43 protein-coding genes (2 of these 43 cut by a window edge) are annotated in these 57,671 nt (G+C 72.9%); 19 read left to right on the top strand and 24 right to left on the bottom strand.

Annotated elements, in window-relative coordinates; genetic code table 11:
- Window positions 1–718 carry the 3' portion of an MASE1 domain-containing protein gene (locus AB0L33_RS26355; RefSeq protein ID WP_365685390.1) on the top strand. Its footprint begins 278 nt before the window's first position, so only the last 718 of its 996 coding nucleotides appear in the window; its start codon lies beyond the left edge, outside the window; it ends in the stop codon at window positions 716–718.
- Window positions 719–733: 15 nt separating this feature from the next.
- Here the strand turns inward: AB0L33_RS26355 and AB0L33_RS26360 are convergent, their stop codons facing one another.
- Window positions 734–1,996 (bottom strand): D-arabinono-1,4-lactone oxidase, encoded by a 1,263-nt coding sequence (locus AB0L33_RS26360; protein ID WP_365685392.1) that lies wholly within the window; start codon window positions 1,994–1,996, stop codon window positions 734–736.
- 381 nt (window positions 1,997–2,377) lie between these two features.
- Between AB0L33_RS26360 and AB0L33_RS26365 the strand changes: the two genes are divergently transcribed.
- On the top strand, window positions 2,378–3,916 hold the full coding sequence (locus AB0L33_RS26365) for a sugar transferase (RefSeq protein WP_365685394.1): 1,539 nt from the start codon (window positions 2,378–2,380) through the stop codon (window positions 3,914–3,916).
- 87 nt (window positions 3,917–4,003) lie between these two features.
- Here AB0L33_RS26365 and AB0L33_RS26370 read toward each other — a convergent pair whose 3' ends face one another.
- Window positions 4,004–4,981, bottom strand: a complete 978-nt coding sequence (locus AB0L33_RS26370) for a GDP-L-fucose synthase (RefSeq protein ID WP_365685396.1) — start codon at window positions 4,979–4,981, stop codon at window positions 4,004–4,006.
- Window positions 4,982–5,093: 112 nt separating this feature from the next.
- Here AB0L33_RS26370 and gmd point away from each other — a divergent pair, with 112 nt between their 5' ends.
- From gmd to AB0L33_RS26390, 4 genes are all read left to right on the top strand, one after another.
- Window positions 5,094–6,107 (top strand): GDP-mannose 4,6-dehydratase, encoded by a 1,014-nt coding sequence (gmd, locus tag AB0L33_RS26375; RefSeq protein WP_365685398.1) that lies wholly within the window; start codon window positions 5,094–5,096, stop codon window positions 6,105–6,107.
- Window positions 6,108–6,240: 133 nt separating this feature from the next.
- Window positions 6,241–8,487: a LamG-like jellyroll fold domain-containing protein gene (locus AB0L33_RS26380; protein WP_365685400.1), complete on the top strand. Its 2,247-nt coding sequence runs from the start codon at window positions 6,241–6,243 to the stop codon at window positions 8,485–8,487.
- On the top strand, window positions 8,484–9,200 hold the full coding sequence (locus AB0L33_RS26385; RefSeq protein WP_365685402.1) for a hypothetical protein: 717 nt from the start codon (window positions 8,484–8,486) through the stop codon (window positions 9,198–9,200). The genes AB0L33_RS26380 and AB0L33_RS26385 overlap by 4 nt, the downstream gene beginning before the upstream one ends.
- Entirely contained in the window at window positions 9,197–10,024 is an 828-nt protein-coding gene (locus AB0L33_RS26390; protein ID WP_365685403.1) for a glycosyltransferase family 2 protein, read from the top strand. Before AB0L33_RS26385 ends, AB0L33_RS26390 begins: the two co-directional genes overlap by 4 nt.
- On the opposite strand, the gene AB0L33_RS26395 is transcribed toward AB0L33_RS26390, so the two are convergent.
- A complete protein-coding gene (locus AB0L33_RS26395) occupies window positions 9,996–11,186 on the bottom strand; it encodes a glycosyltransferase (protein ID WP_365685405.1) in 1,191 nt (396 codons plus the stop codon). The genes AB0L33_RS26390 and AB0L33_RS26395 overlap by 29 nt on opposite strands.
- A gap of 113 nt (window positions 11,187–11,299) precedes the next feature.
- On the opposite strand from AB0L33_RS26395, the gene AB0L33_RS26400 reads away from it, so the two are divergent.
- Window positions 11,300–12,769, top strand: coding sequence for a hypothetical protein (locus tag AB0L33_RS26400; protein ID WP_365685408.1), 1,470 nt, complete (start codon window positions 11,300–11,302; stop codon window positions 12,767–12,769).
- On the opposite strand, the gene AB0L33_RS26405 is transcribed toward AB0L33_RS26400, so the two are convergent.
- The 3 genes from AB0L33_RS26405 to AB0L33_RS26415 are packed head-to-tail and all read right to left on the bottom strand — an operon-like array spanning window position 12,663 to window position 16,959.
- Entirely contained in the window at window positions 12,663–13,982 is a 1,320-nt protein-coding gene (locus tag AB0L33_RS26405; protein WP_365685410.1) for a hypothetical protein, read from the bottom strand. The genes AB0L33_RS26400 and AB0L33_RS26405 overlap by 107 nt on opposite strands.
- Window positions 13,979–15,700 carry a lipopolysaccharide biosynthesis protein gene (locus AB0L33_RS26410; RefSeq protein ID WP_365685411.1) on the bottom strand — a complete coding sequence of 574 codons (1,722 nt, stop codon included), beginning with the start codon at window positions 15,698–15,700 and terminating at the stop codon, window positions 13,979–13,981. Before AB0L33_RS26410 ends, AB0L33_RS26405 begins: the two co-directional genes overlap by 4 nt.
- Entirely contained in the window at window positions 15,697–16,959 is a 1,263-nt protein-coding gene (locus tag AB0L33_RS26415; protein ID WP_365685413.1) for a glycosyltransferase, read from the bottom strand. Before AB0L33_RS26415 ends, AB0L33_RS26410 begins: the two co-directional genes overlap by 4 nt.
- A gap of 152 nt (window positions 16,960–17,111) precedes the next feature.
- Here AB0L33_RS26415 and AB0L33_RS26420 point away from each other — a divergent pair, with 152 nt between their 5' ends.
- Window positions 17,112–17,558 carry an adenylyltransferase/cytidyltransferase family protein gene (locus AB0L33_RS26420; RefSeq protein ID WP_093710144.1) on the top strand — a complete coding sequence of 149 codons (447 nt, stop codon included), beginning with the start codon at window positions 17,112–17,114 and terminating at the stop codon, window positions 17,556–17,558.
- On the opposite strand, the gene AB0L33_RS26425 is transcribed toward AB0L33_RS26420, so the two are convergent.
- Entirely contained in the window at window positions 17,527–18,258 is a 732-nt protein-coding gene (locus AB0L33_RS26425) for a CDP-alcohol phosphatidyltransferase family protein (RefSeq protein WP_365685415.1), read from the bottom strand. The two genes, AB0L33_RS26420 and AB0L33_RS26425, sit on opposite strands and share 32 nt — an antisense overlap.
- A gap of 150 nt (window positions 18,259–18,408) precedes the next feature.
- Window positions 18,409–19,095, bottom strand: coding sequence for a ribonuclease H (locus AB0L33_RS26430; protein WP_365685416.1), 687 nt, complete (start codon window positions 19,093–19,095; stop codon window positions 18,409–18,411).
- A gap of 148 nt (window positions 19,096–19,243) precedes the next feature.
- Between AB0L33_RS26430 and AB0L33_RS26435 the strand changes: the two genes are divergently transcribed.
- The 6 genes from AB0L33_RS26435 (at window position 19,244) to ligD (ending at window position 22,980) form a co-directional block, all read left to right on the top strand.
- Window positions 19,244–19,411, top strand: a complete 168-nt coding sequence (locus AB0L33_RS26435; RefSeq protein ID WP_365685418.1) for a DUF6381 family protein — start codon at window positions 19,244–19,246, stop codon at window positions 19,409–19,411.
- 141 nt (window positions 19,412–19,552) lie between these two features.
- Window positions 19,553–20,287 (top strand): SDR family oxidoreductase, encoded by a 735-nt coding sequence (locus AB0L33_RS26440; protein WP_365685419.1) that lies wholly within the window; start codon window positions 19,553–19,555, stop codon window positions 20,285–20,287.
- Window positions 20,288–20,389: 102 nt separating this feature from the next.
- Window positions 20,390–21,022: a class I SAM-dependent methyltransferase gene (locus AB0L33_RS26445; RefSeq protein WP_365685421.1), complete on the top strand. Its 633-nt coding sequence runs from the start codon at window positions 20,390–20,392 to the stop codon at window positions 21,020–21,022.
- Between the two features lie 128 nt (window positions 21,023–21,150).
- Window positions 21,151–21,411, top strand: a complete 261-nt coding sequence (locus AB0L33_RS26450) for a hypothetical protein (RefSeq protein WP_365685422.1) — start codon at window positions 21,151–21,153, stop codon at window positions 21,409–21,411.
- Between the two features lie 3 nt (window positions 21,412–21,414).
- Complete coding sequence (locus AB0L33_RS26455) at window positions 21,415–21,969, top strand: hypothetical protein (RefSeq protein WP_365685424.1); 555 nt, start codon at window positions 21,415–21,417, stop codon at window positions 21,967–21,969.
- Window positions 21,970–22,011: 42 nt separating this feature from the next.
- Window positions 22,012–22,980, top strand: a complete 969-nt coding sequence (ligD, locus tag AB0L33_RS26460; RefSeq protein WP_365685426.1) for a non-homologous end-joining DNA ligase — start codon at window positions 22,012–22,014, stop codon at window positions 22,978–22,980.
- A 12-nt stretch (window positions 22,981–22,992) separates the two neighbouring features.
- On the opposite strand, the gene AB0L33_RS26465 is transcribed toward ligD, so the two are convergent.
- Complete coding sequence (locus AB0L33_RS26465; RefSeq protein ID WP_365685427.1) at window positions 22,993–23,742, bottom strand: IclR family transcriptional regulator C-terminal domain-containing protein; 750 nt, start codon at window positions 23,740–23,742, stop codon at window positions 22,993–22,995.
- A gap of 265 nt (window positions 23,743–24,007) precedes the next feature.
- Between AB0L33_RS26465 and AB0L33_RS26470 the strand changes: the two genes are divergently transcribed.
- Window positions 24,008–27,382, top strand: a complete 3,375-nt coding sequence (locus tag AB0L33_RS26470) for a pyruvate carboxylase (RefSeq protein ID WP_365685429.1) — start codon at window positions 24,008–24,010, stop codon at window positions 27,380–27,382.
- A gap of 69 nt (window positions 27,383–27,451) precedes the next feature.
- On the opposite strand, the gene AB0L33_RS26475 is transcribed toward AB0L33_RS26470, so the two are convergent.
- Window positions 27,452–27,664 carry an MbtH family protein gene (locus tag AB0L33_RS26475; protein ID WP_365685430.1) on the bottom strand — a complete coding sequence of 71 codons (213 nt, stop codon included), beginning with the start codon at window positions 27,662–27,664 and terminating at the stop codon, window positions 27,452–27,454.
- Window positions 27,665–27,788: 124 nt separating this feature from the next.
- Window positions 27,789–29,141 carry a lysine N(6)-hydroxylase/L-ornithine N(5)-oxygenase family protein gene (locus tag AB0L33_RS26480; RefSeq protein WP_365685432.1) on the bottom strand — a complete coding sequence of 451 codons (1,353 nt, stop codon included), beginning with the start codon at window positions 29,139–29,141 and terminating at the stop codon, window positions 27,789–27,791.
- Between the two features lie 246 nt (window positions 29,142–29,387).
- On the opposite strand from AB0L33_RS26480, the gene AB0L33_RS26485 reads away from it, so the two are divergent.
- Window positions 29,388–30,335: a methionyl-tRNA formyltransferase gene (locus tag AB0L33_RS26485; protein WP_365685433.1), complete on the top strand. Its 948-nt coding sequence runs from the start codon at window positions 29,388–29,390 to the stop codon at window positions 30,333–30,335.
- Between the two features lie 67 nt (window positions 30,336–30,402).
- On the opposite strand, the gene AB0L33_RS26490 is transcribed toward AB0L33_RS26485, so the two are convergent.
- From AB0L33_RS26490 to AB0L33_RS26525, 8 genes are all read right to left on the bottom strand, one after another.
- On the bottom strand, window positions 30,403–31,803 hold the full coding sequence (locus AB0L33_RS26490; protein ID WP_365685434.1) for an MDR family MFS transporter: 1,401 nt from the start codon (window positions 31,801–31,803) through the stop codon (window positions 30,403–30,405).
- Window positions 31,800–41,798 (bottom strand): amino acid adenylation domain-containing protein, encoded by a 9,999-nt coding sequence (locus AB0L33_RS26495; protein WP_365685436.1) that lies wholly within the window; start codon window positions 41,796–41,798, stop codon window positions 31,800–31,802. The genes AB0L33_RS26490 and AB0L33_RS26495 overlap by 4 nt, the downstream gene beginning before the upstream one ends.
- 1 nt (window position 41,799) lies before the next feature.
- Window positions 41,800–42,585 carry an ABC transporter ATP-binding protein gene (locus tag AB0L33_RS26500; RefSeq protein WP_365685438.1) on the bottom strand — a complete coding sequence of 262 codons (786 nt, stop codon included), beginning with the start codon at window positions 42,583–42,585 and terminating at the stop codon, window positions 41,800–41,802.
- On the bottom strand, window positions 42,582–43,577 hold the full coding sequence (locus tag AB0L33_RS26505; RefSeq protein ID WP_365685441.1) for an iron chelate uptake ABC transporter family permease subunit: 996 nt from the start codon (window positions 43,575–43,577) through the stop codon (window positions 42,582–42,584). The genes AB0L33_RS26500 and AB0L33_RS26505 overlap by 4 nt, the downstream gene beginning before the upstream one ends.
- A complete protein-coding gene (locus tag AB0L33_RS26510; RefSeq protein WP_365685442.1) occupies window positions 43,574–44,599 on the bottom strand; it encodes an iron ABC transporter permease in 1,026 nt (341 codons plus the stop codon). The genes AB0L33_RS26505 and AB0L33_RS26510 overlap by 4 nt, the downstream gene beginning before the upstream one ends.
- On the bottom strand, window positions 44,596–45,597 hold the full coding sequence (locus AB0L33_RS26515; protein ID WP_365685443.1) for an ABC transporter substrate-binding protein: 1,002 nt from the start codon (window positions 45,595–45,597) through the stop codon (window positions 44,596–44,598). Before AB0L33_RS26515 ends, AB0L33_RS26510 begins: the two co-directional genes overlap by 4 nt.
- 96 nt (window positions 45,598–45,693) lie before the next feature.
- Window positions 45,694–46,563: a siderophore-interacting protein gene (locus AB0L33_RS26520; RefSeq protein WP_365685444.1), complete on the bottom strand. Its 870-nt coding sequence runs from the start codon at window positions 46,561–46,563 to the stop codon at window positions 45,694–45,696.
- Window positions 46,560–46,799 (bottom strand): phosphopantetheine-binding protein, encoded by a 240-nt coding sequence (locus AB0L33_RS26525; protein ID WP_365685446.1) that lies wholly within the window; start codon window positions 46,797–46,799, stop codon window positions 46,560–46,562. The genes AB0L33_RS26520 and AB0L33_RS26525 overlap by 4 nt, the downstream gene beginning before the upstream one ends.
- Window positions 46,800–47,279: 480 nt before the next feature.
- On the opposite strand from AB0L33_RS26525, the gene dhbC reads away from it, so the two are divergent.
- On the top strand, window positions 47,280–48,476 hold the full coding sequence (gene dhbC, locus AB0L33_RS26530) for an isochorismate synthase DhbC (RefSeq protein ID WP_365685447.1): 1,197 nt from the start codon (window positions 47,280–47,282) through the stop codon (window positions 48,474–48,476).
- 15 nt (window positions 48,477–48,491) lie between these two features.
- On the opposite strand, the gene AB0L33_RS26535 is transcribed toward dhbC, so the two are convergent.
- Window positions 48,492–49,145 (bottom strand): lysophospholipid acyltransferase family protein, encoded by a 654-nt coding sequence (locus tag AB0L33_RS26535; protein WP_365685449.1) that lies wholly within the window; start codon window positions 49,143–49,145, stop codon window positions 48,492–48,494.
- A 113-nt stretch (window positions 49,146–49,258) separates the two neighbouring features.
- Window positions 49,259–49,852 carry a TetR family transcriptional regulator gene (locus AB0L33_RS26540; RefSeq protein ID WP_365685451.1) on the bottom strand — a complete coding sequence of 198 codons (594 nt, stop codon included), beginning with the start codon at window positions 49,850–49,852 and terminating at the stop codon, window positions 49,259–49,261.
- A 73-nt stretch (window positions 49,853–49,925) separates the two neighbouring features.
- On the opposite strand from AB0L33_RS26540, the gene AB0L33_RS26545 reads away from it, so the two are divergent.
- The gene (locus AB0L33_RS26545) at window positions 49,926–50,750 is read left to right on the top strand and encodes a class I SAM-dependent methyltransferase (protein ID WP_365685453.1); all 825 of its coding nucleotides are present in this window, start codon (window positions 49,926–49,928) and stop codon (window positions 50,748–50,750) included.
- On the opposite strand, the gene AB0L33_RS26550 is transcribed toward AB0L33_RS26545, so the two are convergent.
- Both AB0L33_RS26550 and AB0L33_RS26555 read right to left on the bottom strand, forming a co-directional pair.
- Window positions 50,747–52,705 carry an acyl-CoA dehydrogenase gene (locus AB0L33_RS26550; RefSeq protein WP_365685454.1) on the bottom strand — a complete coding sequence of 653 codons (1,959 nt, stop codon included), beginning with the start codon at window positions 52,703–52,705 and terminating at the stop codon, window positions 50,747–50,749. The two genes, AB0L33_RS26545 and AB0L33_RS26550, sit on opposite strands and share 4 nt — an antisense overlap.
- Before the next feature lie 135 nt (window positions 52,706–52,840).
- Window positions 52,841–54,331, bottom strand: coding sequence for a DHA2 family efflux MFS transporter permease subunit (locus AB0L33_RS26555; RefSeq protein ID WP_365685456.1), 1,491 nt, complete (start codon window positions 54,329–54,331; stop codon window positions 52,841–52,843).
- A 244-nt stretch (window positions 54,332–54,575) separates the two neighbouring features.
- Here AB0L33_RS26555 and AB0L33_RS26560 point away from each other — a divergent pair, with 244 nt between their 5' ends.
- Window positions 54,576–55,184 (top strand): helix-turn-helix domain-containing protein, encoded by a 609-nt coding sequence (locus AB0L33_RS26560; RefSeq protein ID WP_365685457.1) that lies wholly within the window; start codon window positions 54,576–54,578, stop codon window positions 55,182–55,184.
- 85 nt (window positions 55,185–55,269) lie between these two features.
- Here AB0L33_RS26560 and AB0L33_RS26565 read toward each other — a convergent pair whose 3' ends face one another.
- Window positions 55,270–57,671: the 3' portion of a S8 family serine peptidase gene (locus tag AB0L33_RS26565; RefSeq protein WP_365685459.1), read on the bottom strand. 1,495 nt of this gene lie beyond the right edge of the window; the window shows 2,402 of its 3,897 coding nt (coding positions 1,496–3,897); the start codon falls outside the window, past its right edge; its stop codon occupies window positions 55,270–55,272.

Below are 57,671 nucleotides of genomic sequence, written 5' to 3' on the forward strand. Positions count from 1 at the left end.
CAGCACGCTCGCGCCGCTGTGCGCGTACCTGCTGATGCGCCGGGCCGGGTTCCGCAACGAGCTGGAAAGGCTGCGCGACGGCCTCATCCTCGTGTTCCTGGGCGGGATGGTCCCCATGACGATCAGCAGCACGACGGGGACGGGGATGCTGGTGGTGGACGGCAAGCTTCCGCTCCACGACTTCTGGTCCGTCTGGGCCGCCTGGTGGGCGGGCGACGTCATGGGGGTGCTCATGGTCACCCCGGTCCTGTTGGTCCTGCCCCGGGCACGGCTGCCCCGGCTCACGGACCGCTGGGCCGAGGCGGTGGCGCTCCTGGCGATCGCGATCGCCGCGACCCTGGTCGCCACCCGGAGTTCGCTGTCGATGCTCTATCTGGTGTTCCCGGTCATCGTCTGGGCCGCGCTGCGCTTCCGGCTCGCGGGCAGCGCGCCCTGCGCCCTGCTCGTGTCCGTCCTGGCGATCGTGGCCGGGACGGACCGGGCCGGGCCGTTCGCGGGGCACACCATGGTGGAGGTAATGATCAACCTCACGGTGCTGAACGGGGCCGTCGCCCTCACCGCTCTCCTGCTGGCCGCCATCGTCACCGAGCAGCAGAACGTCCGGCGGCGCATCGAGCACGCCTGCGAGGAGCTGGCCGAGGTCGTCGACCAGCTCGCCCCGGGCCGCTCGGCCGCCGCCTGGCCGTCCCGGGCCGCGGACGAACGCGACAGCCGCTGAGCCGCGGGGCGTCGATCACCGGCGGAAGTACCGGTCCAGGAACGCGTTGCGGAAGGTGCCCTCGGGGTCGTAGCGGCCCGCCAGCTCCTCGAAGTCCGCGTAGCGCGGGTAGAGCGTGCGCAGCACCTCGGGGGCCATGGAGAAGACCTTGCCCCAGTGCGGGCGGGCGCCGAACGGGGCCAGGGCCTCCTCGATCGCCCCGGTCACCGGCGCGACGGCCACCGCGTCCGGGACCCAGGTGAAGTGGAAGGCCACCGAGTCCCGGCCGTGGGCGGGGCTCAGCCACAGGTCGTCGGCGGCGACGGTGCGGAGTTCGGAGACCTGGAGCACCGGGGCGATCCGGTCCCGGAGCCGGGCCAGGGCCTCGTAGGCGGCGACCGCGTCCGCGCGGGCCACGAAGTACTCCGACTGGAGCTCGTCGCCGTTGCTCGGGGTGAACTCCATCCGGAAGTGCGGAAGCCGCTCGTGCCAGGGCCCGGGCACCCCCTGCTGCGCGGTGCAGTTCCCGGCGGGCATCCCGGGGACCGGGTGGCGGGGGCCGTCGGCGAGCCGGGCGCCCAGCCACTCGGCGGGCATGTCGGACGCCGTCCCCTCGTCGCCCACCCGCTGCTTCAGCCAGACCTGCCCCACCGGGCCGGGGCGCCAGTCGGTGAAGACGCTGACGCTGTAGGCGGCGGACATCACCTCGTCGAAGCGCGCGGCGAGTGTCGCCTCGGGCAGGTCCTCGTACACCCACTGGCGCACCGCGAAGGCGGGCACGAGGTCGAGTTCCAGTGACGTCACCACGCCGAGGGCGCCGAGGGAGACGACCGCGCCCGCGAAGTCCTCGTCGGCGCGCCGCAGGGTGCGTGTCTCCCCGTCGGCCGTCACCAGGGAGAGGGCACGCACGGCGCCCGCCAGTGAGCGGTTGCCGACGCCCGAGCCATGGGTGCCGGTCGCGACGGCGCCGGCGACCGAGATGTGCGGGAGCGAGCCCAGGTTGGCCAGGGCGAGACCGTGCTCGTGCAGTTCCCCGGCGAACTCACCGAAACGGAGTCCGGCGGACAGTGAGACCGTGCGGCCCGGGACGTCGACGTCCACGACGCGCGGGAGTCCGGCGAGCGACACGTGGTCGCCGGTGGTGTCCGCGACGGTGTTGAAGGAGTGCCGGGTCCCCAGAGGGCGGACCGCGCCGGAGGACGCGACCGTCTCGCGCAGTTCGCGGACGGAGCGCGGCACACACAGCCGCTTCGCGCCGAAGGTGATGTTGCCGGCCCAGTTCTTCTCCGCGGGAGTCACCGATGTCCTTCTTCCACTCGTGGCCGGGCACGTGCTCCCGGCACCGCATTCTCCCAGACCGCCCCGCGGCGGCCGGAGCCGAGCGGCCCGAACACCACCCGGGCAACCGCGCGAGCACGTACGGTAGTTGGCAGACCGAGGTACATATCCGCACACCAACCGTTTGGCGCATGTCACACATACCAACAGGTGCACACAGAACATGGGATCCGGTACGGATCGGGACGAGTACCGGATCACCGCTCCTGTCTGAACTTCACCGGAACTCCAGCGAAATGCCATGTGTGTGGATATCGTGCACCGAGCGAGGGCGCGTCCGTCAGTCCACTGGATCGGCGGATGCGCCCCGTTTGTGACGATGCGACTGTGACTGGGGGGTTCATGGGGCATGTCGAGCTACCCGAATCCGATATACCGAGGCCCTGGGGACTGGCCGGAGCGCCACGTCCGCGGACCTCTTCAGGACTGCCGCGCGGCCAGGACATCGGCCGGCCGCGGCAGCTCCCGGACCTGCCGAACGGACGCGGCTCCGGGGCAACCGGCAGGCGCCCGGGCCCGCTCCCCCTGGTGGTGTGCGCCGAGTCCGCCGGACTGGGTTTGCCCGCCTGGCTGGTGCTCCGCGCCGACGGGCAGCCCGAGGCCCTGGCCGGGGCGCTCGCTGCCGCCCTGGTGTGGTGCGGGGTCCGGGCCGCGCGGGGACGGTATGTCTTACGTGTGCCGGGCCGCCCGCCCGGGGCGCTGACCACGCCCGGGGACTGGTTGCTGCTCGTCGGTGTGCTGGCGGTGCTGTGGACCGCCCTCGGCGCGCCGATCGACCCGGCGGCGGCCGTCGTCGCCCTGATTCCGGGGCTCGTGGTGGCGGCGGGCCTCTCGTGGGCGCGCCGTCTCGTCCGGTCCGGGAGGCGCCGGGCGGCACGCCGGGTGCTGGTGGTCGGCGAGGCCGCGGGGGTGGACCGGGCCGTGCGGCTGCTCACCTCGCGGGAGGACCACGGCTATCTGGTCGTGGCGGCGCTGCCGGTGGGCGCGGCGGCGCTGAGCTGCGCGGTCCCGGTGCCGGGCCGGCTGGCTCCGGCGCCCGCGGGGGACGACGCCTCGACGGTGCTGGGCGCGGCCTTCGCGCACGAGGCGGACCTGGCGCTGGTGGTGCCGGGCCCGGGGCTGGCCGAGGAGCGGTTGCGGCGGCTGACCTGGGGGCTGCACGACGGCGGTCTCGAGGTGTCGGTGCTCTCGCACCTCTCGGAGACCGCGGCGGACCGGATCAGGCCCTCGTCGGCGGCCGGGCTCACCCTGCTGCACATCGTGCCGCCGCTGCGCCGGGGTCTTCAGCCGGTCCTGAAGGCGGCGGTGGACCGGGCGGGCGCCGCCTGCGGGCTGGTCGTCCTGTCCCCGTTGCTGCTGCTGATCGCGGTGGCGGTCCGGCTCACCTCGGCGGGCCCGGTCTTCCACCGGCAGGTCCGCCAGGGGCAGCACAACCACCCGTTCGTCATGTGGAAGTTCCGCACGATGGTGGTGGACGCCGAGCGGCACAAGGCGCGGCTCGCCGGGGCCAACGAGAACGACGGCCCGATGTTCAAGATGCGCCGGGACCCCCGGGTGACCCGGCTCGGCCGCCTGCTGCGCCGCTCGTCGCTGGACGAACTGCCCCAGCTCATCAACGTGCTCAAGGGTGACATGTCCCTGGTCGGCCCTCGGCCGCCGCTGCCGGACGAGGTGTCCCGGTACGACGAGCGGGAGTTGCGGAGGCTCGCGGTGAAGCCCGGGCTGACGGGTTTGTGGCAGGTCAGCGGCCGGTCCGATCTCTCGTGGCAGGAGACGGTGTCGCTGGACCTCTGGTACGTCGACAACTGGTCGGTGGCCACGGACATGGGGCTCATGGCCCGGACACTGCGTGCCGTCACCGACGGCCGCGGGGCGTACTGAGGGCGGGGGCCGATGAGCACCGGGGCAAGGGGCCGGGTGACCCGCCCGTCGTGGACGGGGGCGGGCCGCCCGGCCGGACGGGGGCGGCTACGCGGCCCGCTGCTGGAGCCACCAGGCGTAGGTCTCCGCGATGCCCTCCTTCAGCGGGATGCGCGGTACGAAGCCGAGGGAGGTGAGCCGGGAGACGTCGAGGAGTTTGCGCGGGGTGCCGTCGGGCTTGTCGGTGTCCCAGCGGATGTCGCCCTGATACATCGTCACCTCGCGGACGACCGAGGCGAGTTCGCGGATGGTGAGGTCGCCGCCGCAGCCGACGTTGACCGGCGCGTCGTCGTCGTAGCGCTCCAGCAGGAGCACGCAGGCGGCGGCGAGGTCGTCCACGTGCAGGAACTCGCGCCGGGGGTTTCCGGACCCCCAGAGCGTGAGGGCCGGCGCACCGGACTCACGGGCCTCGTGGAAGCGACGGATCAGGGCGGGCAGCACGTGCGAGGTCTCCAGGTCGAAGCTGTCGCCGGGGCCGTAGAGATTGGTCGGCATGGCACTGATGTAGGAGGCGCCGTACTGGCGGCGGTAGGACTGCGTCTGCACGATTCCGGCGATCTTCGCCAGCGCGTACGCCTCGTTGGTGGGTTCCAGCTCCCCGGTGAGCAGAGCGCTCTCGGGGATCGGCTGCGGGGCGTGCTTCGGGTAGATGCAGGACGAGCCGAGGAAGAGCAGCCGCCCGGTGCCGGCCGCGTGCGCGCCCGCGATCACGCTCAGCTGGATGCGCAGGTTGTCCTCGATGAACTGCACGGGATACGTGCTGTTGGCCATGATCCCGCCGACCCGGGCGGCGGCCAGCACCACGGCGTCCGGGCGTATGCCGCGCAGGAAGGCGGCGGTGCGCTCGGCGTCCCGGAGGTCGAGGCGGTCGCGGTCGCGGGTGATCACCTCGTGGCCGTCGGCGGTGAGGCGGCGGGCCACCGCCGACCCGACCAGGCCCCGGTGACCTGCGACGAACACGCGGGCGCCGGGGCGTAGCAGGGACGGGACTCGTTCCCGGGGAGGGCCGGGGAGATCAGTCGTCATGTTTTCGGATTGTGCCAGCAGCCGGGCGAAACGGTGACGTTTTGGTCCGGATCTCTCAGACCTTGACATTCCATGACCAACTGCCTTACGGGCGACCGCAGAAGGGGGAAACGTGGCGAAGACCGCGCTCATCACCGGGGTGACCGGCCAGGACGGTTCGTACCTGTCGGAGCTGCTGCTCCAGAAGGGATACACGGTCCACGGCCTGATCCGCCGCTCGTCCAGCTTCAACACGGAGCGGATCGACCACATCTACCAGGGCCCGGAGCAGGAGCACCGGTCCTTCGTGCTGCACCACGCGGATCTGGCGGACGGGGTCGCACTGGTGAACCTGTTGCGGGACATCCGGCCCGACGAGGTGTACAACCTGGGCGCGCAGTCGCATGTGCGGGTCTCCTTCGACGCGCCCCTCTACACGGGGGATGTGACCGGTCTCGGCACGATCCGGCTCCTGGAGGCGGTCCGGGCCAGTGGTATCGACACCCGTATCTACCAGGCGTCCTCCTCGGAGATGTTCGGTGCGAGCCCGCCCCCGCAGAACGAGCTGACGCCGTTCCACCCGCGCAGCCCGTACAGCGTCGCCAAGGTGTACTCGTACTGGGCGACGGTCAACTACCGCGAGGCGTACGGGATGTTCGCGGTGAACGGCATCCTGTTCAACCATGAGTCGCCCCGGCGCGGGGAGACCTTCGTGACCCGGAAGATCACCCGCGGCGTGGCCCGGATCAAGGCGGGCCTCCAGTCCCGGCTGCACCTGGGCAACCTGGACGCGGTGCGCGACTGGGGTTACGCCCCCGAGTACGTCGACGCGATGTGGCGCATGCTCCAGTGCGACACCCCGGACGACTACGTGGTGGCCACCGGGGAGGGCGTCAGCGTCCGGCAGTTCCTGGAGTACGCCTTCGAGCACGCCGGCCTGGACTGGCGCGAGTACGTCCGATACGACGCGAAGTACGAGCGGCCCAGCGAGGTCGACGCGCTGATCGGGGACGCCTCGAAGGCCGCACAGTTGCTGGGCTGGAAACCGGCCGTACGGGCCCGGGAGCTTGCCCGGATCATGGTCGACGCCGATGTGCGCCGCCTCTCCGACGAACTCGCGGGGACCGCCGTACGCGTGGACCGGTAACAGGCTCCGGCGCGCCCCCACCCCCACCGGTGACGCGGTGGGGCCGCACGCGCCGGTCGGGGCGGGGCCCCGGCTCCGCCCCCTCGACCGCGGCCAACGGGCCGCAGCTCGTTCTCACCTTCGGAGCTGAATGATGAACCGAACCCCAGGGCGCCGACGCGGCCGGACGCGGGCCGCGGCCGCGGCGCTCGGCCTGCTCGCGGGCGCCCTGAGCGCCGCCGCCGCGGGCAGTCCCCCGGCCGCCGCCCTCACCGCGCCCGTCTCGATCACCGCGGACAACCTGTCCACCTGGCAGACCAACGGCATCGTGTGGTCGATGGCCGCGTCCGACGACGGTGTGGTCTACGCGGGCGGCACCTTCTCCACCGTACGGCCGCCGGGCGCGGCCGCCGGGACCTCCGAGCAACCGGCGGTGAACTTCGCCGCGTTCGACACCGCGACCGGTGCGCCCACCGACTGCTCCCTGTCGTTCACCCTCTCCTCGGGGACCGCGACCGTGCGGGCGCTGGCCCTGTCACCGGACGGTGAAACCCTGTACGCGGGCGGGCAGTTCGGGGCCGTGAACGGGGTGGGTGTCAGCAATGTCGCGGCCATCGACACCGCCACCTGCACCCCGCGCCAGAACTTCAAGGTCGCCGTCTCCGCCACCGTGCGGGCGCTCGCGGTCACCGACGACACGGTGTATATGGGCGGCGACTTCAAGAGCGTGGCTGGACAGTCCCGCAACTTCTTCGCCGCCGTCACCACCGGTGCCGCGCTGAAGCCGTGGACGGCCAACGCCGACGAGGTGGGCCGGGCGGTGGAGGTCACCCCGGACGGGCAGCACGTGGTGCTCGGCGGGGACTTCTTCACCGTGAACGGCACCAGCACGCACGCGCTCGCGGTGGTGGACGCCACCACCGGCGCACTGGACAAGAGCTACCCGGGCTTCATCCCGAACACCTCGACGGTGCAGGACCTCACCAGCGACGCCAAGCAGTTCTACACCGCCAACGAGGGAACCGGCGGCGGGGTGTTCGACGGGCGGATCGCCCTCGACCTCGCCACGTTCAACCAGGTGTGGCGCGACACCTGCCTGGGCGCCACGCAGGCGCTGCTGGTCCACAACGGGGTGCTCTACAGCGGCAGTCACGCGCACGACTGCGCGTCCATGGGCGAGTTCCCCGACCAGCCGCGCAAGCACCTGCTGGCCCAGTCGGTGGACGACCCGAAACTGCTGCCGTGGTTCCCGGACACCAATGACGGCATCGGCGAGCCGGTCGGCCCGCGGGTGATGGCGCAGACCGACAAGGGCGGACACCACTACCTGTGGGTGGGCGGCGAGTTCACCACGGTCAACAGCAAGGCGCAGCAGGGGCTCACCCGGTTCGCCGACGGCCCGGACACGGGGGCGCCGTGGGTGCCGAACGTGAGCGTCTCCACGGTCGCCCCGGGCAAGGTGGACGTGAACTGGCAGACCAGTTTCGACACCGATGACGGGGTGCTCACGTACCGGATCTACAAGGACGGGGCATCCACCCCGGTCCACACGACGACGGGCTACTCCGTCTTCTGGGACCGTCCGCAGCTGCGGTGGACGGACACCGACGTGGCGCCCGGTGAGACGCACACGTACCGGATCAGCGCGAGCGACGGCACCAACACCAGCGCGAAGTCGCCTGCGGTGAGCGCGACCGTGGCCGCCGAGGCCGAGAGCTATCCGGCGAAGGTGCTCGCCGACGGGGCGACCCTGTACTGGCGCTACGACGAGGGCACGTCGACGTTCGCCGCCGACACCGGGGCCGGGCTGGACAACGGCTTCCTGCGCGGATCGCCCTCGTACCGGCAGACCCCGGCGGCCGTGGCCGGACCCTCGACCGCCATCGGCTTCAACGGGTCCACCCAGTACGCGTACAGCAACCGCAGCCGGTCCCAGGTCCCCGCGTTCTCCGTGGAGACCTGGATCAAGACCACGACGACCCGAGGAGGGAAGATCATCGGCTTCGGCAGCAACACCATGGAGCTGAGCGGCAAGTACGACAAGCACGTCTACATGCTCAACAACGGGCGGCTGACGTTCGGCACCTCCAACAACGGCGGCCAGACCGTCAGCACCACCGGGGCGTACAACGACGGCGCCTGGCACCATGTCGTCGCCACGCAGGGATCCGGTGGCATGGCCCTGTACGTGGACGGGCAGCTGCGCGCCTCGAACTCGCGGTACACCAAGAACCAGAACTACACCGGCTACTGGCGGGTGGGCGGGGACAACCTCGCGACCTGGCCGAACCGGCCGACGAGCAACTTCTTCGCCGGGCAGATCGACGAGACCGCCGTCTATCCGGCCGCGCTGACCGCGGCCCAGGTCAGTGCCCACTACGCGTTGAGGAACAGTGCATGAGGAACACGTTCCTGGCCGGTGCCGCCGTCGTTCTCGCGACGGCGGTGCTGGCCGCGTGCGGCTCGTCCTCCGGTGACGGGGACGGCGCCGGGGGTGGCAGGGCGGCGGGTGCACCCGGCGCCGTCGCCTCCTCCCCCGGGCCCGTGGCCGGGACGGACGCGGGGCCCTCCGGGGCCGCTTCCGCCGGTCCCCGGCCCTCCAGGAGCAGCGAACCGCCCAAGATCCCCACCGACCGGCTGACGCCCGCCACCGGCACGTTCACCGAGAAGCAGAAGGAGTATCTGACCGACCGGGTGCCCGTGGGCATGGACCCGGCCGCTGTGCTCCAGACCGGGCAGGAGACCTGCGACCGGCTCGGCTACCTGGTCAAGGCGGACCGGGACACCGCGGTGGGTGCCATCGTGACGGGCGAGGTCACCGGCGCGGAGCCCGCCGTCGCCCATCTGTGCCCCGGCCACAAGGACCTCGTGGAACGGGCCTCGCACGGCTACGCCGACGGGGTGCACCGGGGCGAGGGGCTGCGGCCCGGCCGCTACCGGGACGTCTCCCCCACCGCGAACTGCGCCTGGGAGGTCACCGGCCCGGCCGGAAAGGTGCTGCTCTCGGGCTCCTCACGGGATGGCAAGCGGACCACGATCACCATTCCGGAGGCGGCGCTCGCCTTCACCTCCACAGGCTGCTGGGCCTGGCTGCCCGAAGGGAAGAACGGATGAGGAAGCTGCCGATAGCCGTGGCGATCCCCACGAAGAACGAGGGGCTGAACATCGCGGAGGCGGTGCGGTCCGTCATCGACCATTTCGAGGCGGTGGTCGTCGTGGACTCGCACAGCTCCGACGACACGGCGAAGATCGCCGCCGAGTGCGGCGCCGAGGTGGTCCTGTACACCTGGGACGGCGGACATCCGCGGAAGAAGCAGTGGTGCCTGGACCATGTGCGCACGGACCTGGACTGGATCCTGCTGCTCGACGGGGACGAGCGGCTGAGCCCCGGGCTGCTGGCCGAGCTGCGGGGGATCTTCGCGGAGCCGGACGCGCCGAAGCCCGCCGCGTACGACATCCCGCTCGGTTACTGGTTCTCCGGGAAGCGGCTGCGGCACGGCTACACCATCCGCAAGCGCTCGCTGACCGACCGGACGCGCTGCCACTACCCGGAGGTCGGCGATCTGGACGCGCCCGGCATCGGGGAGGTGGAGGGGCACTACCAGCCTGTCGCGCCGAGCACGGCGGCGCTCCGTCATCCGATCGAGCACCAGGATCTGGACCCGGTGAGCGCCTGGTTCGAGCGGCACAACCGCTACTCGGACTGGGAGGCGTGGCTCAATCACCATCCGGAGGTCAAGGAACAGGTGCGCCGCGCCAAGTCACGGCAGGGGCAGCTGTTCCACAAGGCGCCGTTCAAACCGCTGCTGTCGTTCGCCTACATGTACGTCTACCGGCGGGGGTTCCTCGACGGGCGCGCCGGGTTCGACTTCGCCCTGGCGATGAGCTTCTACCGCTGGCAGATCGCGCTCAAGTCGCGGGAGAAACCCGCTTCCTGACGTCCTCGCTCCTCCGGCGGACCACGTCCTCGTAGGTCCGCCGGAGGGCGCGGGTGACGGCCTCGATGGTGAAGTGCTCGTTGACCAGCTCCCAGGCGGCCTTCCCGGCGGCCGCGTTGGCTTCCGGGTCGAGCAGTTCCAGGATCGCCCGCGCGACCTTGTCCGCGTTGGCGACGTCCTCCCCCACCCTGCTGTCGATGACCCGGCCCGCCCCGGCGCGCGCCACATCGGGCCCGAGGCCGCAGGTGCGGGTGATGACGGCCGGGGTGCCGACGGACATCGCCTCCAGGACCGAGACGCCCAGGGGCTCCTCGATGGACGGCAGGACATAGACATCGGCCTCGCGCCCGGCCGCCAGCACCTCCTCGTGGCCGAGCGGCCCCACGTGGTCCAGGGAGTCCGTCACCCCGAGGCGGCGCGCCAGTTCGAGGGTGCCGGGCAGGGCGCCGGTGTCCGGTCCGGCGAGGACGAAGCGGGCGTCGGGATGCTCGGCCAGCACGGCGGGCATCGCGGCGACGAAGTCCTCGGGGCGCTTGCGCTCCTGGATGCGGGCCAGGAACAGCACGGTCGGCGGGCGACCGGGCTCCCGGGCCGGTTTGAACGGCTGCGGGCGCACCCCGTTGACCAGGCGCACGGTGCGGGTGAGCGGCACCGGGGCGGCGACGGCGTTGACGTCGAGGCGCTCGGCCTCGGTGAGGTGGAGCACCGCGTCGGCGCCGCGCAGCACCCTGCGGACGCCCAGGAGGTCGGTGAGCTGAGCGACGCGCTTCTCGGTCGGGTCGACCATGCCGTGGGTCTGGACGACCAGAGGGGTGCCGGAGGCCAGGGCGATGAGGGCGGCGGGCAGGGTGACCAGGTCGCGCATCAGGTGGACGTGGACGAGGTCGGCGCCGCGCATCATGCGGTGCGCGGTCCGCAGCAGGGCGGCGGAGGTGATCCCGCTGACCTCGAAGACCGGCAGCAGGTGGCGGGCCCGGAAGAGGTGGACGGGGACGCCCTCCACCTCGCGCGGCAGAGGTCCGTCGAAGCCGTCTCCGAGGGCCATGATCCTCGCGTCGTCGCCTCCGGCGCGCTGGACCTTCGAGAGGTTCAGCGCCACCCGGGTCGGACCGCCGAAGGCGTGGTCCGGGGTGTGCAGCGTGACGATGTGCAGGATCTTCACCAGGGTCCCCCTCGCCCTCGTCCGGCCCTGACCAGACTAGTCGTCACATCTCCTCACGTGTGGTGATTCGTTAATGTGGTGCCACACAACCGCGCTTCGGGGACGGGGAGTCGATGGCATCCGTGCACGAGGTCGCGCCCACCGCGCCCGCCCGCCCGCTGTCCTGGGCGATGCTGTCGCGGGCGCTGGCCGTGCCGATCGTCCTCGGCCTGGTGTGCTTCCTGCCCGCGCTGATCGCCGCCCAGCCCGGGACCGGGGTGCGGGACACCGCGTACTGGTTGCAGCTCGTCCTGACCTGTTACTCGGGGGCGCGGCTGGCGACGATGATCCTGTCCACGCGGCGGCGGCTCCTCCAGGGCATCTTCTGGATGTTCGTGTACATCGCGATGGGGGTGGCGCCGTTCGCCCAGCTGGTCATCGGCCAGACCCCGACGCCCGCGGTCGGGCCGCGCGCCGACCTGGTGACCGCCGTCGCGCTGGTCCTCGTGGGGTGCGCGGCCTTCGACCTGGGGGCGCTGCTGGCGTCCCGGCGCCCGCTGCGCCGCCGCCGGACGGTGCGCGGGGACGGGCACGGTGCCACCGCGCACCCGGTGCGGCTGCGGCTGCTGGTGCTGGTGGCGTTCGCGGCGAGCGGGTACTACGTGCTGAAGCTGGGAGGACCGGCGGTCTTCTTCTCCAGCAGGCAGGAGATCAGCGCCTCGGTCGCCGAGAGCGGGGTGGCGTCGGGCGAGTCCAATGTGGGTTCGGCGTTCCTGAAGGGCTTCGGCACGGTTCCGGCGCTGCTGGCGCTGCTGTTCTACACGCGCAGGCTGGTGACCTCGCGCCGGGCCCGGCGCACTCCCTCGACCGTGCTGGTCTGGTGCGGCCTGGCGGCCGTCAACCTGGTCGTGAACAACCCCGTCTCCAATGCCCGTTACTGGTTCCTGACGGTGCTGGTCTCGCTGTTGTTCACGGCGTTCCCGCGCAGCGCGGCGATGTACCGGTCGGTGCTGGCACTCGGGGTGATCGGGGCGCTGGTGCTGTTCCCGTACGCGGACCGGTTCCGGTACGACGACGAGGGGTACCGACCGGTCCAGTCGTCGTCGGTGTTCGAGCCGCTGGCCACCAAGGACTACGACCAGACGGTGATGTTCGCCAACACGGTCACCTGGGTCGGCACCCGCGGGCACACCTACGGGCGGCAGCTGGCGGGGTCCGCGCTCTTCTTCGTGCCGAGGGCGGCGTGGAGCGGGAAGCCGGAGGACACCGGGGTGCGCGTCGGGCAGTGGATGGGGATGAACATGACCAACCTCTCCGCGCCGCTGTGGGCGGAGCTGTGGGTCGACTTCGGGGTGGTGGGCCTCGTCGGCGGACTGGCGCTGACGGGGTACGGGGCCGCGCGCACCGACCGGCGTTACGCGCGGGCGGTCTCGCGGGACGGGCCGGGGCCGGGCAGTGTGCTGGCGATCGCGGCGCCGCTGATCGCCGGATACACCTTCATCCTGTTGCGCGGTCCGTTGTTGCAGGCGGCGGGGAAGCCTGCGATCGCGGCCCTGTGCCTGGCGCTGGTGACGAGTTTCCGCTCCGGGCGGCGTCCGCGCTGACCGGCTCCGGAGCCCGCGAGCCCGCCCGGCTCAGCCGGGCCACCCGGGTCCAGGTCGCGACGGCCTTGCAGACGGAGCCCAGGCACAGGCCCCAGGCGGCCCCGGTCACCCCGCCGATCGCGTAACCCGTGGCGAGGAAGGCGACCGCGGCGAGCGAGAACACCACTTGGATCGAGAGCGTGGTGCGCGGGTCGAGGAGCCGGAGGGCCAGCAGTCCGCAGGTCCCGGCGGCCATCGCCGCGTACTGGCTGCCGGTGGCCGGGAGGAGCGCCGCCGCCGTGGGCCAGGTCGCGCCGAGCAGGTGGCGGCCGGCCGAGCCGGGCAGCAGGGCGAGGACGGTGGCCCAGGCGGCGGCCGTCAGGGCCAGGACGGCTGCCAGCGCGGCGGTCGCGCGCACCCGGAGCCGGTCGGTCGCGAGCCGCCCGAGGAGCGGGGGGCCGAAGCCGGTGGCGGAGGTGAACAGCACGTTGAGCGGGCCGAAGAGCGTGGTGGCGCCGCGCAGGGCGCCCACGACGAGCGGGGTGCCGACGGCGCCGAGGCCGAGCACGGAGAGCTGGGAGGTGGCGTTGCCCACGCCGAACTCGACCACGAACCTCCGGCCGAGGTGCCCCTTCGCGAGCAGGGGCCGCAGCGCCATCGGGGTCCCCGTGGTCCTGCGGTGCAGGGCGGCCACGGACAGCAGCAGCGCGGGGAGGGCGGAGAGCCCCCAGACCGCGACGAGCCGGGCGGCCGGCGCCCCGTGCGGCTGTACGGCGAGGGCGCCGATGACGCAGACGAGCCTGAGGGTGTCGGCGGCCAGGGCCAGCTGCTGGGCGTGCAGGGTGGCGAAGGCGTAGCGGGCGATGTCCTGGCCCAGCACCACCGGCAGCACCAGGCCGAGCGTCATCAGGGCCCGTGCCGTGGAGCCGGGCAGCAGGACGCAGACGGCGGCGAGCGGACCGCCGAGGGCGGTGGCGGCGAGCAGAGTGAAGCAGACGGCGGACCGGCAGGCCGACCTGGTGTCCTCGCCGCCGCCCCGGCGGAGCACGAGCGGCTGGCCCGTGAAGGCGCCGGAGACGCCGAGCAGGACGGTGAAGACGAGATAGACGGCGGAGAAGCGGGCGAAGCCGGCCGCGGTGGAGAGCCGGGCGGCGGCCACCAGGACCAGGATGTTGGTGAGGGCCGCCACCCCCTGGTCCGCGACCGAGCAGACGATCGCGGCCCGGGCTCTCATCGGTGTCCGGCCGCGCTGTTGCGGCCGCCGCGGCCGTCGTCCACGGTGCGCAGGCCGAGCGTCTCGGCGGGGTCGCCGGTGCGGCCGGCCGCCTCGGGATCGCCGTACCTGCCGCGCGCGGCGGGTTCCCGCGCGGCCGGCTGCCGTCCGCGCCCGTCCCGGGGTGCGTTGCGGCGGGCCCGCCGGTCCAGCCGTCCGAAGCCGGGGTGGAGGAGGGTGCCGAGGACGGAGCCGCCCGCCGCGCCGATGATCTCGCGGATGCGTTCGAGGTCGCTGCGGTGCACCTCACGCGGTTGGCAGACGATGACGACGCCTTCGACGCGGTCCACGAGCGCGACGGCGTCCGCGTACGACAGGACGGGCGGGGCGAGCACGATGACGACCGCGCCGGGCCTGCCGCCCTCGGCGATGATGCGGCTGACGGGGGCGGAGGTCAGGGCGCGCGGCACGTTGTCGGTGCGGCGTCCGGCGACCAGGGTGAAGGCGCCCGACCCCGGCACGTCGACGTTGGCCCGGCTGTCGGACGGCCAGCCTCGGTCCTGGTTGCCCGTCGCCCAGCGGGGGCTGCGGCCCGGGTCGGCGGCGCCGAGGTCGGCGGCCAGGGACGGGGTCCGCAGGTCGGCCTCGACCAGCAGGACGTCGCGGCCCATCTCGGCGAAGGCGGCGGCGAGGTTGGCGGCGGCGGCCCGCGCCATGTCGTTGTCGCCCCGGGGCGCGGTGACGAGGAGGCGGCGGCGTTCGGCGAAGGACGGGTCGTAGGCGAGCCGGAAGGCCACCGCCCGGTACTCCTCGGCGAGCCGGCTGCCGGGGCGGCCGATCGCCAGCAGGGCCCCGGCGGCCGCGCGCTCCCTGGGCAGGGTGCCGAGCAGCGGGGCGCCCAGGGAGCGGACGAGTTCCCTGGTGGAGCGGACGGCCGGATCGAAGACGAGGCGCACCCATGACATCAGCAGCCCGAGGGCGAGACCGACGACTCCGCCGAGCCCGAGGAGGAGCGGCAGGCCCGCTCCGGTGGGGTGCTGCGGGGCGACGGGCTTCTTGTTGAGGTAGCCGGGGGTGGTGTCCAGGGCCCGGAGTTCGGAGATCTTCTGGTTGAGCGCGGAGATGGCGACGATGAGGTTGGCGCGGGCGCTGGTGACGTCGTCGCCGGTGCCGGTCTCCTGCTCGGCGAGCCGGTCGCGCTGCTCGGTGAGGGGTTTGAGCTGGGCGCGGTAGCCGTCGATCATGTTGTCGATGCTGTCCTCGGTGCGCTCCCGGCGTATCTCCAGATAGGCCTCGGCGAGGGCTTCGGCCCGGGCCCTGGCCTGCTCGGGGGTGCGGCCGGTGTAGGCGAATTTGAGGACGAGGGTGTTGGGCGGGTTGGTGACCTGGAGCCCGGAGAGCAGTGCGCCGACCTCGACGGTGTCGCCCTGTTTGGCGAGGGTGCCGGCCGCGACGGTGCCGACCGCGTCGCTGACGGCCGTCTGGCGTTCGGAGCCGATGTTGATGCCCTTGTCGGCGGAGGCCCCGGCGGCGAAGGGGTCGGAGGTGGCGGACCGTACGGACACCTCACCGGTGGCCGCGTAGGTGTCGTCCCCGCTGAGGGCGAGCCAGCCGCTGCCGAGGAGGCCGAGGAGCACACCGGCGACGAGGAGGGCCCGGTAGCGCAGGAGCTGGCGGAACTGGTCGCGGAGCAGGGCGGGTTCGTCCTGCTCGTCCAGGGCGCGGATCGGTTCGGTCATCGGCGTGGGCCTCCCCGGCCGTCCCGCAGGGCCTCGGTGAGCAGGGCGTCGAAGCGGGCCAGCGCCGCTTCCCGGCCCAGGTGGCGGGCCACATAGCGCGGCCCGTGGGCGCCGAGCGCGTCGGCCTCGGCGGGTGACTCGACCAGTTTGCGGACGGCGCCGAGCACCGCGGCCGGGTCCTCGGGCGCGACGAGGAGACCGGCCCCGGAGCGCCGCACCTCCTCGGCGGTGCCGCCCTCCTCGGCCACGGAGGCGACGACGGGCCGCCCCGACACGAAGTACGAGGTGAGCTTCGACGGCACGCTCATGTCGAGCACCGAGGCGCGCTGGGTGACGGCGAGGACGTCGGCGGCGGCCAGGACGTCGGTGAACTCGTCCGCCCCGGCCGGGGGCAGGAAGTCGAGGTTGGGCAGCCCGGCGGCGCGGGCGCGCAGGGCCTCGCGCTGATTGCCGTCGCCCATCAGGACGATCCGGATCTCGGGGGCGAGCCGGGCCGCGTCGACCAGGACCTCCAGGCCCTGCTTGAGGCCCATGTTGCCGGAGTGCAGGACGACCGGTGTGCCGTCGCGCCAGCCGAGCCGGGCCCGGGTCGCGGCACGGTCGGCCGAAGGGGCTTGTACGTGGCTCCAGTTGGGCACGACCCGGATGCGCCCCGGGTCCACTCCGTAGGCGGTGACACGGGGCACGAAGCTCTCGTGGATGACGCCGACGAGCGTCGCGGCGGTCAGGGCGAACCGCTCGGCCTTCGAGGCGAGGGCCGCCGCCCCGTCCCCGCCCCGGATGCCGCTCTGGGCCGCGGCGGCGCCCATCAGGTCCTGGACGACGGGGACGTACGGCACCCGGTGGCGGCGGGCGAGGCGGGCGCCCACGACCCCGCCGGCGAGGCTGGGCATCTGGGAGACCACCGCGTCGGGCCTGATGCCGGGCGGTGCGAGGAGGGTGTGCGCCAGGACGCTGCCCTCGAAGGCGGCTCTGCGCACAGCGCTCTGGCGGGCCGGGACGTAGTGGCGCCTGCGGTGCACGGTGACGCCCGCGCGCCGTTCCTCGGCGCGCCAGACGCCCCGGTAGGCCGCGTCGGTCCGCCAGGCCGGGTAGTGCGGCATGCCCGTGAGCACGTGGGTGTCGGCGCCGCACGCGGCCCAGTGCTCGGCGAGCTGGGCGGCGTACGGGCCGATGCCCGTCAGCTCCGGCGCGTAGTTCGTGGAGACCACCAGCAGGCGGCGCTGCTCGAACGGTCTGTGGTGCTCTTCGTCTGGCATCGGACGATCGCCTTCCCCCCGGAGCCACCAGTGTTCCACCGAGGAACAGCCCCAAAAGCGAGCTTATCCGTTCATGAGATGAGCAAGTGGTCTTCACAGTAATGTCGTTGGACTATCGCGGACATCGCGTTCACCGTGGGGGGAGAGAACGGATGGTGCACAGGGTCGGTTACGCGCCGGGGGTCTACGACCTGTTCCATGTGGGACACCTCAATATCCTTCGTCATGCGCGCAGCCAGTGCGACTACCTGGTGGCGGGGGTCGTCTCGGACGAGATGGCCGCGCTCGCCAAGGGGCACCGGCCGGTGATCCCGCTCCCGGAACGGCTGGAGATCGTGCGGAGCGTGCGGTACGTGGACGCCGCCTTCGTGGAGACCGTGCCGGAGAAGGTCGAGACCTGGCAGCAGGTCAGGTTCGACGTCATCTTCAAGGGGGACGACTGGCGGGACACGGACAAGGGCAGGAAGCTGGAGCGCGACTTCGCCGAAGTGGGCGTGGAGGTCGTGTACTTCCCGTACACCGTGCACACATCCAGCACGCAGCTGCGCCGGGCGCTGGACACGCTCGTCAGTGCGCCCGGAGCGCTCTCAGCTCCCTGAACCACTTGCCCAGGAACAGGACGAGGAACAGCGCGTGCACGGCGGCGAGTACGGCGTATCCGGTCCGGAACGCGGTCTCGTCGCCGAGCAGCAGGAAGACGAGGCAGAACACCCCGTAGTCGGCGGGCAGCAGCACCACGGCCCGCAGCCGGGACGGCGGCGCCGCGGGCCCGGGCGCGCCTGCCGCGCCGTGCGCCGCCGCCTTGCCCAGTTGTTCGCGCAGCAGCCCCGCACAGAAGGTCAGCACCGCGACGAACAGGAAGCCGAGCGGCAGCAGCAGCCAGCCGTCGCCGGGCAGCGCGAAGTACCGGTGGAACGCGATCAGTACGGCGGTGTGGACCAGGATCATCTTGGCGCAGTCGACCACATGGTCGAGCCATTCGCCGTCGGGTCCGCCGCGCCCGGTCAGCCGGGCGAGCTGGCCGTCGGCCGAGTCGAGGGCGAAGCCCACGGCGAGCCCGAGGTACACGAGGACGGCCGCCCACGGGCCCGGTCGCACCAGCGCCACACAGGCTATGGAGGTGAAGGTGAACGCCGCGCTGACCAGGGTGACCTGATTGGGCGTCATGCCGAACCGGTACGCGGCGGCGGCGAAGACCCGGCCGGCCGGGCGGTTCACGTACCGAGAGTAGAGCGAGACCCCCCTGGCCGTCTTCTGCGCCCCGCGCAGCCGGCCGAGCACCGTCGTCGTGGTGTCCATACGCCCCCCCAGTGTCCCGGTGTCGCCACCGCTCCCCCGGCGGGCGCTCCCCGCGCGCCGCCGGAGCGCATCATGGCACGGGGACGGCCGCCGCGCGGGCGGATCGCCCCATCTGGAGGGGTTACGGGGGCAGTTGGCCGAGACTTCCGCTCAGGCGGAGGCGGTCCGGCACTCCGGGTGGCCCCAGCCGTGGTCGTTCTTCGCGATCATGTCCTTGGCGGCGTACGGCCGTCCGCAGTGGCAGCGGCCCGCGAACTTGGCCCGGATGGTGGCCCCGCTCCCCGGCTTCCGTGGAGCGGTCCTCTTCGCGGCGGCGCCCGTCCGGCGGCCCTCGGTGGCGCGGGACGGCGCCGGTACGGGGGTGGCCGATCCGTGCGAGGTGCCGGCGGCACTCTGGGTGACGGCGACCTCGCTGGCGGCCTGGTCGGCGAGTGCGTTGAGGGGGTCGCCGTCCACCTGGTGGGCGGGCACGTAGACGAAGGTCACGGCGCGCCCGGTGAGGAGTTCGTCGATGCGGGTCACCAGCTCACGGTTGGCGACGGGCTTGCCGGCCGAGGTCTTCCAGCCGTTGCGCTTCCAGCCGGGCAGCCACTTGGTGACCGCGTTCATCGCGTACTGCGAGTCCATCCGGACCTCGAGCGCCGCGGCGGGGTCCACGGACTCCAGGAGCTCCTGGAGGGCGGTGAGCTCGGCGACGTTGTTGGTGGCGGTGCCGAGCGGCCCCGCCTCCCACCGCTGGGGACGGCCCTCGGCGTCGGCCACCACATAGGCCCAGGCGGCGGGCCCCGGATTACCCTTCGACGCCCCGTCACACGCGGCGATCATGCGCTCGTTCATGCCCTCGATCATGCCAGCGCGCGGGACCGGTTCCGGCCCCCGGCCCCCACCTGCGGCCTTCACGGTGTGTGATGCTTCGGCGTGCGTTGGTGACGGTGCGCTGCTTCCCTGAAGGGGCCCGCTCCCCCCTACGTCCCGAGGAGTGACGATGAGCGTTGCACGAGAGGTGAACCGAGCCCAGCAGATGCGCGAGAAGGCACGGCACCTGACCGAGGCCGCGGAGCGCACCAGCGACCCGGAGCAGCGCCGCCGCCTCCAGGAGAAGGCCCGCAAGCTCCAGGAGCACAGCGAGCGGCAGGACGGCCTGCCCGTGTGAGGCGGACCACACAGACCGGTGGACTGTCACTCTTCCATGAGTGGGTGGCAGTCCACCGCCGCGTTCCGGCCCCCTCCGGATGCGTGATCACCCGCGCCTACGATGGCTCCGCGAGCGAATGCGAGGAAGGTGGAGCCTGCCATGAACGGTCAACCGGTCACCGTGGTCACCGGAGGCAGCCGCGGCATCGGTGCGGCGGTCTGCGAACGCCTGGCGGGTGAGGGCCATGACATCGCGCTGGCCTACCACTCGGACGCCGATGCGGCGGAGAAGGTCGCCGAGGCGGTACGGGGGACGGGCCGCCGCTGTGTGACGGTCCGGGTGGACACGGCGGACGAGACGGACGTGGACCGCCTCTTCGACACCGCCGCCGCCGAGCTGGGCCCGGTCACCGGCCTGGTCAACAACGCGGGCATGAGCGGCCCGGTCGGCCCCCTGGTCGACGCCGACGCGGCGGGCATGCGGCGCGCCCTGGAGGTCAACGTCCTCGGCTACCTGCTCTGCGCGCGCCGCGCGGTCCGTGACATGACCGCCTCGGGCGGCGGGGCGATCGTCAACGTGTCCTCGGCCGCCGCCACGCTGGGCAGCCCCGGCGAGTACGTGCACTACGCGGCCGCCAAGGGCGCCGTCGACACGATGACCGTCGGCCTGTCCAAGGAGACCGGGCCGTCCGGCATCCGCGTCAACGCGGTCGCCCCCGGTGTCATCCGCACCGAATTCCACGCGGACCCGGCCCGCCCCGACAAGCTCGGCCCCGGCACCCCGCTCGGCCGCCCCGGCGAACCGGAGGAGATCGCGGGCGCCGTCGCCTGGCTGCTCTCGCCGGACGCCTCGTACGCGACGGGGACGGTGCTGCGGGTGTCGGGCGGGCGCTAGGCCCGACAGGGCCCAGGACGGCACACCGGTTTCCGGCGGTTCCGGGGCGAGGGAGCGTCCGTTGCAGTAGAAGTGGTGCACCGGAACAGGAAGGGGCCTGCCATGTCAGTGGGACGAGGTCGCACCGCCGCAGCCGTGTTCGACGCTCTCGGCACCGATTACGAGGCGGCGTTCGCCGCTTCGGCCACGCACCGCGCCTCACTGGAGCGGCTTCTGGGGGTGCTCCCGCCGCACGCGCGGGTGCTGGACGTGGGCAGCGGTACGGGCCGGCCGACGGCACAGACCCTCGTGGACGCCGGGCACGACGTGCTGGGGGTGGACGTCTCGCCGGTGATGGTGGACATCGCCGCGCGCCAGGTGCCCGGGGCGGAGTTCCGCTGCGCCGACATCCGCACGCTCGCGCTGGAGGACGGCTCCTTCGACGCGGTGTGCCTGTACTTCGCGCTGTTGCAGATGTCGCGGGAGGACCAGGGCGAGGTGGTGCGGCTGGCCGCGCGGGTGCTGCGGCCGGGGGGCCATCTGGCGGTGGCGACGGTGCCGCTCGACGTGGAGGGCGTCAGCGGCACGTTCATGGGCCAGCCGGTCGAGGTGACCAGCTTCGGCGAGGACGCGTTCGTGGCGTTGGTGGAGGACGCCGGATTCACGGTCCTGTCCCGGGAGAGCACGATGTTCGTGCCCGCCCTCCCGGCCGCCGTGCCGGAGCCGCAGATGTTCCTGCTCGCGCGGCGGCGCTGAGCGGGCGGACGTGCCGTGCGGTCCGCACCGGCCCACAATGAGTTGGCCTGCCTTCCGCGGGTACCCGGCCCCGCGAGGCTGCCGATGCCCCGCCGCCCGCCCGCGGGGACGAGGACGGAGGATCTTCCATGACCGACCGCAGACCAGAAGGCCCGGTGTACGAGGGCGCGTCCCCGAACCCGCCTCCGGTACCCGCGGACCTGCCCGACCAGCAGGTGCAGGAAGGCGAGGACCCGATGGACGTGCAGGCCCCGCCACGCGCCGGGCAGACCGGGGACGACGGCGGGGACGATCTGCCCGACCCCGACGAGTCCGGGTCGGGACGCGGTGCCGCCCGCAACGCCGGAGTGCACCCGGAGCATCCGGTGCCGGACGAGTCACCGGGCTGAGCCGTGCCCCGTGAGCGCCGGGCCGCCCGGCGCGTCCTGGCGCTCCTGGTGGCCCCGTGCCTCGCCCTGGCGGTCGCTGCCCCGACGGCCCGGGCCGCCGCGTGCGACCAGGACCGTGAGCGCTGCCTCGACGGCAGGCGCCTGCTGTACTGGTACGGCTACGGACTCGGCGTCCACCCGTTCACGACGCCGGAGGCCGTACGCCGGCAGCTCACCGACAACTTCCGGCTGTTCCCGGTGAGCGGGAGCTGCCCGGGCCGCGTCCGTACCGGCGACACCTGCGATCTGCTGGGCGCCAATCCGGTGCGCGTGGAGTCCGCCGCGGGCGACCACCTCCAGATCGCCACGCTGCCCGGCCACGACCTGGGCAACGGTTTGCACATCCGGTTCACGTTCACCCGCTCCCTCGGCTTCCACTACCTGGACGTCGCGGCCTGGCAGGACCGGGAGACGGACTGCACCAGGCAGGTGCTGTGCGGCGCGGCGAGCCGGGCGGGCGCCTGGGCCCTGTGGCAGGTCCTCGCCTCCACCCTGACCGTGTCCGCCTGGGCAGCGTGAGCCCGGACTGCGAGGTCCGACCGGCCGCACGATCATGGGGCCATGGCACCCATCCCCGCCGACTCCCCCGGGGCGCCCCCGTGGATCGCACCGATGCTGGCCGTGCCGGGACCGCTCCCCGTACCGGACACGGAGTGGGCCTTCGAGGCCAAGTGGGACGGTGCCCGGTGCATCCTGGCGACACCGGGCGACGGCACCCTGCGGCTCACCTCACGGGCGCGCAACGACGTCACCCCGACCTATCCGGAGCTGCACGCACTGGGTGACGTGCTGCGCGGCCACAGCGTGGTCCTGGACGGCGAGATCGTGGCCCTGGACGCGTCGGGGCGGTCCGACTTCGGGCTGCTCCAGCGCCGGATGGGCATCCTGAACGCGCGGCGCGCCGCCCGCCTCGCGCTGGACGTCCCCGCGCACCTGGTGGTCTTCGACGTGCTGTACCTGGACGGCCGGACCCTGTCGGCGCTGGGTTACGAGGAGCGCCGCGGGGTCCTTGCCGGTCTGCTGTCCGGGGGACCGCACTGGTCGGTGCCGTCCTATGTGCGCGGCCAGGGCGCGAAGGCGTGGGAGACCGTCGTGCGCGGGGGCCTGGAGGGCGTGGTCGCCAAGCGGCTCTCCTCTCCGTACACGCCGGGTCTCCGTTCACCCGACTGGCGCAAGACCAAGCGGGTCGAGACGCTGGACGTGGTCATCGGCGGCTGGACCCAGCGCAAAGGCGCGCCCACGGGTGTCCCCGGGGCCGTCCTGGTCGGACTGGACGACCCGTCCGGGCTGCGGTACGCGGGGTCCGTCGGGTCGGGGATGTCGGACCGGGAGCTGGGCGAGCTGAAGGAGTACCTGAGTGTGCTCGCACGTCCGGACTCCCCGTTCACGGGGCCGGTCGACGTGGCCGGGGCGCACTGGGTGGAGCCGAGGCTGGTGGCGGAGGTCAGCGCGTCGCAGTGGACGGCGGCGGGGCGGCTGCGTCATCCGGTGTGGCATCGGCTGCGGCCGGACCTGACCCGGCTGGGCTGAACGCCGGGCCGCTCAGCCGGGCAGTGTGAGCCGCCGGGACACGCTGACGGCGGCCGAAAGGAGCTCCGCGCGGACCCGGGAGGTCCGGTACATCCGGTCGGACCGGAAGGAGATGCCGAGGGAGCCGATCTGCTCGCCGTTGTAGACCGGGACCGCCACGCAGGTCGTGCCGCGTACGTACTCCTCGCGGTCCATGACCACCGGCGCGGGCGAGCCGTCGAGCTGCTGGACCAGCTCGTCGCGGTGGGTGATGGTCCGGGGGGTGAGCCCGGCCAGATCGTGCCGGGAGAAGTAGTCGTCCCGCGCCTCCTGGTCGAGCTCCCTCAGGACGGTCTTGCCGAGCGCCGTGGCGTGCCCGGCCTCCTCCAGACCCACCCACAGGTCCACGCGCGGGGTGCGCGCGCTGTCCACGATCTCCATGACCCGGATCTCGCCGTCCACGTAGAGGGTCAGATAGGCGGCCGCCCACAGATCGTTGCGCAGGGCGGTGAGGGCGGGCCGCACCCGGGCGGGCACCGGCTGTGTACCCGGGCCGCCGCCCCGGGCGTCGTCGGCGAGGACGTAGGTGTGGTCGTCCAGTTCCCTGAGGTAGCCGTCGCCGACCAGCATGGGCAGCAGCGCGTGCGCGGTGGCCGGGGGAAGACCCGCCTCCCGGGCCAGCTGCTGCGCGGTGGCCTCGCCCCCGTGGGCGCCCGCGGCCTCCAGCAGGCGGAGGGCGCGCCGGACGGCTGCGACGGGGTCGGGGCCGGCGTGGTCGGCCATGCCCACCAGCATGGCCCGGCTGCTGGGACGCGGCAAAACATCACGGTGGCGGGACTGCGTCCGGGGGACGTTTTGGGGCGTGACGCAAGCCATCTTTTGCGCTCGCGATCTCGGGGGAAGTCTCCGGTACGGTGTCGAACGCTCCGTACCCGGCAGGTCACGGAGCACCTTGCCACCGCCGTACGGTCTCCGACGCGGAGCAGCGTGTCCGTGCCGTACCGCCCGTCCTCGACGCCACACAGCCGCGACACGACTGGGGAGTTTGATGTTCGACAAGGTATTGGTCGCCAACCGCGGGGAGATCGCGATCCGCGCGTTCCGCGCGGCGTTCGAGCTGGGCATCTCCACGGTGGCGGTCTATCCGCACGAGGACCGCAATTCTCTGCACCGGGCCAAGGCGGACGAGGCGTACCGGATCGGTGAGCCCGGGCATCCGGTGCGGGCTTATCTGTCGGTGGACGAGGTGGTGAAGGCGGCCCGCAAGGCGGGGGCGGACGCGATCTACCCCGGTTACGGCTTCCTCTCGGAGAACCCGGATCTGGCGGCGGCGTGCGCGGAGGCCGGCATCACCTTCGTCGGGCCCCCGGCGTCGGTGCTGAACCTGACGGGCAACAAGTCGCGTGCGGTGGCGGCGGCCCGGGAGGCCGGTGTGCCGGTGCTGAAGTCGTCCGAGCCGTCCGAGGACGTGGACGCCCTGGTCGCGGCATCGGAGGAGATCGGCTTCCCGGTGTTCGTGAAGGCGGTCGCCGGGGGCGGCGGGCGCGGCATGCGGCGGGTGACCGAGGCCGGTGAGCTGCGCGAGGCGATCGACGCGGCGATGCGCGAGGCGCGGTCCGCGTTCGGTGACGCGACGGTCTTCCTGGAGCAGGCGGTGATCAATCCCCGCCACATCGAGGTGCAGATCCTGGCCGACGCCGAGGGCGATGTGGTGCACCTCTACGAGCGGGACTGCTCGCTCCAGCGCCGCCACCAGAAGGTGGTCGAGATCGCCCCGGCCCCGAATCTGGACCCGGAGCTGCGGGCGCGGATCTGCGCCGACGCGGTCGCCTTCGCCCGGCACATCGGGTACGTGAACGCGGGCACCGTCGAATTCCTGGTGGACGAGCGCGGCAACCACGTCTTCATCGAGATGAACCCGCGCATCCAGGTCGAGCACACCGTGACGGAGCAGGTCACCGGCCGCGACCTGGTGATCGCGCAGCTGCGCATCGCGGCGGGCATGACGCTGTCCGAGCTGCGGCTCTCCCAGGACTCCATCGCGCTCAACGGCACCGCGATGCAGTGCCGCATCACGACGGAGGACCCGGTCAACGGCTTCCGTCCGGACACCGGCACCATTTCCGCGTACCGCTCTCCCGGCGGGCCGGGTGTGCGGCTGGACGGCGGGACCGTGCACACGGGTGCGGAGGTGTCGGCGCACTTCGACTCGATGCTCGTCAAACTCACGTGTCACGGCCACGACTTCGCCAACGCGGCCCGCCGTGCGCGCCGGGCGATCGCCGAGTTCCGCATCCGCGGGGTGGCGACGAACCTGCCGTTCCTGGGCGCGGTGCTGGACCACCCGGAGTTCCGGGCGGGGCGCCTCACCACCTCCTTCATCGACGAGCACCCGGAGCTGATCCGAGCCCGCCCCTCGGCGGACCGGGGCAGCCGGATGCTCAGCTATCTGGCGGAGACCACGGTCAACCGGCCCTACGGGCCCCGCCCTTCGGTCATCGACCCGGCGGACAAGCTGCCCGCGCTGCCGCCGGGCACGCCGCCGCCCGGCTCGCGGCAGCGCCTGGCGGAGCTGGGTCCGGAGCGGTTCGCCGCCGAACTGCGCGCCCAGTCCGCGGTCGCGGTCACGGACACCACGTTCCGCGACGCCCATCAGTCGTTGCTCGCCACCCGGGTGCGCACCCGGGACCTGCTGGCGGTCGCGCCGCACGTGGCGCACACCGTGCCGCAGTTGCTGAGCCTGGAGTGCTGGGGCGGCGCCACCTACGACGTGGCGCTGCGGTTCCTGGCCGAGGACCCGTGGGAGCGGCTGGTCAAGCTCCGTGAGGCGGTGCCCAACATCTGTACGCAGATGCTGCTGCGGGGCCGTAACACGGTGGGCTACACGCCGTATCCGACGGAGGTCACCGAGGCGTTCGTCTCGGAGGCGGCCTCGGCCGGGATGGACATCTTCCGCATCTTCGACGCCCTCAACGACGTGTCGCAGATGCGTCCGGCGATCGACGCGGTACGCGCCACGGGGACCTCGCTGGCGGAGGTGGCGCTGTGCTACACCGCCGATCTGTCGGACCCGGGCGAGACCCTGTACACGCTGGACTACTACCTGCGGCTGGCCGAGCAGATCGTGGAGGCGGGCGCCCATGTGCTCGCCATCAAGGACATGGCGGGGCTGCTGCGTCCGCCGGCCGCGCGCACCCTGGTGACGGCGTTGCGCGAGCGGTTCGACCTGCCGGTGCACCTGCACACCCATGACACGGCGGGCGGCCAGCTGGGCACGCTGATCGCGGCGATCGACGCCGGGGTGGACGCGGTGGACGCGGCCGTCGCCTCGATGGCCGGGACGACGAGCCAGCCGCCGCTGTCGGCACTGGTGGCGGCGACGGACCACACGGAGCGCGCGACGGGCCTCTCGCTCCAGGCGGTCGGCGATCTGGAACCGTACTGGGAGGCGACCCGCAAGGTGTACGCCCCGTTCGAGTCGGGGCTGGCCTCACCGACGGGCCGGATCTACCACCACGAGATCCCGGGCGGCCAGCTGTCCAACCTGCGGCAGCAGGCCATCGCACTGGGCCTCGGGGACCGCTTCGAGCTGATCGAGGACTGCTACGCGGCGGCCGACCGGATGCTGGGGCGGCTGGTGAAGGTGACGCCGTCCTCGAAGGTGGTCGGGGACCTGGCGCTGCATCTGGTGGGCGCGGGTGTGAGCGCCGCGGACTTCGAGTCGGACCCGGGCAAGTTCGATGTGCCGGACTCGGTGATCGGGTTCCTGCGCGGTGAGCTGGGCGACCCGCCGGGCGGCTGGCCCGAGCCGTTCCGCACCCGGGCCCTCAAGGGCCGCCCCGAGAAGGCGCAGACGCCGCATCTGTCGGACGAGGACCGTCAGGCGCTGCGCGAGTCGCCGCGCGCGACGCTGAACCGGCTGCTGTTCCCCGGCCCGACGAAGGAGTTCACCGCGCACCGGGAGGCGTACGGCGACACTTCGGTGCTGCCGACGCCGGACTTCCTGTACGGGCTGGAGCCGGAGACGGAGCACCCGGTCGAGCTGGAGCCCGGGGTGACGCTGCTGTTCGAGCTGGAGGCCATCTCCGAGGCGGACGAACGCGGCTTCCGGAGCGTACTGGCCACGCTCAACGGGCAGTTGCGGCCGGTGTCGGTGCGGGACAGGTCCGTGGCGACCGAGGTGAAGGCGGCGGAGAAGGCCGACCGGAGCAACGCGGGGCATGTCGCGGCGCCGTTCGCCGGGGTGGTGACGCTCCAGGTGGAGGAGGGCGCGTCGGTGTCGGCCGGGCAGACGGTCGCCACGATCGAGGCGATGAAGATGGAGGCGTCGATCACCGCCCAGTCCGCCGGTGTGGTGCGCCGCCTGGCCATCGGGCGGGTCCAGCAGGTGGAGGCCGGTGACCTGCTCATCGAGGTCGGCTGAGAGCCGCTTCCGTGCGGGCCCGCCGGTGACCACGGCCGCGAGGTGCTGCGCGGCCGTGGCCCTCCGGGGTCAGGCGTCCATCGAGGCGGCGAGCGAACGGGGCCTCATGTCGGTCCAGTTGGCCTCGACGTACTCCAGGCACGCGTCCCGGGTGTTCTCCTCGAAGGCGACGGTCCACCCGGCGGGTACCTCGGCGAAGGAGGGCCACAGGGAGTGCTGGCCCTCGTCGTTCACCAGGACCAGGAAACGGCCTTCGGGGTCGTCGAACGGGTTGGTGCTCATACGGGCGGTGCCTCCTCGGGCCAGGGGCCGGTATCGGCCGCGTCTGCGCGTGTGTCGGTTTCGGGTGGGCCCACACCGGGGGGTGGGCCCGGTCCTGCTGTCGCCTTCGGCCGCCGGACAGGCCCTAACGGGCGCCGCCCGGTCCGTCGGCGAGGGGACGGGCCTCGTCCGGTGCGGACTTGACGCTCCGGTCCAGCAGCGAGTCCAGGATCTCACCGACCCGGATCGCGGTGTTGGACAACAGCGACGAGGTGATGCCGTGGGTGTGCTCCGTACCGCCCTGGAGGTAGATGCCGCAGTTCAGCGCGGCGTCGGTGGCGATGCGGTAGTCGCGCTCGACGCGGACCCGGCCTTCGTCGTCGCGCAGGCAGTGTGCGGCGGCCTCGCCCAGCAGGCCGAGCGGGTCGGCCGGGCTGTAGCCGGTGGCGAACACCACGACGTCCGCGTCGAGCACGGTCTCCTCGCCGGTGACGAGGGAGGTCACGGTGGCGCGCACCTTGTCCGGGGTCTCCTCGGCCGAGGTGAGCCGGGACACGTTGAGGAAGCGCAGCCGCTCGGTGCCGAGCACCTTCTCCTGGTACATCTGCCGGTACAGGTCATCGATCAGATCGATGTCGACCACGGAGTAGTTGGTGTTGCCGTGGTAGTCGATCAGCCGGCGCTTGACGCTCTCCGGCGCCGCGTAGAACTCGTCCACCGCGTCCGGGTCGAAGATCTTGTTGGCGAAGCCGCTGTCGTCGGCCGGGCTGTATCCGTAGCGGGAGAAGACCGCGCATATCTCGGCACCGGGGAAGCGGCGGTGCAGGTAGGCGACGTTCTCGGCGGCGCTCTGTCCCGCTCCCACGACGACGAAGCGGGAGGGCGAGGTGCCGTCCAACTCCGCTACGCGGGTGAGCAGTTCGGACGTGTGCCAGACGCGGTCGCCGCGCTCCACGCCCTGCGGCAGGAGCGGGCGGAGCCCGGTGCCGATGACGAGGTTGCGGGCGCGGTGGACCGTCAGCCCCTCCCCCGACCGGACGGTGACGTCCAGATGCTCCACGACGCCGTCCTCGACCACCTGGGTCACCCCGACGACCTCGTGGTCGTAGGAGACGAGGTCGTCCACCTGGGCGGCGGCCCACTCGAAGTAGTCGTGGAACTCGACCCGCAGTGGGAAGAGGTTCTTGTGGTTGATGAAGTCGATCAGGCGCCCCTGGCTCTTGAGGTAGCAGAGGAAGCTGAACTCGCTGGCCGGATTGCGGAGCGTCACCAGGTCCTTGAGGAACGAGACCTGCATGGTGGCGTCGTCGATGAGCATGCCACGGTGCCAGCCGAAGGCCGGTTGCTGCTCGAAGAACTGGGCGGTCACCGCTCCCCGCGTCCCGGCGCGCGCGTTGTGCTCGCTGATCGCGATCGCCATGGCCACATTGGACGGGCCGAAGCCGATGCCAATGAGGTCGTGGACCGGTGCTGCGTCGCCAGGACGAGCCTGTGACATGTCACTCCCATCGTGCGGGGAAGGCGCCTGTCGGATGCGGGAACGGGCGCAGGGCGGGCACGCCACGACGGCGACCCGATTAACTTAGGTGAGCCTAAGCTAATCCGTTCACGCTTGTCGACCGGCGCGAATCGGACACGTCCGGCGCGAAGGCCCCCAACTGACTCCCTCCACAGGTCCGTTGCAAGATAAGGTAAGCCTTGCTTTACTTGCCTCGCTCAGTCTTCTACGTCGAGGAGGAACCCCATGCGGGTCGTCATGTTCGGTTACCAGACCTGGGGGCACCGCACCCTGCAAGCCCTCCTGGACTCCGAGCACGACGTGGTGCTGGTCGTCACCCACCCCAGGAGCGAGCACGCGTACGAGAGGATCTGGAGCGACTCCGTCGCCGATCTCGCCGAGGAACACGGAATCCCGGTCCTCATCCGCAACCGCCCGGACGACGACGAGCTGTACGAGCGCCTGAAAGCGGCCGACCCCGACGTCATCGTGGCCAACAACTGGCGCACCTGGATCCCGCCGCGCATTTTCGCACTCCCCCGCCGGGGCACCCTCAACGTCCACGACTCGCTGCTGCCCAAGTACGCCGGCTTCTCGCCGCTCATCTGGGCGCTCATCAACGGCGAGAGCGAGGTGGGCGTCACCGCGCACATGATGAACGACGAGCTCGACGCCGGAGACATCGTCCGGCAGGAGTCCGTCCCCGTCGGCCCGCGGGACACCACCACCGATCTCTTCCACAAGACCGTCGACCTGATCGCCCCCGTCACGACCAAGGCGCTGGCCCTGATCGCGGACGGGCAGACGGAGTTCACCCCGCAGGACCGCTCGCAGGCCACCTTCTTCCACAAGCGCGCCGAGGAGGACATCCGGATCGACTGGAACTGGCCGGCCGAGGACCTGGAACGCCTGGTGCGCGCCCAGTCCGCCCCGTATCCCAGCGCCTTCACCTTCCACCGGGGCAAGCGGATCGAGATCCTGGCCAGTGTGGTCTCCGAGGGGCGTTACGGCGGAACGCCCGGCCGGATCTTCTACCGCGAGGGCGACGGCGTGGTCGTCGTCGCCGGGGCCGACGCCCGCACCGGCCGCAACCACGGCCTGGCCATCACCCGGGTCCGCACCGAGGACGGCCGCGAGCTGCCCGCGACGGAGTACTTCACCTCCATGGGCGGCTACCTGACCGGCCGCCCCTGACCCCCGCACGGGCGTGCCCCCGCCCCTCGAATCCATCGAGGGGCGGGGGCACGCCCGTGTCCGCCTGTCACACCTGCCGGGGCCGCGTACGGGGCAGCCGCGTCGCCGCCGCCGCGGCGAACAGGCAGAAGCCGAGCACCCACCAGAAGGTGTCGCCGAAGGCCGCGGGGACGTCCGCGCCGGTCGCGGCGAGCCGGGTCTCCAGGATCACCGCCACCGCCGCCGTGCCCAACGAACCGCCCACGGTGTTGAGGAGGTTGAGCGCGCCGGCCGCCCGGGGCAGCTGCTCCGGCTCGATGCGGCTGTAGACGATGTTCATCACGGGCGCTCCGACCATCGACATCCCGAAGCCCCGCACCACCAGCGCCGAGGCCACCACCGCGTCCGGCACCCCGTGCCCCAGCAGGGTGAACGGTGTGGTCCCGGCGACGATCAGCACGATGCCGGCCACCACCAGGGTCCTCGGGGCGACCTTGCTGATGGTCCGGTTGACCAGCACCGAACCGGCTGCCGCGCCCAGCCCTTGGGGGGCGAGCAGCAGCCCCGCCTCCCAGGCCGACATGCCCCGCCCCGACTGGAAGTACAGCGGCAGGAGGAACGTCGTGCCGAACACCGAGGCCCCGAGGACCACCAGCGCGAGGGCGGCGGCCCCGAACGGCGGACGGGCGAACAGCCGGGGGTCCACGAGCGGGACGGCCCGCGTCCGCAGCCCGTGCACGGTGAACGCGGCCAGCATGACCGCCCCGGCGCCGACGCCGATCGCGGCCGGGACGGCACGGTCGTGGGCGACCTCGGTCAGCCCGTACACCAGCGCCGCGAGCCCCGGTGGGAGCAGCAGCGCCCCGCGCAGGTCGAACGCGGCGCGCCGGGACGCCGGGGGCACCACGGGCACGTGCCGGCGGGCCAGCAGGACCGCCGCCGCGCCGATCGGCAGGTTGACCAGGAACAGCCAGGGCCACGGAGCGACCGCGAGCACGGAGCCCCCGGCGAGCGGTCCGAACACCGGGGAGAGCAGCGGGACCACGGCGACCACGCTGATCACCTTGCCGGTGCGCCCGGGGCCGGCGATCCGGGCGAGCAGCGCCTGCCCGGTCGCGGGAAGCAGGCCGCCGCCGAGCCCCTGGACCACCCGGAACACGATGAGGCTGGGCGCCGACCAGGCCGAGGCGCACAGCACCGAGCCGGCCAGGAACACGCCGATGGCCGCGAGCCAGACCCGCCGGCCGCCGAACCGGCCGGCCAGCCAGCCGGACGCGGGGACGGCGGCGACGACGGCGAGCAGGTACGCGCTGGAGACCCACTGGATCTCGGCGACGGACGCGCCGAACTCCTCGGTGAGCCGGTCGAGTCCGACGCTGACGATGGTGGCGTCGAGCGAGGCCATGAACGTGCCGAGGACCAGGATGAACGCGATCCGCAGCAGGTCCCGGTCCACGCGTTCGGCGGGCGGGGCGGGCGCCGTGGTCACCGGTCCTCCAGGAGGCCGCGCACATCCGCGTCCAGGTGGTGCTCCATGTTCCGCAGCAGGTCCACCAGTTGGTCCGCGAGCCCGTCGGTGTCCGTACCGGCCCGGTGGGCGAGCACGCCGGTCCAGCCGTCGCCGTCCGGCATGACGGTCAGCGTGGCGGGGTGGTGGGTGGACTCTCGGAAGCGCGTGCCGAGCACGGTGAGTCCGGGCGCGGGTTCGCGCAGGCGGTCCGGATCGACCGGGTAGTTCTCGAAGACCACCATGCTGTCGAAGAGCCTGCGCCGACCGGTGAGCCGTTCCAGGTCGGACAGGGCCACGTGGTGGTGCTCGACCAGGTCGCGCTGGCGGGCCTGGAGGTCGGCGAGCGCGGCGGCCAGGGTGCCGGTGAGCCTGGCCCGCACCGGCACGGTGTTGGCGAGCAGGCCGATGATCTCCTCGACGCCCTCCAGGGCCGGGGGCCGGCTCGACACCATGGCGCCGAAGCACACGTCCCGCCGCCCGGAGCGCCGGGCCAGCAGCACCGACCAGGCGCCCTGCACCAGGGTGTTCGGGGTGAGGCCGCGCCGTGCGGCGAGCCGGGTGAGCCCGGCCACGAGCGCCGCGTCGAAGGCGATGACCTCGGGCTCCTGCCAGGCCGGACCGCTCCCGTCGCCGCCCAGGTGGTCGCCCTCGGGGAGCCCGTCCAGCTCGGTCGCCCAGGCGTCGAGGTCCGGCTCGTGCTGGGCGCACCAGTCGAGGTAGTCCGCGAATGGGACGGGAGCGGGCAGCTCGGGGGCGGTCCCCCGGGTCCGCGCGGTGTACAGGGCGAAGAGCTCCCCGAGGATGCGCGGGGCGGACCAGCCGTCGGACAGGGCGTGATGGCTGGTCAGGACGAGGTCGGCGCGCTCGGGTCCGAGCCGGATCACCGTGATCCGGTAGAGCGGGCCGCGTGCGAGGTCGAAGGGTTCGGCGAGGTCGGCGGCCAGCACCTCGTCGGCGGGTGCGTCGGTGACGCGGAACTCCGGCCGGGGCGCCTTCGGGATGACCGCGAGCGAGGCGGGGAACACCGCGCCCAGGTTGGGGTGCCGGGCCAGCAGGTCGTCACCGGCCGCGCGCAGCGCCCTGGTGTCGAGCGGGCCCGCGAGCGAGAACACCGACTGCACGGTGTACGGGTCGGGGCGCTCGGTGCGCGAGTGCCGCAGCATCACCTCCTGCAACGGGCTGAGCGGCTGTACGGCGGCGACCGGCCGGTCCCCGAGCGCGACGGTCTCCGGCGCGGCGGCCACCCGCAGCAGCGCGGCCCTCAGGTGTTCCGCCAGCTCCTCGACCTCGGCGCCGGTGAACAGCGCCCGGGGCCAGGTGATCCGCACCCCGAGCGCGTCGTCGCGCACCAGGGCGTTGACCATGAGGCTGTACGGGAGGGGCATCGGGCCGGAGGCGTCGGAGCCGAGCGGGTCGGCGTCCGGGGCGGGCTGCCAGGGCGTCTCGGTCTCCGGGGCGCCGGGGTACTGGCCGAGGTAGTTCCAGGCGACCTCCGGGCGGACCGGGTCGAGCAGCCCCGCCGCGGTGAGGATGCCGTGGCCGAGGCCGTCGCCCTGGGCGCGCAGCCGGTCCCGGACCGCCCGCACGTCGTCGCCCGCGTCGAGCCGGACGGGGTGGATCGCGGTGAACCAGCCGACCGTCTGCGAGAGGTCGACATCCCGGGGGCGGCCGTGGCTCTCCAGGGCGACCAGCAGCTCCGGTGTGCCGCGCCAGTCCCGTACCGCCTGGGCGAGCGCCGTCAGGAGCACGGCGTCAGGCGTGGTGCGGTGGGCGGCGGGCAGGGTGGTGACCAGGGCGCGGGTCGTGTCCGCGTCGAGCCGGATCTCGTGGTGCGCGGCGGTCGCCACGGTGTCCCGGGCGGGGTCGAGCGGCGGGGCGAGGGGCTGGGTCGCCGTCATCCGCCGCCAGTGCGGGAGTTCGGCGCGCCGGTCAACCTCGCGCAGGGCGCGGGCCCAGCCGAGGAAGGACTGCCCGTGCCGGGTCAGCTCTCCCCCGTCGTGGGCGTGCCGGAGGTCGTCCAGGAGGATGCGCCAGGAGACGCCGTCGGCCACCAGGTGGTGGGCGATCAGCACGAGCCGGCCGGGGCGGTCGGGCCCGGCGTCCACCCAGACCGCGCGCAGCATCGGCCCGGAGCGCGGGTCCATGGCCCGGCGCGCGGCGGCGGCCGCAGCGTCGGCGGCGGCCCGCGGGTCGCCGTCGGCCGGGACGCGGGTCAGGACGTCGGCGCCGGTGAGCGCACCGGCCGACGGGATGTGCAGGAGGTCGTCGCCGAGGCGGGCGCGCAGCACGTCGTGGCGGGCGAGCAGGGCGTCGAGCACGGTCTGCCAGCCCTTCTCGTCGCCGCCGGCCGGGACGCAGATCTCCACCCACTGGCAGAAGCCGTCGGCGGCGTTGCCCGCGCGGTGCAGCAGGTCCCGCATGACCGGCGTCAGCGGGGCGTCCCCGACGGCCGGGGCGGCCTCGCCGTCCAGGGCGCGGGCCCGGGCGGCGATCCCGGCGACGGTCTCGCCGTCGAACACGTCCTTCGGGCTCAGCCCGAGGCCCTGGCGGCGGGCCCGGGAGACCAGTTGCAGGGAGACGATGCTGTCGCCGCCGACGTCGAAGAAGTTGTCGTCGGGGCCGATGTCGTCGCGGCCCAGGACGTCCCGGAGGACGGCGAGCAGGAGTGCTTCCGCCTCGGTGGCCGGTTCGCGCCGGGCGGCGGAGACCGTGGCGGGGGCGGGCAGGGCCGAGGCGTCGAGCTTGCCGCCGGGGCCGAGCGGCAGCCGGTCGAGCGGCACCAGCGCGGTCGGGACCATGTGGTCGGGCAGCAGCTCGGCGAGGTGGGCACGCACCCCGGCGGTGTCCAGGTCGGCGTCGTCGGTCGGGATGACGTAGCCGACGAGCCGGCCCTCGCGCATCACGACGGCGCAGGCGCGGACGTCGGGGTGCCCGGTGAGCGCGGTCTCGATCTCGCCGAGCTCGACGCGGAATCCGCGCACCTTGATCTGGTGGTCGGCGCGGCCGAGGAAGACCAGCTGCCCGTCGTGACGCCATCGCACCAGGTCGCCCGTGCGGTACATGCGGGTGCCGGGCGGACCGTACGGGTCGGCGACGAACGCGCCGGAGGTCAGGCCGGGGCGGCCGAGGTAGCCGCGGGCCACGCTCGGGCCGCCGAGGTAGAGCTCGCCGGTGACGCCGACGCCGACGGGCTGGAGTCCGCCGTCGAGCACATGGGCGCGGACGTTGGGGTCGGGACGGCCGATCGGCAGCGGTCCGGCGTCATCCGGGTCGTAGCGCCAGGTGGTCGAGTTGATGGTGACCTCGGTCGGACCGTAGGCGTTGAACAGCGCCCGGCGGCCCCGGCCCCAGCGGTGCGCCAGCTCCGGGTCGAGCCGTTCGGCGCCGACGACGAACAGGACGTCGGGGTCGACGGTGCGGTCGTCGGGCATGGCCGCAAGAAACGACGGCAGCAGGTTCACGCCGGTGACGCGGTGCTCCGCGATGTAGTCGAGGAGTTCGTCGCCGGGTACGCGCACCTCCTCCGGTGCGATGACGGACGTACCGCCGGACAGCAGCGGCACCATGGTCTGCCAGAACGCCACGTCGAAGCCGGTCGACGCGAAGTGCAGATAGCGGTCGTGCTCGGTGACGCCGACGACCTCCTCCTGAAGGGCGACCAGATCGGGCACGCCCCGGTGGGTGACGCCCACGCCCTTGGGCCGGCCGGTGGTGCCCGAGGTGTAGATGACGTACGCGAGCGCGTCGTCGGTGAGCCGGGCGCGCGCGCCCGCCGGATCGGTGTCCGGTACGGAGGCGAGGGTGGCCGGGTCGTCCAGGCGCAGGACGGGGATCGCGCGGTCGACCGGAAGTCCGGCCCCGGTCGTCACGACGGCCGCCGGCGAGATGTCGTCACACATGTACGCGAGCCGTTCGCGCGGGTAGGCCGCGTCCATCGGCACGTACACCGCACCCGCCTTGGCGACGCCGAACAGGGCGACGGTCATCTCGATGTCCCGGCCGGTCAGGACCGCGACGGGGTCCTGGGGCCGCACGCCGTGCGCGATGAGCGCGTGCGCGAGGCGGTTGGCCTGCCGGTCCAGGTCCTCGTACGAGAGGCTGCGGTCGCGGCAGACCAGCGCCTCGCCGCCGGGCTTGCGCCGGACCCAGCCGGTGAACTGGTCCAGCCAGTGGCCGCGTTCCTTCTCGGCGACGGCCCCGGTGCCCGTACGCAGCATGCGGGCGCGCTCGTCGGCGCCGAGGGCGGGCAGCGCGACGGCGGCCCGGTCCGGGTCCTCGGTGATCTCGTGGAGCAGGTTGCGGAGCCAGCGGCCGTAGTCGCGCACGGTGTCCCGGTCGAAGGCGCCGGGCTGGTAGCCGAGGCCGACGGTGATCTCGTCGCCCGGGATCACGATGACGGTGAGGGCGTAGTGCGTGGCGTCCGTGATGTCGACGCCGGTGAGGTCGAGGCCGGGGGCGAGCGGGGTGCGGGTGCGGCTGGAGAGCGGGAAGTTCTCCATGACGAGCATGGTGTCGAAGAGTTCGCCGATGCCCACGGCCCGCTGGATGCCGGGCAGTCCGACGTGGTGGTGCTCGGCGAGGGCGACGCTCTCGGCGTGCACCTGTGCCATGAGGTCCGCCGCCGTGCGGTCCGGGGTGCAACGGACGCGGACGGGGATGGTGGTGCCGAGCTGGCCGATCATCGATTCGACGCCGTCGACCTCGGCGGGCCGGCCGGAGACCGGGCAGCCGAACACGACGTCGCGGCGGCCGGTGAGCCGGCCGAGGAGCAGGCCCCACGCGGTCTGGAGGACCGTGGTCAGGGTGATGCCCCGCTCCCGGGCGAAGGCCCGCAGCCGGTCGCTGAACTCGCGGCCCAGCTCGACGGTCTCCCGGCCCGGCCGCTCCACGGCGTTCCCGGTGCTCGCGGGGGCCAGCCGGGTCGCGTCGTCCACGCCCGCCAGCGCCTCGCGCCAGGCGGCGACGGACGCCTCCTCGTCCCGGCCCGCCAGCCAGTGGAAGTACTCCGACAGCGGCGGGGAGACGGGTGCGGCGGGTCCGCCGCCGAGTTCGGCGTAGATCGCGAGGAGGGTGCGGCCGACGATGGGCATCGACCAGCCGTCGAGCAGGGCGTGGTGGTTGGTGATCACCAGCTTGTGCTCGGCGGGCCCCACCCGGGAGAGCAGGAAGCGGATGAGCGGCGGCCGCGCGGGGTCGAAGGGGCGCGCCAGGTCGGCGCGGGCCGCTTCGGCGAAGTCGTCGTCCCGCCGCCATTCCAGGGCGACGTCGGCCGGGATCACCTGCACGACGTCGTCCCCGACGGTGCCCAGGTGGACGCGGAGCGCGGGGTGGCGGCGCAGCAGCTCGTGGGCGGCGCGGGCCATCCGGTCCGGGTCCAGCTCCCCGGACAGCGTGGTGACGGCCTGGACGACGTAGACGTCGGTGTCCGCGTCGTCGCGGACCATGGTGTGGAAGGACAGACCGAGTTGGAGCGGGGTGGCGGGCAGCACGTCGCTGACCCGCCCGGTGCGCTCCAGGGCGTCGATCGCGTCCTGGTCGAGGGCCACCAGGGGCAGGTCGGAGGGGGTGAGCCCGCCCGCGGTGTGCAGGGCGTGCGCGGCCAGCGCGTCGAGGGCGGCGGCCCAGCAGTCCTGGAGGGCGGCCACGGCGTCGGGGCCCACCACCTCGCTCGCGGCGGTCCACTCGACGGCGAGCCGGGGGGTGTCGCCCTCGTGGACGAAGCAGTTGAGGGCCAGCACCTGTTCGAGGGCCTTGGCGTCGGGTTCGGTCACGGAGAACGCGTCGTGCTCGGGGAGCCGCCAGCCGTCTGCGGGCAAGGGGGCGAACCTGCCGAGGTAGTTGAGCAGCACGTCCGGCGGCGGTGTCGCGCCCAGCTCGGGACCCGCCTCCGGGTCGAGGTGGCGCAGCACCCCGTAGCCGATGCCGTCGCCCGGGACGGCGCGGCGGGCCTCCTTGGCGGCGCGCAGCGTGGCGCGGACGTCGTCGGCGGCGGGCACGCGTACGGGGTATTCGCTGGTGAACCAGCCCACCGTCCGGGCCAGGTCGAGGTGTTCGCGCCCGTGGCCCTCCATGGTCACGGTGACGGCGTCGTCGCGCAGGCCCCAGCCGCGCAGGGCGAGGACGAGGGCGGCGAGCAGGATCTCGTCCACACCGGCCCGGTAGGCGGCGGGCAGCGTGCTGAGCAGGGCCTCGGTGGCCTCGGGCGAGGCGGTCGTGACGGTGCGGTGGGCGGTGGCCACGGTGTCGCGTGCGGGGTCCAGGGGGCGTGCGCCGAGCCGGGTCGCGGAGCCCAGTGCCGTGCGCCAGTGGGCGAGTTCACCGCGCCGGGCGCCGGTCCTGCCCTGTTCGGCGAGGACCTGGGCGTGGCGGCGCCAGGAGGTGCCGACGGGTTCGAGGGCGCCGCCGGAGCAGGCGGTGTGCAGGTCGGGCAGGAGGACGCGCCAGGACACGCCGTCCATGGCGAGGTGGTGCACGACGAGGACCAGCCGGTCCGCCGCCCCCTCCCCGGTGCGGAGCAGGGCAGCGCGCACCAGGTCGCCGGTGCGCGGGTCGAGTTGTCCGGCGAGCCGTCGGGCCAGGGCGGTCACCTCTTCGCCGGTGGCCTCCGCTCCGGTGACCGCTTCGGTCGTGGCCTCTTCGACGGCGGCCCGGACCGTGCCCCGGGGCAGGATCTCCGGCTCACCGGCCACCCGCAGCCGCAGCGCGTCGTGGTGGTCGATGAGGGCCTGCACACCCCGGGTCAGCCGGTCCGGGGTGAGCGCGTCCACGTGCAGGGCGGTCCACTGGGCGTATCCGGCGACCGTGTCGATGTCCGGGTGCGGGTCGAGCAGGGCGCGCACGATGGGCGGTGCGGGCACCGGGCCGACCGGTTCGTCCGCCGGGCCGCCCGCGCCGTCGAGCTGTTCGGCGGAGGCGGCGAGCGCGGCGAAGGTGCGGCGGGCCAGCAGGTCCTTGGGGCGCAGTCCGAGGCCGAGGGCGCGCAGCCTGCTGCTGACGGTGATCGCGGTGATGCTGTCGCCGCCGAGGGCGAAGAAGTCGTCGTCCACGCCGACCCGTTCGACGCCGAGCGCGTCGGCGAGGACGGTGCACAGCAGCCGTTCGCGTTCGGTGCCAGGCTCCCGGCCGCCGCCGGGCAGGGCGGGTGCGGGCAGCGCGGCGCGGTCGAGCTTGCCGTTGGGCGTGACGGGCAGGGCGCCGAGGACCACGACGGCGGCGGGCACCATGTGTTCGGGCAGCCGTTCGGCGAGCCGGGCTCGTGCCTCGTCGCCGGTGACGGAGGCGGACACGATGTATCCGACGAGCCGGGAGGCCAGGACCCGGGCGGCCGCCGCGGTGACCCCGGGCAGGGCGGCAAGGGCTTCCTCGACCTCGCCGGTCTCCACCCGGTGGCCGCGGATCTTGACCTGTCCGTCGCCCCGGCCGCCGTACTCCAGGCCCCGGCCGGGGACCCAGCGGGCCCGGTCGCCGGTGCGGTACATCCGGTCGCCGGGGGCGCCGAAGGGGTCGGCGACGAAGCGTTCGGCGGTGGCCTCCGGCCGGCCGAGGTAACCGCGGGCCAGGTGCGGTCCGGCCAGGTAGAGTTCGCCGGTCGTGCCGGGCGGGACGGGCTGGAGGGCGTTGTCCAGGACGTAGGCCCGGGTGCCGGCGAGGGGGTGCCCGATGACCGGGTCGCCGCCGTCGATGCGGGCGGTGGTGGCGTCCACGGTCGCCTCGGTCGGCCCGTACATGTTGCGCGCGGCGATCCCGGAGGCGGCGACGCGTCGCCACAGGGCGGGCGGGGTGGCCTCACCGCCCAGGAGCAGCAGCGCCGGGGGGAGGTCGAGCAGGCCGGCGTCGATGAGCGGGGCGGCCATCGAGGGGGTGGTGTCGATGACGTCGATGCCGTCGCGGGCGTACGCGGCGAGCAGGGCGTCCGCGTCGCGGGCCGTCTCGGCGTCGTACACGTGGAGTTCGTGCCCGCAGAGCAGCCAGACGAGGTGTTCGAAGGCGGAGTCGAAGGCGAAGGAGTAGGTGTGCGCGGCGCGCAGTCGGCGACCGGTGGCCCGTTCGGCCTCGGCGACGACCGTGGACCGCTGGTGGTGCAGCAGCGCGGCGAGCCCGCCGGCGCGGCCGAGCACGCCCTTGGGGCGGCCGGTCGATCCGGAGGTGTGGATGACGTAGGCGAGGTGCCCGGGGTCGCGCGGACGGGAGAGTTCGGCGGTGGTCAACGGGGCGCCGGACAGTTCCGCGGCCTCGTCCAGCAGGGTCTTCCAGGGCAGTCCTTCGACGGTGCCGTCGGTGAGGACGAGGACGGGGCGGGTGTCCGCGATGAGTTCGCGCAGCCGCTCGGGCGGGTGCGCGACGTCCAGCGGCAGGAAGGCGGCGCCCGCGTCCAGCACGGCGAGCAGGGCGACGACGGCGTCGGCCGAGCGCGGCAGGGCGAGCGCGACGACGTCCTCGGCGCCGATGCCCCGGGCCCGCAGGGCGCGGGCCACGCGGTGCACCCGGTCGGCGAGTCCGGCGGCGGTCAGCCGGTCGCCGCCGCAGACCAGCGCGGTGTTCTCGGGTCCGGCGGCGGCCATCGCGTCGAAGGCGGCGGGCACGTCGAGGGGGGTGCCGGGCAGGGCGGGCGGGCTCCACTCGGCGAGCTGGGCGGCGGTGGCGCCGGTGAGCGCGATCCGGGCGACGGGCAGGCCCTCGACGAGCCCGGTGAGCAGGGCGCGCAGCCCGGTCATCAGGCTGTCGACGGCCGCCTGGTCCTTGGCGCGGGCGTCCACCTCGAAGCCGAGCAGGAGCCCGCCGTCACGGGTGGGCAGGACGCTGAGGCCCATGTCCTCGGGCGGTCCGCCCGCCACGTTGCGCATGACGCCGGCCGCACCGGCGAAGTCGAGTGCCAGGTCGAACGCCTTGAGGTTGATGCCGCGTCCGTGCAGCAGCGCTCCGGCACCGGGCACGCCGAGGTCGCGGGGCAGGTCCTCGCCCCGGTAACGCTGGTGGTCGCGCATCTCGCGCATGGCGGTGGCGACGCGGCGGCCGAGGTCGCCGAGCCGGTCGGCGCCGCGCACGGTGACCCGCATCGGGAGCACGTTGACCGCCATGGCGGGGGTGCGCAGCGCGGTGGAGCCGGTCCGGCACATCAGGGGCAGGGCGAAGACGACGTCGGTGCGGCCGAGCACGCGGTGCAGGAAGGCGGCGTAGCAGGCGATCAGGGCATCGCCCCAGGAGATGCCCTCGGCGTCCGCGAAGGCGCGCAGGGCGGCGGTCTCCGCGGCGTCGAGGATGGCCCGCGCGGTGAGCGTGCGGGCGGGCGCACCGGCCGTGCCGGGCCCGTCGTGGGCGTCGACCTCGGGCAGCGGCGTGAACCGCTCGACCCAGTACGCGCGGTCCTCGGCGGCCCGGTCGCTCTCGCGGTACGCGATGTCCTCGGCGACGAGCGCCGCGAACGCGCCGAACGCCGGGCGGGGCGGTTCGGTGCCGCGGACGAGGGCGGTGTAGTGGGCGGCGGTGCGGCGGGCGAGCTGGGCGGCCGTGTAGCCGTCGAAGACGAGGTGGTGGCCGAGCTGGGTGTACCAGACCTCGCGGTCGGAGAGCCTGATGACGGTACGGGAGTACAGCGGGCGGTCCGTCATGCCCCGGCACGCCTCGGCGAGCCGGGCGCGTTCGGCCTCGACCAGCGCCTGGGCCGCGGCGACGGGGTCGGCCTCGGCTCCGACGTCGACGAGCGGCGGCAGGGCGACGGGGTCGGCGCCGACCGCCTGGCGCGGGCCCTCGGGCGTCTCGTACACCCGGAGCCGCAGGCTCTCGGCCTCTTCGGTGGTGGCCCGGACCGCCTGCGCGAGCGCGTCCGTGTCGACGGGTCCTTCACCTGATATCTCGATCACGTCGCCGACCACGTAGTACGGCGAGTCGGGTTCGATGCGCTGGGCGTTCCAGATGCCGAGTTGGGCGCCGGTCAGGGGAAGGAGGCCGTCCGGGGGCACGCTCGCGGTGGTCAACTTACTCTCCTCGCAGTGTGGGTACGACCATCGGAGTGCCGGTCACGGGGTCCGGGACGACGACGCTGGGCAGGTCGAACACGTCCTTGATCAGCGTGGCGTCCACGATGTCCCCGGGGTCGCCCTCGGCGACCACCTCGCCGGCCTTCATGGCCACCAGGTGATCGGCGAACCGGCATGCCTGGTTGATGTCGTGCAGGACCGCGACGACGGTGCGGCCCTCGTTGCGCAGCTTGGCGAGCAGGCCGAGCAGTTGGTACTGGTGGGTGATGTCGAGGAACGAGGTGGGTTCGTCCAGCAACAGGTAGGACGTCTGCTGGGCGAGCACCATCGCCATCCAGACGCGTTGCCGCTGCCCGCCGGAGAGCTCCTGCACGGGCCGGCCGGCGAGGTCCGCGACACCGGCGGCGGCCATCGCGCCGTCGACGGCCTCCTGGTCGCCGTCCGACCACAGGGCCAGCAGCGACTGGTGCGGGAAGCGGCCCCGGGCCACCAGTTGCCGGACCTTGATGTCCTCGGGCGCCGTGGGGTCCTGGGGCAGGAATCCGAGCTGCTTGGCCAGCGCCTTGGTGCCGAACGCGCCGACTTCGCGGCCGTCGAACTCCACCTGTCCGGCATGCGGCTTGAGCAGCCGTACGAGCGCGCTCAACAGGGTGGACTTTCCACAGGCGTTGGGGCCGACGATGGCGGTGAACGCGCCGTCGGGTATGTCGAGGGTGAGCCGTGTGGACACGACGCGGTCTCCGTAGCGCAGGGTGATCTCCCGCGCCGTCAGGCGTGCGGTCACGCGCGCCTCACCTCCTTGGTCAGCAGCCAGATCAGATAGCAACCGCCGATCGCGGTGCTCACGACGCCCACCGGCAGCGCCACCGGGGCCAGCAGCATCTGCGCCAGCAGGTCGGCGCCCTGGAGCAGGACCGCCCCGGTGAGCGCGGCCGGGAGCAGCGGGATGCCGGCGGCGCCCGCGAGCCGCCGGCCGATCTGCGGTGCGGCCAGCGCGATGAAGGCGATGGGCCCGGCGACGGCGGTGACGGTGGCGGTGCAGCCGACGCCGACCAGGACCATCAGCAGCCGCAGCCGGTCGAGTCCGACGCCGGTGGTGACGGCGATCGGGTCGCCGAGCGCCGCCTGGTGCATGGCGTGGGCCCGGGTGGTCATGGCGAGGAGCAGCACCGAGATCACGGCGAACGGGATGCCCAGGTCGTCCCAGCCGACGCCGTTGAGGGAGCCGGCGCTCCAGCCGACGGCGGCGATCGCCACCTCCAGATCGGCGCGGAGCACGATCCACGAGTTGACCGCGGTGACCATCGCGTTGACGGCGATGCCGATGACGACAAGCCGGAGTCCGGAGAAGCCGGTTTCGAGCGACAGCAGGTAGATGGCGGCCGCGACGACGAGTCCGCCGGTCACGGAGCCGACGGCGAGCTGCGCGGAGGTGCCCGAGAGCACGGTGAGGGCGACCAGGGCGCCGGTGTAGGCACCGGCGTCGAGCCCGATGACGTCGGGGCTGCCCATGGGGTTGCGGGTGAGGTTCTGGAAGAGGGCGCCGGAGACGCCGAGCGCGGCGCCGAAGACCAGGCCGGCCAGCACCCGCGGCAGCCGCCAGTCCCGGATGACCACGGAGTGCTCGGTGCCGGTGAGGACGGCGAACACCTTGCCGGGTGGCGCCCATGACGCCCCGTAGCACAGCCCGAGCAGGCCGAGCCCCAGCATCAGGGCGACCAGGACGGCGACGAGCATCGCCGTACGCCGTTCGAAGTGGAATTTCAGCACGTTCACAGGGACCCCGCCCCGTAGCGGCGGACCGCCCAGATCAGCATGGGGCCGCCGAGGAAGGCGGTCACGATGGCCACCGGCACCTCTCCGGTGGGCAGCAGGACCCGCGCGGCCATGTCGGCGGCGAGGAGCAGGACGGGACCGAGCACCATGGTGTAGGCGATGAGCCAGGGCACCGACCCGGAGGCCGGTTTGCGGACCAGGTGCGGCACGATCAGCCCGACGAACAGGATGGGGCCTGCCACCGCCGTCGCCGCGCCGCTGAGCACGGTGATGAGGACGAGGGCGGTGACGCGGACCCGGCCCACGGAGGCGCCCAGCGTGTGGGCCACGTTCTCGCCGAGGGTCAGCGCGTTGAGCGCCCTGCTCAGCAGCAGCGCACCGGCCAGGCACACCGCGATGGCGGTCAACGGCCAGGACAGGGGTGCCTGTTCGCGTCCGGCGAGGGTCCCCACCGACCAGAACCGGTAGAGGTCGAAGGTGTCGGGCAGCATGAGGCGCAGCCCGAGGGCGACGCCGCCCAGAACCGCGGTCACCGCCACACCGGTGAGCACCAGCCGCAGCGGTGAGGTGCGGCCGACCGCGGTGACCAGAAGCGCCGCGGCCACCGAGCCGAGGACGGCGAAGCCGAGTTCGCCGGCCTGGCCGCCCGCCAGTCCGGCCGCCGACCCGAGGGTGACGGCGAACCCGGCGCCCGCGGTGACCCCGAGGATGCCGGGCTCGGCCAGCGGGTTGCGGGCGAGCGTCTGGATGAGCGCCCCGGCCACGGCGAGCGCGGCACCCACGGCGACGGCGAGCAGAGCCCGTGGTGCCCGCACGTCCCGTACGACGACGTGGTCGTCCGTGCCCTGGTAGTCGAAGAGTGCGCGCACGACTTCGCCGGGGGCGACGTGGCGGGCCCCGACGCCCATGCTGAGGACGGCGAGAGCGGCCAGCAGGACCAGTCCGCCGACGAGCAGGGCGGTCTGCGGGGCGGCACGCCGGTGCTTTCCCGCCGCCTCGGACGCGCGGCCCGCGACGGTCACGGCTTCAGCAGCGGAGCGAGCGACCGGTCGATCGCGTCCAGGGTCAACAGGGCCTCACCGTAGGTGGCGGCCTCGGTGTAGCGGTACGGGAAGGCCTTGCCGGCCTTGACGGCGGGCAGGTTCTTCCAGAGCTTTGAGTCCAGGACGTACTTGACGGACGGCGGGACGCTGCCGTCGGCGTTGACCGAGTACGTCAGGACGTCGGCCTCGCGGAAGGCGTCGGGCAGTTCCTCGATGGAGGGGTACTCGCTGACGGCCGCGGACCCCGGGCCGGCCTTCTTGACCTTGCCGTAGTAGGTGGCGCCCAGGTCCTCGGCGATGTTGGTGCCCCAGGAGCCGTTGAACTCCCGCTGGAAGGTGCCCTTGGCGGCGTCGCCGTAGGCGCCGACATGGCCGAGCTTGAGCTTCGGCAGGATGTCCTTGTAGGTGGCGGCCAGTTCGGCTGCCTTGGTGTCGTACGCCTTCTTCTGGGCGTCGAACCGCTCCAGCGCGCCGGCCGCGTCGGCCTGCTTGCGGGAGAGGTCGCGCCAGGCGGACGGGAGGCTCGGGCCGATCGCGACGACGGGGGCGATCGACTTCAGCCGCTTCATGTCGATGTCGCCGAGCACGGGCGCCGGCACGCCGATGACGATCAGGTCGGGTTCGGCCTCGGCGATGGCCTCGTAATTGGTCTCGGCCGCCTGCTCGCCCGCCACCTTGGTGAGCTTCTTGTAGGCGGCGAGGTCTTCCTTCGTCATCATCGGCTCGCCGCGCTTCCACGACGAGATGCCGACCAGCGGTGCGTCGGCCTCGATCAGCGCGGGCACGGCATAGCCGGTGGCCACCACACGCTTCGGGTTCGCCGGGATCGTGATCTTTCCGTTGTCCGCGGTGAACACCCGGGTCTTGGTCTTCTCCGAGGCGGAGTCCGACCCGCCGTCCGAGGAGGACCCGCATCCGGCCAGGACGAGGGCCAGCGCGACGGCGCCGACCAGGCCGGACGATCTGCGTATGGACATTCCGAAGCTCCTTGCTACTTAGGTTAGGCTCACCTTACTTGATGGCCTTTCGAGGGGACAACTCGCGGGCTGCGCACCACCCGGCCCTGCGGTGGATCAGTGCTCGTGGCCGTGGTCGTGGTCGTCCTCGTCGAAGTCCGCGAGGCCGCGCTTCCAGTAGCCGGTGATGTCGTAATCGCCCTTGTCCAGGCACAGTTCGTCGCGGACCCAGCGGCGCAGCGGCTTGATCTGACCGGCCTCACCGGCCGCCCAGACGTACACCCGTTCCCCCTCGGGAACGGTGACGGACATCGCGGCCCGGGTCAGCGCGTCACCGGAGCCAGCGGGCGCGCCGTCGCGGTGCAGCCAGCGCACCTCGACGCCCTCCGGCGCGGAGAGCCCGATCTCCTCGGTGGCGTCGGCGACTTCGATGAACGCCCAGCCCTTGGCGGTCCTCGGCAGCTCCTCCAGCCATCGTGCGACGGCAGGCAGGGCGGTGAGGTCCCCGACGAGCAGATAGCGGTCGTAGCTGTGCGGGACGATCAGCCCGCCCGGCGGTCCGGCTATGTGGATGATGTCGCCGGGACGCGCCTTGCCGGCCCAGTCGGAGGCGAGGCCGCCCTCGTGCACGGCGATGTCGATGTCGATTTCACCGCTGAGGGGGTCGTAGCGGCGCACGGTGTACTCGCGCGAGGTGGGCAGCGGCCTCGGCCAGCGCAGCATCACCCCGTTCCGCTCGGGCAGGCGCAGGGTCCCGTCCGCTTCCCGGAAGATGAGCTTCACGTGCTCGTCGGGCGCGTGGGCCTCGAACCCCTCGGTGCCGGGCCCGCCCAGCGTCACCCGCACCAGGCCCGCGCCGACGGCGGCCGTGCGGACGACCCCGGCCTCCCGGATGCCGATCGGGTAGCCGACCTTCTCGGCGTGCAGACCGGCGCGCACCTCGGCGATCCGGTCCAGATGGCGTTCGCGGTGGTCGGTGCGGCTCACGCGCCCTCACCCGCCAACAGCCCTTGCCAGTGGCCGAGTTCGGGACGCTCGAAGAGGTCGGGGAACTCCAGGCCGGTCGCCCCCGCCGCGCGCCAGCGCTCCACCAGGGCCATGATCCTCATCGAGTCGAGACCGAGGTCGACCAGATTCTCGTCGGCCGCGATCTCACCGGGCTCGCAGCCCAGCAGTTCGGCGATGTCGGCCCTGACACGGTCGGGCGACAAGGTCTGACTCATCGGAGTACTCCTCAGTGGGTGAGCGCCGACGACGGGTCGGAGCGAGAGTGACGGTGCTTACGGGGCCGGGCGCCGCGACGCGCACCTGAACGCCCGCCCGGGGCGGGGCCGTTCGCCGGGCGCACAAGGGCGCGTCGCGGCCCGCCGACGGGCACGGCGACCCGCGGCGCAGGTGACGGAACCGGCCACAACCCCCCTCCGGCCCAGGCAAGGCTAACCTAACATCGACGCAGGCGACACGGGCAGCCCGCCCATCAACCGGCCCCCCGGAAAGCGCAGTTCAGGCCTCGACCCCACGGCCCGAACCCCGCCACCCTCCTGCGCGAACACCAAAACTTAGGTTACCCTCACCTAACCTACCGTAGGTGCTGCTCCGGGTGAAGGCCCGCCGCAGGCGTGCCGCCGCGCCGAGCCCGGCGCGGCTCCTCAGCGCACCCTCATCCCTGGCCCCGCCCACGGGCCATCGAGAACGGAGTCCCCGTGTCGACGGCATCCCGAGTCGCCGCGTCCATACCCACGGCCCACCCGGCCACCGGGGCGGCCACCTCTCTCCTGGACGCCTACGCGCCCGGCGCCCGCTTCCTCGCCACCCCCGGGCGCACCCTGCTCGCCCGGGGTCCCGCACTCCAAGTGCCGCACGGCGCAAAGCCGGTGGAGCGGCGCGTCGCGGACACCCTGGCCGAGGCCGCCGACGCCGGACAGGAATCACCGGTGGTGATGGGCGCGATCCCGTTCGACCACACGGAGCCGGCGGCCCTGGGCGTGCCCGCCGCGCTGCGCATCGCGCCGCCGCTCACCTCCGACCCGCTCATCGCCCTGCCCTCACCGGCCGCGGACTCACCCGGCTGGGAGATCCGGCCGGTCCCCGAGCCGGAGGTCTACGCGAAGGGCGTGGCCTCGGCCGTGGAGCGGATGTGGCGCGGCGAGTTCAGCAAGGTCGTCCTCGCGCGCACCCTCGAACTCACCTCGCCCGCACCGCTGGACGTGCCCGCGATGCTCCAGCGTCTGGCCCGCCGCGACCCCTCCGGCTACACCTTCGCCCTCCCGACCGGCCCCGGCCGCACCCTGATCGGCGCCAGTCCCGAACTCCTCGTCTCGCGCCGGGGCCGCCGGCTGGTCGCCAACCCCCTCGCCGGGTCCGCCCCGCGCAGCGACGATCTGGCCGAGGACGTCCGTCGCGCCGCCGCGCTCCTGGAGTCCGCGAAGGACCTCCACGAGCACGCGGTCGTGGTGGACGCCGTCCACCAGGCTCTCGCCCCGCACTGCTCGGGGATGACCGTGCCACCCCGGCCGACACTGATCCGCACCGCGGCCATGTGGCACCTGTCCACCACGGTCACGGGCACGCTCAGCGACCCGGACACCTCCGCGCTCGCCCTGGCCTGCGCCCTGCACCCCACCCCGGCGGTCTGCGGCACACCGACGGCGACGGCCCGGCGGGTGCTGACCGAGACCGAGCCGTTCGACCGGGGCTATTTCACGGGCATGGTCGGATGGGGCGACGCGAACGGCGACGGGGAATGGGTCGTCACCATCCGCTGCGCCGAAGCGGAGGAGCGCACGCTGCGCCTCTACGCCGGCGCGGGCGTCGTCGCGGCGTCGGAACCCGAGGCCGAGACCGCGGAGACGGCCGCGAAGTTCCGCACCTTCCTGAGCGCGGTGGGCGCCGAGCTCTGAACCGCCGGACGGGCCCTAGGCGGCGGGCTCGCCCAGCCGGGCGGCCGCCGTCCGCCAGGCGGCGGTGACCGCGCGCCGGGCCTGTGCGGTGGCCGTCGGGCCGTCGCCGTCGAGCCGCAGCGGCGGCCCGACGTGGACGTGCAGCCGGGGGCGGCGCAGCGGGGCGGTGGCGAGGCCCGCGAGCTGCTTGGCGGCCGAGCCGGAGGTGACGCGGCGGGCCCCGGCCTGGCCCACCGGGATGACCGGAGCGCCGGTGCGGTGCGCGAGCCGGGCGAGGCCGCGGTGGAAGGCGCCCGGCGCCGCCTCGGCCGCGTCCGTCCGGTCCGGCAGTCCGCCCTCGGCGTAGATGAGGACGTGCCGGCCCCGTTCCAGCGCCTCCTGGGCGAGGACGACGGCCCGGCCGGCGCGCGGGTCGCCGCGGTGGACGGGGATGTGCCCCTCACGCGCCAGGGCGCGGCCGAGCACGGGGACGCGCCAGAGCCCGGCGGCCGCCATGACGACGGGCCGCGCGCCGAGGCGGCGGAGCGCCGCCAGGACGATGGCGGGGTCCGCGAGCGAGGTGTGGTTGGCGGCGATGATGCCGGCCGGGGGCAGGACGGCGTCCGTATCGGTCGTGAGGGTCAACCGGCCGAAGGCGGGCACCAGTTGACCGGCAAGGCGGCTGAGCATTGGGGATCTCCGGTTGGCTCGGGCGGAGTTCCATCGTTCCGCGTCGCACTGCCGTCCGGCTGAGCGGTGATACTCATCCGCCGTGGGTACCCGGACGGCCCCGCCGCCCTCACTCACCCTCGTACGACGTCCGCGAGCACCGTGGTGACCAGCTTGCCGACCGCCGCCGCGTCCGGGGGCCCGGGGTCACGGTCCGCGAAGAGCAGATGCCCGCCCCCGACCAGGGAGAGGGTGAGCGAGTCGAGGTCGGCACCGGCCGCCACCCGGCCCAGCGCGCGCTCCTGGGCGAGGTAGCCGGAGACCGCGGCCGTGATCTGCGCGAGGATCGCGATGCCGCCCCCGGGCGTCGCCTGCCGCAGGCGCGTACGAAGCTCGTCCCGGAAGGTGATGAGGGGGATGATCGCCACCGGCACCGGCCCGAAGAGGCCGGTCAGCGCGTCGGTGAGATTGCCGGCCACGGTACCGGTGCCCGCGCTCTCGCCCAGCGCCCGCGCCCGCGCGTCCAGGTCCGCGGCCCGGTCGAGCACGAGCTCGGTGAGGAAGGCGTCGAAGTCGGCGAAGTGCCGGTGCAGGACGCCCTTGGCGCAGCCCGCCTCGTCGGTGACGGCCCTGCTGGTCAGGCCGTTCGCGCCGTCCCGCAGCAGGACGCGCTCGGCGGCGTCGAACAGCTGCTGCCGGGCATCGCGCAGGTGCACTCCGGTCGGCACGTGTCCACTCCTCACCTCGTCCGCGTCACTGCCGCACCTTGGCGTGTGGGCACTTGCCCACTAAGGTGAACGCATGCCCACTCTACCGCCGGAACAGCCCGGCCCCCCGCCCCGGCCCCATGAGTCCCGTCGCACCGCGGAGTCCTTCGGCACGGACGCCCGGCGCTACGACGAGGCCCGCCCCGCCTACCCGGACGACCTGGTGGCCCGGGTGGTCGCCGGGAGCCCCGGGCCGGACGTGCTCGACGTCGGGTGCGGCACCGGGATCGCGGCCCGGCAGCTCCGGGCGGCCGGGTGCTCGGTGCTCGGTGTCGAGCCGGATGCCCGGATGGCCGGCCTGGCCCGCGCGCACGGGGTCCGCGTGGAGGAAGCGACCTTCGAGGCGTGGGACCCGGCGGGCCGGACGTTCGACGCGGTGACCGCCGCCCAGTCGTGGCACTGGGTGGACCCTGCGGTGGGCGCGGCCAAGGCGGCCCGGGTGCTGCGCCCGGGCGGGCGCCTGGCGGTCTTCGGGCACGTCTTCGAACCGCCTGCCGAGGTGGCCGAGCCGTTCGCGGAAGCCTTGCGCCGGGTGGCGCCCGACTCGCCGTTCAGCGGTCAGCCGGCCCGGCGCCCGCTGGACGCGTACCGGGCGGGGTACGCGCGGACCGCCGAACAGATCCGCGCCACCGGGCACTTCCGCGAACCGGAGCAGTGGCGGTTCGACTGGGAACGCCCCTACACCCGGGACCAGTGGCTGGACCTGCTCCCGACGACCGGGGGCCTCACACGGCTGCGTCCCGGCCAACTGACGGCGATCCTGACGGCGGTCGGCGATGCCATCGACGCGCTGGGCGGCCGATTCACCATGGAGTACGTCACCCTGGCGACGACCGCCGTGCGCGTCGGGGATCGCTAACCCACCAGGTCCGGCGCGCGCAGCATCTCGTCCGGGATGCCCCAGGCGTCCACGAGGTCGACCGCGAGGGGCCGGACCTTGCGGCAGAGGTCGTTCACCTCGCGGCTGATCGCCTTGGAGCGCTGGACGGTCAGTCGACCGTGCTCCATGAACCAGGCCCGGTCCGCCTCGATGACCGAGAGGGCGAAGAGGTCGCACAGCAGCCGCAGCGCCTCCTTGTTCCCGCCTTCGGGCATCGCGCGCACCCGGTCGGTGAACGCTTCCAGGACCAGCCGTTCGACGTGTGCGCGGGCTACGGCGATGACGTGGTCCTGGACCCGGGAGAAGACGGCGCCCGGGTCGCCGTGCTCGTCCATTCCCCGCTTGAGCCTGCGGGCCACCCCGGCGAGGATGTGCTCCTCGCGGAAGCGGACCATGGCGAGCTGGTACTCCGGGTCGAGCAGCCCGGCCTCGCGGTCCCATTCGTCCCCACCCGGCAGCAGGTCCCGAACCCGCTCCAGCAGCTTGTGCGCCGAGGTCTTCTCCAGGAGCGTCTCCACGGCGAGCCCGGCGACATGGCGGACCGTGCCGAGCTGGTCCAGGTCCTCGAACTCGTTCGCATAATGGGTGAGCAGGCCCTTGGCCACGAGCTGGAGCAGGACGTGGTTGTCGCCCTCGAACGTGGTGAAGATGTCGCTGTCGGCCTTCAGCGCGGCGAACCGGTTGACGCTGAGGTAGCCGGCACCGCCGCACGCCTCGCGGCATTCCTGGACGACCCGGGTGGCGTGCCAGGTGGCGAGCGCCTTGGTGCCTGCCGCCCGGGATTCCAGGAGGCGCCGGGCCTGCGCGTCGTCCTGGATGCCGGAGAAGACCTCGTGCAGCTGAGTGCGTACGACGTCCTGGGCGAAGTGCAGTGCATAGGTACGGGCGAGGAGCGGCAGCAGGCGGCGCTGATGCAGTCCGTAGTCGAGGAGAAGCTGCTCGTCCGTGTCCGGGGCGGCAGCGAACTGCCGCCTCCGCACGGCGTACTTGGTCGCGATGGCGAGGGCCACCTTGGCAGCGCCGACGCCGGCACCGGCGACGCTGACCCGGCCCTGCACGAGGGTGCCGAGCATGGTGAAGAACCGCCGTCCGGGGTGCTCGATCGGGCTTTCGTAGACGCCTTCGGGGGTGACGTCGGCGAACCGGTTGAGCAGCGCCTCGCGCCCCACGCGGACACCGTCGAACCGGATGCGGCCGTTGTCGACGCCGTTGAGGCCCATCTTGCGCCCGTCGTCCTCGATCCGGACTCCGGGGACGACCTCGCCGTCCTGCCGGATCCGCACGACGAAGGCGTGCACGCCCTCGGCCCTTCCGCCGACCTCCAGCTGGGCGAAGACGACGGCGAGTTCCGCGTGCCGGGCGGCGTTGCCGATGTAGTCCTTGCACGCCTCGTCGCCCGGGGTGGTCAGGACGAACTCCTGGGAGCCGGGGTCGTACCGCGCGAAAGTCCCGAGGGACTGCACGTCGGAGCCGTGCCCGGTCTCGGTCATGGCGAAGCACCCCATCAGACGCCCGGTGATCAGGTCCGGCAGATGGGCCTGGTGGTGGCGCTCGGTGCCCAGCTGCAGAATCGCCCCGCCGAAGAGCCCGAACTGCACCCCCACCTTCACCAGCACGGACAGGTCCCCGAACGCCAGCGTCTCGAACGCGGCGATGGACGCCCCGACGTCCCCACCCCCGCCGTACTCCTCCGGGAACCCCATCCCGGTCTGCCCGGTCGCGGCCATCTCCACCACGATCTCCCGCACCCGCTCGCGATACGCCTCAAAGCCCAGCTCCTCGGCCTCCTCCAGCACCGAGGCGTACGCCACCAGATTGCTCCGGACGAGATCGCGGATCCCGGCGTGGTCCCCGTCGAGCATCCGGGCCAACGCCTGAACGTCGACCTCGGGCTGTACGTAACCGGAAGCAGCGGGTGTGTTGTCAGTGGCCATGCCCTTTCGCTACCCCGCCCCGGGACGATCAAGCGACCGCCGTGGTCGCCCCCCCCCGACACGAGAACGCCGCCGGGTCGGAGACGGCCCGAGGCCGTCCCGACCCGGCGGCGTTCGCCGGGCAATTCCGTCCGCTCAGTGGCCGACCATCGCCGTCGGGTCCGCCGCCTTGACCTTCTTGCGCGGCAGCAGCAGCGCCGGAATCAGACACACGGCGATGAGGATCGCCGCCACCAGGAACACGGAGGCGAACGCGTCGCCCATCTGGTCCTTGATGCCGTCCGGGGTCCTCGCGGTGATGTCCTTGAGGCCGTTGGTGAGGAGCACCGAGAACAGGGCGGTGCCGATCGAGGCTGCGACCTGCTGGACGATGTTCATCAGCGTCGAGCCACGGGCGACCGTGTGCTCCCGCAGGGTGGCCAGGGCCGACGCCATGATCGGCATCATGGAGGCGCCCATGCCGAGGCCCATGATGAACAGCGCCGTGATGATGTACGCGTACGACGTGTCGGCGGTGAGCTGCGTGAACATGCCCATGCCGACGGTGATGACCGCGATGCCGGTCATGACGATCTTGCCGGGGCCGATGCGGTCGGCCAGCATGCCGGCGATCGGCATGGTGATCATCGCGCCGATGCCCTGCGGGGCGAGCAGCACGCCCGAGTCGAGCGCCGACTCCCCGCGCACCTGCTGGAAGTAGAGCGGGAACAGCAGGCTGGCGCCGAAGAACGCCATGGCGAACAGCGACATGGCGATCACGGCGACGCTCAGGTCACGGTTCTGGAAGAGCCGCAGATCGATCAGCGGGTGGATGTTGGCGGGACGCAGCGCCCAGGGCACGAACGCGGCGACGAGCACCAGCCCGATGATCGCGGGCACGAGGACCTTGGCGGCCCAGACGGTGCCGGTCTCCGGGATGGAGGAGACGCCGTACAGGAAGGACGCGAGACCGGGCGAGAGCAGCAGCACGCCCACCCAGTCGAAGGTCTCGGACGGCTCCACATTGTCCTTGGGCAGCACGAGCGCCGCGTAGACGAGCGCTATCGCACCGATCGGCAGGTTGATCAGGAAGATCCAGTGCCAGGTGGCGATGTCGATCAGCCAGCCGCCGAGAATGGGGCCGAAGATGGGGCCGAGGAGCATGGGAATGCCGAGTACGGCCATCACCCGGCCGACCCGCTCGGGGCCGGCCGCACGCGTCAGGATCGTCATGCCGAGCGGCATCAGCATGCCGCCGCCCAGACCCTGGATCACCCGGAACGCGACCAGCATCTCCAGCGAGTTGGCCGCGGCGCACAACGCCGACCCGGCCGCGAACAGCGCGACCGCGAGCAGATAGAGACGTTTTGTCCCGAATCTATCGGCCGCCCAGCCGGTGAGCGGGATGACGCTCGCCAGTGCCAGGGTGTAGCCGGTCATCGTCCAGGCGACCTGGGCCGAGGTGGCCTCGAACTCCTTCTGGAACGTCTGCAGTCCGACCGAGACCACGGTGATGTCCAGGATCGACATGATCCCGCCGAGCACGACCACTCCGGCCACGAGGAGGACCTTGCTGTCCAGCTTGTCGCTGGAGGCACCACCACCTCCCCCCGGAGGGCTCGACTCATTCTTCTGCAACGTGGTCATGACTCACCTTTCGGAGAAACTGCGGAACCACCCGGGGCCCGCTCGATCTGTCCACCCCCCGCGACCTCCGGCTGGTGGCAACGGTGCGCTCCGGCGGGCACGGATACGGAATCCACCCTTCCGTCGGGCGGCCGGAGCTCCGCCGGGGCACGGTCCACGACGGACGGCTCACCGGGCGGGATTCATGCGATCCGTTGTGGAACATGAATGTACCAGCGCCGGTAGGCCAGTATCTTTTGGATTGATGACAAGAAACGTGCACCTGCGCGATCGCGTTGCGGTCGCGATCCTCGACGCCGCAGCGATGCTGCTCGCCCGCCGGGGCGAGAACGTCAGCATGGCCGACGTCGCGGCGGCCGCCGGAGTGGGCCGCACCACTCTGTACCGGCACTTCCCCAGCCGCGAGACCCTGCTGGACGCCCTGTCCCAGGAAGCGTGTGCCGAACTGATCGGCAAGCTGGCGGACGCCGGCCTGGACCGCGTCGCCGTACCCGAGGGCGTGGCGCGGGTGAGCCGGATCGCGATGGGCCAGGCCGCCAAGTACCAGGCCCTGATGCGCATCCACGGCAAGCCCGCCGTGCCCGACGAGACCGCCCGCCGGCTCATGGCACCCCTCACCGCCCTGTTCGTCCGCGGCTCGGCCGACGGCACCTGGCGTACGGACCTCGGCCCCGAGACGCTCCTCGACCTCTACAGCGCGCTCCTTCAGGGCGCGCTGGGCCAGGCGCTGCACGCCAAGCTGGGCGTGGAGCCCGCCGCCGCCGCCGTGACCTCGGTCTTCATGCACGGGGCCGGCACCCGGCGGCCGGCGAACGAGGACCTGGTGAACAGCCCGTCCCCGGCCGGCTTCTGACCGTTCGCGGCGAACGGGCCCATGCGCGCCTGTGCCCGGCGCGACGACATGTCGGGCCGGGCACACGCGGTTCAGCGGCTGTGCATCAGCGGAGGGCGATGACTTCGGTGGTGGTCTGCTTGACCCGGTTGCCGTCGGTGTCCCATGCCTGGGCCCGCAGGCTCACGGAGCCCGAGGTCTTGTCGAGCGGGGGGACGTCGATCGTGGCCCGGTACGTGCCGGTCCTGCCCTTCTCCAAGGCGGCACTCTTCCAGGTGGTGCCGCCGTCGGTGCTGTAGTCCAGCTTCAGTCCGGCGACGGCCGGCATCCTTTCGGTCGACGGGGAGTGGCCGACGCTGACCGTGAAATGGTGCGCCCTTCCGGCCGGAGCCCTGTTGAAGGCGTCGACCGTACCGGTCAGGTCGTAGCCGACGTGGACCAGCGGCTGCGGGTTGCACGCGCCGGAGTCGTTTCCGACCATGCACCGGTATTGCCGGGGAGCAGTCGTCCCGTCCCGGCCGCGGGAGTGGAACGTCCAGTCACTGGTGTTTCCGGCACCGCTCTGGACCAGTCGGTAGACACCGTCTTCTTCGGGCAACCGGAACGCCGGCAAACCCGGATAGGGCGTGGTGACGCGCTCGATCTCGGTGCCGTCGGCACCGAACAACCGGGCGTCGGCGTTGTAGTAGCCGCCCGGGTCCCCTTGGGTTCCGTCACCCGTCACCTGGGTGTAGCCGGTGGCGAAGATGTCGCCCTGCCGGCAGAAGGAGCACAGGTACTGCTGCCTCACGCCCGGGACGTCCGGGGCCCGCTGCACACCCGGCGTGACTCCGGGCAGATACCAGTCGAAGGAAGAGCGCTCCGGGCGGTCGAGGACGTGGGCCACCCGCCGGTCCCCCACGGTCTCCTCGCGAGAGAGACCGCCTCGGTATTCGGTGTAGGACGCCGGGGTCGGCAGCAGCACCCCGGAGCCGAAGGTCGCCGGTTCCAGCGGGTGGAAGCTCGTCCAGACCACGCCCTTCTCACTCACTCCTTCGGAGGAATGGATGGTGGTGCGCACGCGGGCGAGGTCCTTGTCGCGGACCGCGTACGTGAGGTCCTCGGGGATCCGGCCCTCCTCGTAGTCGAGCAGCTTGTAGAGGTAGTCGACGCCCGGATTGCTGTCGATCTCGACCTTGACGGAACCGGACTCCAGCCTCGTCCGCAGCCTGTTGCCCTCGGCGGGCAGCACCTGGGTGAGCGGCAGCGCGGTCGGCTCGCCGTGCACCTCCCACGTGGGCAGGGTGCACCCCGGGTGGACGACCTTCGGGAAGAGAACGACCCCGACGGCTCCAGCGGCCTTGAGCTCGGTGACCACCCGGTCGTTGTCGACGGTACAGCCCCAGTAGGGCCCGTCGTCCGGATCGGGACTCATGGCGAGCAGGGCGATCCTGCCCTTGAGATCGGCCCGGGCCATCTCCTCGGGGCTGCCCAGTCCCACGTAGGCCAGTTCGCGCTTCTGCTTGCCCGCCGGAAACGGCGGAGCCGTCCCTTCGAAGGTGTGGAGCTTCGCGCGTTCGGGGCCGGTCACCGTCAGGGACAGCGTCGGATTGAGGAACATCATGTGCCGTGAGTACAGGAACTCGCCCTTGGTGACGCGGCGGGTGGGCGTGACGTACTCACGACTCGACGAGGTGCCCAGAGTGCCGCTGAGGATCGACGTGCCGTCCCAGGCGGTGCGCACGGTGGTCGTCGAGTAGGGCACCCAGTCCGTGTTGACGGGGCGGGGTGTGCGGTAGGCGACCCGCACGGCCTTGCGTGCGTCGAGGGTGATCTCGGTACCGCCGTCGCGGACGGTGACCTCGGGAGCGAGCATCGAGAAGTCGTCGAAGGGGCCGCCGTCCGAGGAGTTCATGATGACCGACCCGGTGACGCTGTACGTGCCGGCCGGCGCCCGCATGACGTAGGTGCCGTCACCCGCGTAGGCGTGGTCCACCACTCCGTACACATCGGGTACGTCGACCGCGGAGGCGCTGACGCTGGTCAGGGCCGGATCGGCGGGTTCGCCGTCGCGGTCCAGGACGTGGACGGTGAGCGGCACCATCTTCGGCCCGCGGTCGAGGCCCACCGGGACGGCCGCCCGGCTTCCGGAGTCGTCCGTGGCGACCAGGCTGCCGGTGTAGCGGCCCTGCGGCAGACCCGTCGGGTCGAGGGTGACGGTCGTACCGGCCGTGCCGCCGGCGGGAACGTTCAGGCGGGTGTCGGCGACAGTCAGCGCACCCTCCGCCGCGGCGCCGCCGATCCTGCGCAACTCCGGCGCGAGAGTGACGGTGACGTCCTTGTCACCGTTGTTGGCGAAGGCGACCCGCTTGTCGACCGGACCTCCCTCGCCGACCGGGATGGACCGGAAGTCGACATGGGCGGTGGTGGCGACGAGCTGCTGCGCGGTCGCGCGGGCCACGTCCACCCGCCCCGCACCCTGCTCGTACACGGTGAAGCCGTCGTCCTTCGACGTCGACATCAGCGTGG

Origin of the sequence: Streptomyces sp. NPDC052299 (assembly GCF_040679335.1) — a bacterium.
In the GTDB taxonomy this organism is placed as follows: Bacteria; Actinomycetota; Actinomycetes; order Streptomycetales; family Streptomycetaceae; genus Streptomyces.

Coding starts and splice junctions, on each gene's coding strand:
- AB0L33_RS26365 (WP_365685394.1), top strand. CDS start 2,378: ATGGGGCATGTCGAGCTACCCGAATCCGATATACCGAGGCCCTGGGGA.
- AB0L33_RS26370 (WP_365685396.1), bottom strand. CDS start 4,981: ATGACGACTGATCTCCCCGGCCCTCCCCGGGAACGAGTCCCGTCCCTG.
- AB0L33_RS26380 (WP_365685400.1), top strand. CDS start 6,241: ATGAACCGAACCCCAGGGCGCCGACGCGGCCGGACGCGGGCCGCGGCC.
- AB0L33_RS26385 (WP_365685402.1), top strand. CDS start 8,484: ATGAGGAACACGTTCCTGGCCGGTGCCGCCGTCGTTCTCGCGACGGCG.
- AB0L33_RS26390 (WP_365685403.1), top strand. CDS start 9,197: ATGAGGAAGCTGCCGATAGCCGTGGCGATCCCCACGAAGAACGAGGGG.
- AB0L33_RS26400 (WP_365685408.1), top strand. CDS start 11,300: ATGGCATCCGTGCACGAGGTCGCGCCCACCGCGCCCGCCCGCCCGCTG.
- AB0L33_RS26405 (WP_365685410.1), bottom strand. CDS start 13,982: ATGAGAGCCCGGGCCGCGATCGTCTGCTCGGTCGCGGACCAGGGGGTG.
- AB0L33_RS26410 (WP_365685411.1), bottom strand. CDS start 15,700: ATGACCGAACCGATCCGCGCCCTGGACGAGCAGGACGAACCCGCCCTG.
- AB0L33_RS26415 (WP_365685413.1), bottom strand. CDS start 16,959: ATGCCAGACGAAGAGCACCACAGACCGTTCGAGCAGCGCCGCCTGCTG.
- AB0L33_RS26420 (WP_093710144.1), top strand. CDS start 17,112: ATGGTGCACAGGGTCGGTTACGCGCCGGGGGTCTACGACCTGTTCCAT.
- AB0L33_RS26425 (WP_365685415.1), bottom strand. CDS start 18,258: ATGGACACCACGACGACGGTGCTCGGCCGGCTGCGCGGGGCGCAGAAG.
- AB0L33_RS26430 (WP_365685416.1), bottom strand. CDS start 19,095: ATGAACGAGCGCATGATCGCCGCGTGTGACGGGGCGTCGAAGGGTAAT.
- AB0L33_RS26435 (WP_365685418.1), top strand. CDS start 19,244: ATGAGCGTTGCACGAGAGGTGAACCGAGCCCAGCAGATGCGCGAGAAG.
- AB0L33_RS26440 (WP_365685419.1), top strand. CDS start 19,553: ATGAACGGTCAACCGGTCACCGTGGTCACCGGAGGCAGCCGCGGCATC.
- AB0L33_RS26445 (WP_365685421.1), top strand. CDS start 20,390: ATGTCAGTGGGACGAGGTCGCACCGCCGCAGCCGTGTTCGACGCTCTC.
- AB0L33_RS26450 (WP_365685422.1), top strand. CDS start 21,151: ATGACCGACCGCAGACCAGAAGGCCCGGTGTACGAGGGCGCGTCCCCG.
- ligD (WP_365685426.1), top strand. CDS start 22,012: ATGGCACCCATCCCCGCCGACTCCCCCGGGGCGCCCCCGTGGATCGCA.
- AB0L33_RS26465 (WP_365685427.1), bottom strand. CDS start 23,742: ATGGCCGACCACGCCGGCCCCGACCCCGTCGCAGCCGTCCGGCGCGCC.
- AB0L33_RS26470 (WP_365685429.1), top strand. CDS start 24,008: ATGTTCGACAAGGTATTGGTCGCCAACCGCGGGGAGATCGCGATCCGC.
- AB0L33_RS26475 (WP_365685430.1), bottom strand. CDS start 27,664: ATGAGCACCAACCCGTTCGACGACCCCGAAGGCCGTTTCCTGGTCCTG.
- AB0L33_RS26480 (WP_365685432.1), bottom strand. CDS start 29,141: ATGTCACAGGCTCGTCCTGGCGACGCAGCACCGGTCCACGACCTCATT.
- AB0L33_RS26485 (WP_365685433.1), top strand. CDS start 29,388: ATGCGGGTCGTCATGTTCGGTTACCAGACCTGGGGGCACCGCACCCTG.
- AB0L33_RS26515 (WP_365685443.1), bottom strand. CDS start 45,597: ATGTCCATACGCAGATCGTCCGGCCTGGTCGGCGCCGTCGCGCTGGCC.
- AB0L33_RS26525 (WP_365685446.1), bottom strand. CDS start 46,799: ATGAGTCAGACCTTGTCGCCCGACCGTGTCAGGGCCGACATCGCCGAA.
- AB0L33_RS26535 (WP_365685449.1), bottom strand. CDS start 49,145: ATGCTCAGCCGCCTTGCCGGTCAACTGGTGCCCGCCTTCGGCCGGTTG.
- AB0L33_RS26545 (WP_365685453.1), top strand. CDS start 49,926: ATGCCCACTCTACCGCCGGAACAGCCCGGCCCCCCGCCCCGGCCCCAT.
- AB0L33_RS26550 (WP_365685454.1), bottom strand. CDS start 52,705: ATGGCCACTGACAACACACCCGCTGCTTCCGGTTACGTACAGCCCGAG.
- AB0L33_RS26555 (WP_365685456.1), bottom strand. CDS start 54,331: ATGACCACGTTGCAGAAGAATGAGTCGAGCCCTCCGGGGGGAGGTGGT.
- AB0L33_RS26560 (WP_365685457.1), top strand. CDS start 54,576: ATGACAAGAAACGTGCACCTGCGCGATCGCGTTGCGGTCGCGATCCTC.